At 70.1% G+C, this 55,060-nt stretch carries 55 protein-coding genes and 2 tRNA genes (2 of these 57 running past the window's edge); 31 read left to right on the top strand and 26 right to left on the bottom strand.

Annotated features, from left to right (window positions below):
• The 3 genes from ABTV91_RS10275 to ABTV91_RS10265 form a co-directional block, all read right to left on the bottom strand.
• Positions 1–275, bottom strand: the 5' portion of a protein-coding gene (locus ABTV91_RS10275) for a hypothetical protein (RefSeq protein ID WP_433851348.1). The gene continues 157 nt to the left of window position 1, outside the view; the window shows 275 of its 432 coding nt (coding positions 1–275); its start codon is at positions 273–275; its stop codon lies beyond the left edge, outside the window.
• 106 nt (positions 276–381) lie between these two features.
• Positions 382–1,179, bottom strand: coding sequence for an amidohydrolase (locus tag ABTV91_RS10270; protein ID WP_433851347.1), 798 nt, complete (start codon positions 1,177–1,179; stop codon positions 382–384).
• 111 nt (positions 1,180–1,290) lie between these two features.
• On the bottom strand, positions 1,291–2,439 hold the full coding sequence (locus tag ABTV91_RS10265; RefSeq protein WP_433851346.1) for a pyridoxal phosphate-dependent aminotransferase: 1,149 nt from the start codon (positions 2,437–2,439) through the stop codon (positions 1,291–1,293).
• Positions 2,440–2,625: 186 nt separating this feature from the next.
• Between ABTV91_RS10265 and ccmA the strand changes: the two genes are divergently transcribed.
• The 17 genes from ccmA (at position 2,626) to ABTV91_RS10180 (ending at position 18,267) form a co-directional block, all read left to right on the top strand.
• A complete protein-coding gene (ccmA, locus tag ABTV91_RS10260) occupies positions 2,626–3,270 on the top strand; it encodes a heme ABC exporter ATP-binding protein CcmA (RefSeq protein WP_433851345.1) in 645 nt (214 codons plus the stop codon).
• Positions 3,267–3,962, top strand: a complete 696-nt coding sequence (ccmB, locus tag ABTV91_RS10255; protein WP_433851344.1) for a heme exporter protein CcmB — start codon at positions 3,267–3,269, stop codon at positions 3,960–3,962. The genes ccmA and ccmB overlap by 4 nt, the downstream gene beginning before the upstream one ends.
• A gap of 46 nt (positions 3,963–4,008) precedes the next feature.
• Positions 4,009–4,680, top strand: a complete 672-nt coding sequence (locus ABTV91_RS10250) for a TetR/AcrR family transcriptional regulator (protein WP_433851343.1) — start codon at positions 4,009–4,011, stop codon at positions 4,678–4,680.
• 115 nt (positions 4,681–4,795) lie between these two features.
• Positions 4,796–5,839 (top strand): DmsE family decaheme c-type cytochrome, encoded by a 1,044-nt coding sequence (locus ABTV91_RS10245; RefSeq protein ID WP_433851342.1) that lies wholly within the window; start codon positions 4,796–4,798, stop codon positions 5,837–5,839.
• An 18-nt stretch (positions 5,840–5,857) separates the two neighbouring features.
• A complete protein-coding gene (locus tag ABTV91_RS10240) occupies positions 5,858–8,383 on the top strand; it encodes an MtrB/PioB family outer membrane beta-barrel protein (protein WP_433851341.1) in 2,526 nt (841 codons plus the stop codon).
• Positions 8,380–9,159, top strand: a complete 780-nt coding sequence (locus ABTV91_RS10235) for a c-type cytochrome (protein WP_433851340.1) — start codon at positions 8,380–8,382, stop codon at positions 9,157–9,159. Before ABTV91_RS10240 ends, ABTV91_RS10235 begins: the two co-directional genes overlap by 4 nt.
• Before the next feature lie 127 nt (positions 9,160–9,286).
• Entirely contained in the window at positions 9,287–9,745 is a 459-nt protein-coding gene (gene azu, locus ABTV91_RS10230; protein ID WP_433851339.1) for an azurin, read from the top strand.
• Between the two features lie 139 nt (positions 9,746–9,884).
• Complete coding sequence (gene ccmC / locus ABTV91_RS10225) at positions 9,885–10,637, top strand: heme ABC transporter permease CcmC (protein ID WP_433851338.1); 753 nt, start codon at positions 9,885–9,887, stop codon at positions 10,635–10,637.
• Complete coding sequence (gene ccmD, locus ABTV91_RS10220; protein ID WP_433851337.1) at positions 10,634–10,813, top strand: heme exporter protein CcmD; 180 nt, start codon at positions 10,634–10,636, stop codon at positions 10,811–10,813. Before ccmC ends, ccmD begins: the two co-directional genes overlap by 4 nt.
• The gene (gene ccmE / locus ABTV91_RS10215; RefSeq protein ID WP_433851336.1) at positions 10,810–11,277 is read left to right on the top strand and encodes a cytochrome c maturation protein CcmE; all 468 of its coding nucleotides are present in this window, start codon (positions 10,810–10,812) and stop codon (positions 11,275–11,277) included. The genes ccmD and ccmE overlap by 4 nt, the downstream gene beginning before the upstream one ends.
• Complete coding sequence (locus ABTV91_RS10210) at positions 11,278–13,206, top strand: heme lyase CcmF/NrfE family subunit (RefSeq protein WP_433851335.1); 1,929 nt, start codon at positions 11,278–11,280, stop codon at positions 13,204–13,206.
• Complete coding sequence (locus tag ABTV91_RS10205; protein ID WP_433851334.1) at positions 13,206–13,811, top strand: DsbE family thiol:disulfide interchange protein; 606 nt, start codon at positions 13,206–13,208, stop codon at positions 13,809–13,811. The genes ABTV91_RS10210 and ABTV91_RS10205 overlap by 1 nt, the downstream gene beginning before the upstream one ends.
• Positions 13,808–14,260 (top strand): cytochrome c-type biogenesis protein, encoded by a 453-nt coding sequence (locus ABTV91_RS10200; RefSeq protein ID WP_433851333.1) that lies wholly within the window; start codon positions 13,808–13,810, stop codon positions 14,258–14,260. Before ABTV91_RS10205 ends, ABTV91_RS10200 begins: the two co-directional genes overlap by 4 nt.
• Positions 14,254–15,276: a tetratricopeptide repeat protein gene (locus tag ABTV91_RS10195; protein ID WP_433851332.1), complete on the top strand. Its 1,023-nt coding sequence runs from the start codon at positions 14,254–14,256 to the stop codon at positions 15,274–15,276. The genes ABTV91_RS10200 and ABTV91_RS10195 overlap by 7 nt, the downstream gene beginning before the upstream one ends.
• A 22-nt stretch (positions 15,277–15,298) precedes the next feature.
• Positions 15,299–16,006: a class I SAM-dependent methyltransferase gene (locus ABTV91_RS10190; protein ID WP_433851331.1), complete on the top strand. Its 708-nt coding sequence runs from the start codon at positions 15,299–15,301 to the stop codon at positions 16,004–16,006.
• Between the two features lie 181 nt (positions 16,007–16,187).
• Positions 16,188–17,309, top strand: a complete 1,122-nt coding sequence (metX, locus tag ABTV91_RS10185; protein WP_433851330.1) for a homoserine O-acetyltransferase MetX — start codon at positions 16,188–16,190, stop codon at positions 17,307–17,309.
• A 106-nt stretch (positions 17,310–17,415) separates the two neighbouring features.
• On the top strand, positions 17,416–18,267 hold the full coding sequence (locus ABTV91_RS10180) for a DNA ligase (RefSeq protein ID WP_433851329.1): 852 nt from the start codon (positions 17,416–17,418) through the stop codon (positions 18,265–18,267).
• Between the two features lie 262 nt (positions 18,268–18,529).
• Here the strand turns inward: ABTV91_RS10180 and ABTV91_RS10175 are convergent, their stop codons facing one another.
• The 3 genes from ABTV91_RS10175 to cydD form a co-directional block, all read right to left on the bottom strand.
• Positions 18,530–19,666, bottom strand: coding sequence for an alpha/beta fold hydrolase (locus tag ABTV91_RS10175; RefSeq protein ID WP_433851328.1), 1,137 nt, complete (start codon positions 19,664–19,666; stop codon positions 18,530–18,532).
• Between the two features lie 65 nt (positions 19,667–19,731).
• Positions 19,732–21,423, bottom strand: coding sequence for a thiol reductant ABC exporter subunit CydC (gene cydC / locus ABTV91_RS10170; RefSeq protein ID WP_433851327.1), 1,692 nt, complete (start codon positions 21,421–21,423; stop codon positions 19,732–19,734).
• Entirely contained in the window at positions 21,420–23,123 is a 1,704-nt protein-coding gene (gene cydD / locus ABTV91_RS10165; RefSeq protein ID WP_433851326.1) for a thiol reductant ABC exporter subunit CydD, read from the bottom strand. The genes cydC and cydD overlap by 4 nt, the downstream gene beginning before the upstream one ends.
• Before the next feature lie 192 nt (positions 23,124–23,315).
• Between cydD and ABTV91_RS10160 the strand changes: the two genes are divergently transcribed.
• From ABTV91_RS10160 to ABTV91_RS10135, 6 genes are all read left to right on the top strand, one after another.
• Positions 23,316–24,902, top strand: a complete 1,587-nt coding sequence (locus ABTV91_RS10160; protein WP_433851325.1) for a cytochrome ubiquinol oxidase subunit I — start codon at positions 23,316–23,318, stop codon at positions 24,900–24,902.
• Positions 24,903–24,912: 10 nt separating this feature from the next.
• Positions 24,913–26,064: a cytochrome d ubiquinol oxidase subunit II gene (gene cydB, locus ABTV91_RS10155; RefSeq protein WP_433851324.1), complete on the top strand. Its 1,152-nt coding sequence runs from the start codon at positions 24,913–24,915 to the stop codon at positions 26,062–26,064.
• Positions 26,065–26,103: 39 nt separating this feature from the next.
• Complete coding sequence (gene cydX / locus ABTV91_RS10150; RefSeq protein ID WP_433851323.1) at positions 26,104–26,214, top strand: cytochrome bd-I oxidase subunit CydX; 111 nt, start codon at positions 26,104–26,106, stop codon at positions 26,212–26,214.
• Between the two features lie 59 nt (positions 26,215–26,273).
• Positions 26,274–26,350: transfer RNA gene (locus ABTV91_RS10145), tRNA-Pro, on the top strand.
• 170 nt (positions 26,351–26,520) lie between these two features.
• Positions 26,521–26,597: transfer RNA gene (locus ABTV91_RS10140), tRNA-Pro, on the top strand.
• Between the two features lie 157 nt (positions 26,598–26,754).
• Positions 26,755–27,969, top strand: coding sequence for a CynX/NimT family MFS transporter (locus tag ABTV91_RS10135; protein WP_433851322.1), 1,215 nt, complete (start codon positions 26,755–26,757; stop codon positions 27,967–27,969).
• 70 nt (positions 27,970–28,039) lie between these two features.
• Here ABTV91_RS10135 and ABTV91_RS10130 read toward each other — a convergent pair whose 3' ends face one another.
• The 11 genes from ABTV91_RS10130 to ABTV91_RS10080 all read right to left on the bottom strand — a co-directional run bounded on the left by ABTV91_RS10130 (position 28,040) and on the right by ABTV91_RS10080 (position 39,894).
• Positions 28,040–29,353: a glutamate-5-semialdehyde dehydrogenase gene (locus ABTV91_RS10130; RefSeq protein ID WP_433854167.1), complete on the bottom strand. Its 1,314-nt coding sequence runs from the start codon at positions 29,351–29,353 to the stop codon at positions 28,040–28,042.
• A 61-nt stretch (positions 29,354–29,414) separates the two neighbouring features.
• A complete protein-coding gene (proB, locus tag ABTV91_RS10125; RefSeq protein ID WP_433851321.1) occupies positions 29,415–30,569 on the bottom strand; it encodes a glutamate 5-kinase in 1,155 nt (384 codons plus the stop codon).
• Positions 30,570–30,573: 4 nt separating this feature from the next.
• On the bottom strand, positions 30,574–30,843 hold the full coding sequence (locus ABTV91_RS10120; RefSeq protein WP_433851320.1) for a YciI family protein: 270 nt from the start codon (positions 30,841–30,843) through the stop codon (positions 30,574–30,576).
• Between the two features lie 308 nt (positions 30,844–31,151).
• The gene (argH, locus tag ABTV91_RS10115; protein ID WP_433851319.1) at positions 31,152–32,450 is read right to left on the bottom strand and encodes an argininosuccinate lyase; all 1,299 of its coding nucleotides are present in this window, start codon (positions 32,448–32,450) and stop codon (positions 31,152–31,154) included.
• 58 nt (positions 32,451–32,508) lie between these two features.
• Positions 32,509–33,513, bottom strand: a complete 1,005-nt coding sequence (gene argC / locus ABTV91_RS10110; protein WP_433851318.1) for an N-acetyl-gamma-glutamyl-phosphate reductase — start codon at positions 33,511–33,513, stop codon at positions 32,509–32,511.
• Positions 33,510–34,121 (bottom strand): GNAT family N-acetyltransferase, encoded by a 612-nt coding sequence (locus ABTV91_RS10105; RefSeq protein WP_433851317.1) that lies wholly within the window; start codon positions 34,119–34,121, stop codon positions 33,510–33,512. Before ABTV91_RS10105 ends, argC begins: the two co-directional genes overlap by 4 nt.
• 4 nt (positions 34,122–34,125) lie before the next feature.
• Complete coding sequence (locus tag ABTV91_RS10100) at positions 34,126–35,442, bottom strand: acetylglutamate kinase (RefSeq protein ID WP_433851316.1); 1,317 nt, start codon at positions 35,440–35,442, stop codon at positions 34,126–34,128.
• Positions 35,443–35,482: 40 nt separating this feature from the next.
• Positions 35,483–36,580: an acetylornithine deacetylase gene (locus ABTV91_RS10095; protein WP_433851315.1), complete on the bottom strand. Its 1,098-nt coding sequence runs from the start codon at positions 36,578–36,580 to the stop codon at positions 35,483–35,485.
• A 164-nt stretch (positions 36,581–36,744) separates the two neighbouring features.
• Positions 36,745–37,950: an argininosuccinate synthase gene (locus ABTV91_RS10090; protein WP_433851314.1), complete on the bottom strand. Its 1,206-nt coding sequence runs from the start codon at positions 37,948–37,950 to the stop codon at positions 36,745–36,747.
• 70 nt (positions 37,951–38,020) lie between these two features.
• Positions 38,021–39,028, bottom strand: coding sequence for an N-acetylornithine carbamoyltransferase (locus ABTV91_RS10085; RefSeq protein ID WP_433851313.1), 1,008 nt, complete (start codon positions 39,026–39,028; stop codon positions 38,021–38,023).
• A 305-nt stretch (positions 39,029–39,333) separates the two neighbouring features.
• Entirely contained in the window at positions 39,334–39,894 is a 561-nt protein-coding gene (locus ABTV91_RS10080) for a hypothetical protein (RefSeq protein ID WP_433851312.1), read from the bottom strand.
• 174 nt (positions 39,895–40,068) lie between these two features.
• On the opposite strand from ABTV91_RS10080, the gene cysS reads away from it, so the two are divergent.
• From cysS to ABTV91_RS10065, 3 genes are all read left to right on the top strand, one after another.
• Entirely contained in the window at positions 40,069–41,625 is a 1,557-nt protein-coding gene (gene cysS, locus ABTV91_RS10075; protein WP_433851311.1) for a cysteine--tRNA ligase, read from the top strand.
• A 96-nt stretch (positions 41,626–41,721) separates the two neighbouring features.
• Positions 41,722–42,162 (top strand): SufE family protein, encoded by a 441-nt coding sequence (locus ABTV91_RS10070; protein WP_433851310.1) that lies wholly within the window; start codon positions 41,722–41,724, stop codon positions 42,160–42,162.
• On the top strand, positions 42,159–43,403 hold the full coding sequence (locus tag ABTV91_RS10065; protein ID WP_433851309.1) for an MFS transporter: 1,245 nt from the start codon (positions 42,159–42,161) through the stop codon (positions 43,401–43,403). The genes ABTV91_RS10070 and ABTV91_RS10065 overlap by 4 nt, the downstream gene beginning before the upstream one ends.
• A gap of 1 nt (position 43,404) precedes the next feature.
• On the opposite strand, the gene ABTV91_RS10060 is transcribed toward ABTV91_RS10065, so the two are convergent.
• On the bottom strand, positions 43,405–44,268 hold the full coding sequence (locus ABTV91_RS10060) for a DUF72 domain-containing protein (RefSeq protein WP_433851308.1): 864 nt from the start codon (positions 44,266–44,268) through the stop codon (positions 43,405–43,407).
• 139 nt (positions 44,269–44,407) lie between these two features.
• The gene (locus ABTV91_RS10055) at positions 44,408–45,340 is read right to left on the bottom strand and encodes an NAD-dependent epimerase/dehydratase family protein (protein ID WP_433851307.1); all 933 of its coding nucleotides are present in this window, start codon (positions 45,338–45,340) and stop codon (positions 44,408–44,410) included.
• Positions 45,341–45,436: 96 nt separating this feature from the next.
• Between ABTV91_RS10055 and ABTV91_RS10050 the strand changes: the two genes are divergently transcribed.
• Positions 45,437–45,898, top strand: coding sequence for a MerR family transcriptional regulator (locus ABTV91_RS10050; protein WP_433851306.1), 462 nt, complete (start codon positions 45,437–45,439; stop codon positions 45,896–45,898).
• 6 nt (positions 45,899–45,904) lie between these two features.
• On the opposite strand, the gene ABTV91_RS10045 is transcribed toward ABTV91_RS10050, so the two are convergent.
• Positions 45,905–46,591: a type 1 glutamine amidotransferase domain-containing protein gene (locus ABTV91_RS10045; RefSeq protein ID WP_433851305.1), complete on the bottom strand. Its 687-nt coding sequence runs from the start codon at positions 46,589–46,591 to the stop codon at positions 45,905–45,907.
• Positions 46,592–46,757: 166 nt separating this feature from the next.
• Positions 46,758–47,870 carry an RNA polymerase-binding protein DksA gene (gene dksA, locus ABTV91_RS10040; protein WP_433851304.1) on the bottom strand — a complete coding sequence of 371 codons (1,113 nt, stop codon included), beginning with the start codon at positions 47,868–47,870 and terminating at the stop codon, positions 46,758–46,760.
• Between the two features lie 262 nt (positions 47,871–48,132).
• Here dksA and yidD point away from each other — a divergent pair, with 262 nt between their 5' ends.
• From yidD to ABTV91_RS10025, 3 genes are read left to right on the top strand one after another with little or no spacing between them, the layout of a single operon-like run.
• Complete coding sequence (yidD, locus tag ABTV91_RS10035) at positions 48,133–48,405, top strand: membrane protein insertion efficiency factor YidD (RefSeq protein WP_433854166.1); 273 nt, start codon at positions 48,133–48,135, stop codon at positions 48,403–48,405.
• A gap of 1 nt (position 48,406) precedes the next feature.
• Complete coding sequence (locus tag ABTV91_RS10030; RefSeq protein ID WP_433851303.1) at positions 48,407–49,753, top strand: dihydroorotase; 1,347 nt, start codon at positions 48,407–48,409, stop codon at positions 49,751–49,753.
• Complete coding sequence (locus ABTV91_RS10025; protein ID WP_433851302.1) at positions 49,753–50,604, top strand: peptidoglycan DD-metalloendopeptidase family protein; 852 nt, start codon at positions 49,753–49,755, stop codon at positions 50,602–50,604. Before ABTV91_RS10030 ends, ABTV91_RS10025 begins: the two co-directional genes overlap by 1 nt.
• 94 nt (positions 50,605–50,698) lie before the next feature.
• Here ABTV91_RS10025 and ABTV91_RS10020 read toward each other — a convergent pair whose 3' ends face one another.
• Together ABTV91_RS10020 and ABTV91_RS10015 are read right to left on the bottom strand one after the other, a co-directional pair.
• Positions 50,699–51,388, bottom strand: coding sequence for a phytoene/squalene synthase family protein (locus tag ABTV91_RS10020; protein ID WP_433851301.1), 690 nt, complete (start codon positions 51,386–51,388; stop codon positions 50,699–50,701).
• Positions 51,389–51,460: 72 nt separating this feature from the next.
• On the bottom strand, positions 51,461–52,342 hold the full coding sequence (locus ABTV91_RS10015; RefSeq protein ID WP_433851300.1) for a helix-turn-helix domain-containing protein: 882 nt from the start codon (positions 52,340–52,342) through the stop codon (positions 51,461–51,463).
• A 96-nt stretch (positions 52,343–52,438) separates the two neighbouring features.
• Here ABTV91_RS10015 and ABTV91_RS10010 point away from each other — a divergent pair, with 96 nt between their 5' ends.
• Positions 52,439–52,897, top strand: coding sequence for a DUF6265 family protein (locus tag ABTV91_RS10010; protein WP_433851299.1), 459 nt, complete (start codon positions 52,439–52,441; stop codon positions 52,895–52,897).
• Between the two features lie 130 nt (positions 52,898–53,027).
• On the opposite strand, the gene ABTV91_RS10005 is transcribed toward ABTV91_RS10010, so the two are convergent.
• The 3 genes in view from ABTV91_RS10005 to ABTV91_RS09995 are tightly spaced (at most 27 nt apart) and all read right to left on the bottom strand, a layout consistent with a single transcriptional unit that may run on beyond the window.
• The gene (locus tag ABTV91_RS10005) at positions 53,028–53,708 is read right to left on the bottom strand and encodes a phosphoglycolate phosphatase (protein ID WP_433851298.1); all 681 of its coding nucleotides are present in this window, start codon (positions 53,706–53,708) and stop codon (positions 53,028–53,030) included.
• A complete protein-coding gene (gene ubiG, locus ABTV91_RS10000; protein WP_433851297.1) occupies positions 53,705–54,427 on the bottom strand; it encodes a bifunctional 2-polyprenyl-6-hydroxyphenol methylase/3-demethylubiquinol 3-O-methyltransferase UbiG in 723 nt (240 codons plus the stop codon). The genes ABTV91_RS10005 and ubiG overlap by 4 nt, the downstream gene beginning before the upstream one ends.
• A gap of 27 nt (positions 54,428–54,454) precedes the next feature.
• Positions 54,455–55,060, bottom strand: the final stretch of a protein-coding gene (locus ABTV91_RS09995; RefSeq protein ID WP_433851296.1) for a TRZ/ATZ family hydrolase. It continues 738 nt past the right edge of the window; the window shows 606 of its 1,344 coding nt (coding positions 739–1,344); the start codon falls outside the window, past its right edge — the gene reads right to left on this strand; its stop codon occupies positions 54,455–54,457.

The following is a 55,060-nucleotide window of genomic DNA, read 5'->3' as shown; positions in this document are numbered from 1 at the left end:
ATCAGGTCGTTGAGGCTGTAGGCGCCGGTGAACTTGCCGCGGCCGTCGCTGACGGTGGACTTGCCGACCGTCAGGCCGCCGCCCTTGGCGCTGATCTTCACCGGGATGCTGGCGCCGTTGTCGCAGGTGATGGTGCCGTTGCCGGTGGCGGTCTTGTAGAAGATCGACCAACCGGACAGGTTGAAACGCAGTTCGCAATCGATGTTGCCGGCCGCGTGCGCGGACGGCGCCAAGCCGATGGCAGCCAGCAGCAGGGCGCCTGCCAGGATTTTCATGGTTCGCTCTCCATAACGAGGGGACGGGCCGAGCCTAGCAGCGCGGCCGCATCGCGCATGCGATGGCGGGCGCGCCCATCCGGCCGGCGTTCAGTGTCGCCCGGGCTCACGCCAGGGCGAAGCCATCGGCATCCAGCATCGCCGGGAAACGCGCGCGGTGGTCGGCCAGCGCCTGCGCCGAGACCACCGTGGTCACCACCTGCTCGCGCTCGCGGATTTCCACCTGCGGCTGGCCGAGGAAGTCGATCACCGCGCTGTCGCCGGCGTAATGCAGGCCATTGCCGTCCACGCCGACGCGGTTGACCACGGCCACGTAGCACAGGTTCTCGATCGCCCGCGCGCGCGCCAGCGTGCGCCAGGCGTGGGCGCGCGCCGACGGCCAGTTGGCCACGAAGATCTGCAGGTCGAAATCCATCTGCCCGGCGCGCTCGACGTCGTAGCGGTTGCGGCAGAACACCGGGAAGCGCAGGTCGTAGCAGATCTGGGGATTGATCCGCCAGCCCTTCAGTTCCACGCACAGGCGCTCGCGGCCGGCCGCATAGCGCTCGTGCTCGCCGCCATAACGGAACAGGTGGCGCTTGTCGTAATGCCGCAGTTCGCCGTCGGGCATGACCCACAGCAGGCGGTTGAACACCTCTTCGCCCACGCGCAACTGCACGCTGCCGGTGACGGCCGCCCCCAGCAGGCGCGCCTGTTCGCGCATCCAGGCCACGGTCGGTCCGTCCATGCCCTCGGCCCTGAAAATGGCGTCGTTGGAGAAGCCGCTGGTGAAGGTCTCCGGCAGGATCACCAGATCGGCGGTGCCGGCCAGCGGCGCCAGCAGCGCGGCGTAATGCTCGCGGTTGCCCATCGGGTCGTGCCAGCGGGTGTCGCCCTGTACGAGGGAAATGCGCAGGTCTTGCATGGTGTCTCCCGGATACATGTATGCCCGTAGGAGCGGCTTCAGCCGCGATGGGGCCTTCGCCGGGAAAGTCCGTTCGCGGCTGAAGCCGCTCCTACGGGGTTTCAGTGCGTTTCAGAGCTTCTGCAGGCGCTCGATCGCCGCGTCCAGCGTGGCGTCGTTCTTGGCGAAACACAGCCGCACCAGGCGCTGCCCGGCCGGCGCGGTTTCGTAGAACGGCGACAGCGGGATCGCGGTGACGCCCTTCTCGATCGTCAGCCACTTCACGAACTCATGGTCCGGCAGGTCGCTGACCGCCGAGTAGTCCACCAGCTGGAAGTAGCCGCCCGGCACCGGCAGCGGCTTCAGGCGCGTGCCCAGCAGCTGCTCGCGGAAACGGTCGCGCTTGGCCTGGTAGAACGCGCCCAGTTCCAGGTGGTGCTCCGGCTCGTCGCGGATCATCGCGGCGAAGCCGTACTGCGCCGGGCCGTAGGTGGTGAAGGTGTTGTACTGGTGCACCTTGCGGAACTCGGCGCTCAGCGCCGGCGGCGCGATCGCGTAGCCGATCTTCCAGCCGGTGCAGTGGTAGGTCTTGCCGAAGCTGGAAATGACGAAGGCGCGCTCGCGCAGTTCCGGGTAGCGCAACGCCGATTCGTGGCGGGCGCCGTCGTAGACGATGTGCTCGTACACCTCGTCGGAAATGAGATAGATGCCGGTGCCGCGCAGGACGTCGGCCAGCGCCTGCATGTCCGCCGCCGAGAGCATCGCGCCGGACGGGTTGTGCGGGGTGTTGACCATCAGCATGCGCGTTTTCGGCGTGATCGCCGCGCGCACCCTGTCCCAGTCCACGGCGAAGGTCCGCGGGTCGAGCGCGACGTGCACCGCGCGCGCCCCGGCCAGATCGATGGCCGGCTCGTAGCAGTCGTAGGCCGGGTCGAGCACGATGACCTCGTCGCCGGCGCGCACCACCGCGTGGATGGCGTTGAAGATCGCCTCGGTGCCGCCCGAGGTGACGGTGATTTCCGTATCCGGATCCACCTGCGCGCCGTAGCAGTCCAGCGCCTTCTGCGCGATGGCCTGGCGCAGCGGCGCCACGCCGGTCATCGGCGCGTACTGGTTCAGGCCCTCGCGCATGGCCCTGGCGGTCTCGTCGATCAGGCGCTGCGGCGCGGCGAAATCCGGAAAACCCTGGCCCAGGTTGACCGCGCCGTGTTCGGCGGCCAGCTGCGACATCACGGTGAAGATGGTGGTGCCCACCTTGGGCAGCTTGGTCTGCGGTTGCATCGATGCGTCGGCGTCGGCGTCGGGGGAGGGAAACGCCGAGTTTACGCAATGCCGGCGGCAACGGCCGCCCCCGCCCGCCGCGCGCGTCGCGGCACCGACGGCAACGCCTATAATGTCGCGCCCGATGCGCCAGCCTGCCTGCGCTCCCACCCAAGGACGGAAGCGCCCGATCCGATGACCGCGACCATGAACACTCCGCCGCTGCTCGATGCGCGCGGGCTGCGCTTCACCCGCAACGACGACCCGGTGTTCGGCCCGCTCGACCTGCACGTGGACGCGGGCGAGGCCCTGCTGGTGCAGGGCGGCAACGGCGCCGGCAAGACCACCCTGCTGCGCGTGCTCGCCGGGCTGCTGCGCGCCGACGAAGGCGCGATCCGCATCGACGGGCGCTCCGCCGACGCCGGCGAGCGTTCGCGCTACATCGCCTACCTGGGCCACCTGCCCGCGCTCAAGCAGGACCTGGGCACGCTGGAGAACCTGCACGTGCTGTGCGGCCTGCAGGGCCGGCGCGCGCGGCAGATGCCCGGCAACGCGCTGGCCATCGTCGGCCTGGCCGGCTACGAGGACACCCTGGTGCGGCAGCTCTCGGCCGGGCAGAAGAAGCGCCTGTCGCTGGCCCGGCTGTGGCTGTCGCCGGCGCCGGTGTGGCTGCTGGACGAGCCCTACGCCAACCTCGACCTGGACGGCATCAACCTGGTCAACCGCATGATCTCCGCGCACCTGCGCAGCGGCGGCGGCACCCTGGTCACCACCCACGGTGCCTACGCGGCGCCGCCGGTGCGCAACCGCACGCTCACCCTCGGCCCGACCGCGGTGGAGGCTGCCGCATGAGCCTGCCCGGTCCGCAGCCCACCCTGTTCGATGCCGCCCGGGCGCTGCTCGCGCGCGACCTGAAGCTGCTGTGGCGGCGCCGCGGCGACGCCGCGCAGCCGATCCTGTTCGCGCTGCTGGTGGTGGCGCTGTTCGCCCTGGCCCTGGGCGGCAACCCGGAACTGCTGCAGCGCGTGGCCGCGGCCGTGCTGTGGCTGTCGGTGCTGCTGGCCGGCCTGCTGTCGCTGGACACGCTGTTCCGCGGCGACGCCGAGGACGGCTCGCTGGAGCAGTGGCTGCTCTCGCCGGTGCCGCTGCCGTGGCTGGTCGCGGTGCGGGTGTTCTCGCACTGGCTGACCACCGCCTTCCCGCTGGTGCTGGTCAGCCCGCTGCTGGCCGAACTGATGCAGCTGCCGCGCGGACAATTGCCGGTGCTGGTCGCCTCGCTGGCGCTGGGCACGCCGCTGCTGAGCCTGCTCGGCGCGGTGGTCGCGGCGCTGACCGTGGGCATGCGCCGTTCCGGCATCCTGCTGGCGCTGCTGGTGCTGCCGCTGTACGTGCCGGTGCTGGTGTTCGGCGCCGGCGCGGTGGCCGCCTCGGCGCAGGGCTTCGACGCCAGCGGCGCGCTGCTGCTGCTCGGCGCCGGCCTGGTGGTCAGCCTGCTGCTGGCGCCGCTGACCGCCGCCGCCGCGATCCGCATCGCCAACGCCTGAGGGACGCCGGCGCTATCCTTGGCGCCCGCCTTCCCCGCGACCGCGCATGCGCCAGCCGCCGCACCCGTCTCCGGAAAAACCCACGCTGCCGCCGCGCCCGGCGGTGGAACTGCAGCGTCGCGGCGAGCTGCGCGTGGAGCGGTTTCTCGACGTCGCCATCGAGGTGTTCAACGAGAAGGGCTACCAGGGCGCGCGGCTGTCGGACATCGTCAAGCGCGCCGGCGGCTCGCTGGCCACGCTGTACCGCGCCTTCGGCGACAAGGAAGGGCTGGTGCACGCGCTGATGGAGCGCAGCATCCGCGACTTCGGCAAGGACGTGGAAGAACTGCTGGATTCGCCGCTGCCGCCGGCGCAGGCGCTGGAAGAGGCGGCCTGCCACATGGTCGAGGAGATCCTCAGCCCGGCGCGCATCGCCTGCCATCGCATCATCACCACCGAGGGCATCAGCCAGCCGGCCCTGCGCGACTGGTTCCGGGTCCATGGCATCCAGCCGGCGGAGCGGCTGCTGAGCGAGTACTTCGCACGCGAGACCCGCGCCGGGCGCCTGCACATCGAAGACCCGGACATGGCTGCCGACCACTTCTACATGCTGGTGTTCGGCGGGTTGATCATCCGTTCCATCAACGGCTGGGTCGACGGCACCCAACTGCCGCAGATCCAGGACCGCGCCCGCTCGGCGGTGCGCATGTTCCTGCAAGGCGCGCTTCCCCGTTCCTGAACCCGGCCTGCTGCGCTGCAGCTTGACCTGAACCGGAGCTTTCCCAGAATCACACCGTAATTCTCATTACGCTGTTGTCACCCACCCGCCGGCAGGGACGACAAAGGAGAGGAACGTGCGGTTCTATCTCGCATTCGTGATGCTGCTCGCCACCGCGGTGCTGGTTTCCGCGGCCTGGCTCGCTCCGGTCAAGGCCGATCCCCTGGCGCAGGCGGTCAAGCTCCCCGAGACCCGCTTCGCCTCCGCTGTTTCCGGGCATGGCTTCGACGCCCCGCCCGGCTTCGCCGACGCGGTGCCGGCGCGCAACCAGGCGCATCCGGAGGCCAAGGCGGTCGGCGAGCAGGTCTGCACCGCCTGCCACGCCAAGGAGAACGACAACTTCGCCCATACCGCGCACGCGCTGGGCATGCAGGTGGCGCTGGCCGCCAATCCCGCCACCGCCACCTGCGAGGCCTGCCATGGCCCCGGCTCGGTGCACGCGGCCACCCCGACCGCGAAGGGTTCGATCATCGCCTTCACCCACGACGGCGGCACGCCGGTGGCCAACCAGACCGAAAGCTGCCTGGGCTGCCACTCCGGCGGTCCGCGCGATGTGTGGCTGGGGTCGATCCACCAGCGCAACGACCTGTCGTGCAGCGACTGCCACAACCCGATGCAGAAGTTCTCCGCCGAGGGCCTGACCGCCAAGCAGTCGGTGAGCGAGACCTGCGCCACCTGCCACAAGGACATCCGCCAGCAGTTCAACCGCCGCTCGCACATGCCGCTGCCGGAAGGGGCGATCAGCTGCGTGGACTGCCACAACCCGCACGGCACGCTCAACGCCACCCTGCTCAAGACCGACACGGTCAACGAAACCTGCTACCAGTGCCACGCCGAGAAGCGCGGGCCGTTCCTGTTCGAACACGCGCCGGTGCGCGAGAGCTGCCTCAACTGCCACCAGGTGCACGGCTCCAACCAGCACGCCCTGCTGGTCGCGCCGATCCCGATGCTGTGCCAGCAGTGCCACTCGCACACCCGCCACCCCAACGACCTGCAGACGGAGCTGTCGCTCGGCAACGGCATGACGCCTGACGAACGCCTGATGGGCCGCGGCTGCATCACCTGCCATGCGCAGGTCCACGGCTCCAACCATCCCTCCGGCCCACGCCTGCACAAGTAACGGGAGGACGCCATGCACATGTGGAAACGCCCCCATGCCTGCCGCTGGTCGCTGCTGTCCCTCGCGCTGCTGGCCGGGCTGGCCCAGGCGCAGGACAGCGGTGCCGGCGTCGACCTGCAGTTCGGCAACTGGCTGGATCCGTCCGGCCGCATCGGCTGGCGCGGCTGCGATCCGGACGGCACCAGCTGGCTGACCGCCGGCGCCAAACGCACGCCCACCGGCTTCCTGTATGGCTGCAACCCCTTGATGCCGGCATTGAAGCCGGCCGGCGACGGCGGCTGGCAGTGGTCGGGCGACGTCGCGCTGGGCTACCTGCACGCCAGCGGCGACACCGCCAACAGCAACTGGCGCCGCTTCCGCGACCCGGACAACGGCGTCGTGCTGCAGGCCGATTTCAGCCTTCGACGCGCCGCCGACGGCCGCTACGCCGACGTGCGCCTGAGCCGCCTGGACCGCGACAACCAGTATTACCGCGCGATATTCGGGCAGGCCGGGCGCTACAGGGTGCAGGCCTTCGCGCGCAGTACGCCCAACGTGCTCAGCGGCAACGCGCGCTCGATCTGGGACGGCGTGGGCAGCGACCGCCTCACCCTCAAGCCGGGGCTGTCCGCAGCCGGCAGCACTCCCGCACAGGTCGCGGCCGTGTCCGCCGCGCAGCCGCTGACCACGCTGGCGGTGGTGCGCGACAAGCAGGGCGTGAGCATCAACTACCTGCTCAACCCGCGCTGGACCACCTACGCCAGCCTCACCCACGAGGAACGCAAGGGCGCGCGTCCGTTCGGCGGCCCGTTCTTCTTCAACTATCCCTTCGCCAACAACGGCGGCATCTACGAGATTCCGCGACCGATCGACGACAGCACGCTCAACTTCACCGGCGGCCTGCGCTTCGTCGGCAACCTGTGGCGCAGCGACGTCAGCTACACCGGCTCGTTCTTCCGCCATGCCAGCCGCGGCTACAGCTACGAGGTGCCGTTCGCGGTGAGCTCGGTGGCCGGCGCCAACTCACCGCCGCTGTACCAGGGCTCGTTCGCCTACGAGCCGGACAACGACTACCACCGCGTCGGCGCCAGTTTCAGCCGCAGGCTGCCGGCGTGGAAGGGCGATTTCACCCTTGCCGCGGCGCTGACCACGATGCGCCAGAACGACCATCTGCTGCCGCCGATGGACTGCCAGGGCCGGTTCGGCCAGAACTTGGCGCCGCCGTTCATCGCCGACTGCGCCAACTGGAACACCACCGCCGCGCTGTCGCGCGACCGCGCCGACCTGGCGATCAACAACCAGAAATTCGACGCCCGGCTGGTGCTGCAGCCGATGGACGGGCTGACCTGGCGCAGCACCGCGCGCTACCTGCGCGAGGACTACGCCGGCACCTACTGGTCCTACAACCCGCTCACCGACCAGTGGGGCTACATCGCCGAGAACGGCGCGCAGGGTTCGGTGGTGCCGGGCGAAATGGGCCTGTGGGATGGCGGCGCCAATAGTTCCGTGCTCACCCGCATCCGCAACCTGCCGCTGGACAAGGAAACCCGCGAAATCTCCACCGGCATGGACTGGCGCCCGTCCACCCGCAATACGCTCGGCGCCACCTACACGTTCACCTGGATCGAGCGTGCCCACCGCGAGGTCGCCACCACCCGCGACAACACGGTGAAGCTGAGCTGGAACAACCGCACCGCCGACTGGCTGAGCCTGCGCGCCAACTACACCTGGCTGGACCGCGGCGGCAGCGCGTACTACTACGACCCCTACGAATTCACCTTTTCCAGCGCGTTGCCCGGCTTCGTCGAACCGGCCGCCGGCCTGGGGCCGCATACGGTCGCGGCACTGCGCAAGTACGACATCGCCTCGCGAACCCAGCACAAGCTCGACCTGATGGCGACCTTCGTCCTGCCCCGCGACATGACCCTGTACGTCTCCGCACGCGGCGACCGCAACCACTACGACGCGCGGATCGGGCGGCAGAAGCTGGACAGCTACGCCACCAGCGTGCAGTGGGAATGGCAGCCCAGCCCGGCCACCACCGCCAGCGCCTGGTATGGCCACGACCGCTCGGAACTGGTGTTCGCCAACGTCAACGACGCCGTCGGCAGCGACCCGCAACTCGGCGGCCCCACCTATCCCGAGGCCAGCCGCTGGTGGATGGATGATACCCAGCGCAACCACTACGCCGGCCTCAACCTCAGCCGCCGGCTCGGCCGCGCCACTCTGGACCTGGCGTGGAACTGGACCTCCTCGCGCGGCCGCACCGGCTACCGCATGAACTCGCCCGACGCGCTCACCACGCCGGCCAACGCGCCGCTGGCCGGCGGCAGCTACCCGGCGATGGTCTACCGGGTCAATACGCTCACCGCCGGCCTGTCGATGCCGCTGGGCCAGCGCATGCGGCTGCGCGTGTTCGACACGTGGGAACGCGGCGATCTGTCGGACTGGCATTACTTCGGCTTCGGCGACACGCTGGTCTACGACCACCGCGTCTATACCGACGGCGGCCCGTCCGGCTACCGCGTCAACCTGCTGGGGATGATGCTCGAGGTGGCGCTATGAAACGTCCCGCCCTGCTCCTGTCCGTGCTCTGCGGCGGCGCCCTGCTCGGCCTGTCCGCGCCCGGGCTGTCCGGCCTGGCCCATGCCGCCGGCGCCGACGACGATACCCCCGCCCCCGCGCTGCATCCGCGCTACCTCGACCTGCGCACGGCTCCGCGCATCGCCGGCGATGCCGCTGCCGGCAAGGAGAAATCCCAGGTCTGCAGCGCCTGCCACGGCGAGGACGGCGGCGGCACCGCGCCGCCCTTTCCCAACATCGGCGGCCAGCGCGCCGACTTCTTCTATTGGCAGCTGGTCGAGCTCAAGCGCGGGCGACATCCCTCGCCCATGACGCCGCTGGTCGCCACGCTCGATGATCAGGACATGCGCGACCTGGCGGCGTACTACGCCAGCCTGCCGCTGCATCCGGCGACGGCCGGCGCCAGCGACGACGCGGCCGCGACGGTGGACGCCGCGCTGCTCGAACGCGGCCGCGGCCTCTACCTGCACGGCGATCCGGCCAAGGGCATTCCGCCGTGCCAGGGCTGCCACGGCGCCGACGCCCGCGGCATGCCCGGCGCCGATGTCGCCGACCGCAGCGGGCGCACGCCGTACGCGGCGTTCCCGGTACTGCGCGGCCAGCAGGCCGCCTACCTGCAGGCCAAGCTGGGCGAATACCGCGCCGGCGACCTGCACGACTCCACTGGCGATTTCATCATGGCCGGCGTCGGCAGGCGCCTGGACGAAGACAGCATCCAGGCGGTGTCGGCCTGGCTTTCCAGCCTCCGTGAAGACTGAGCATGCAGCCGCCGGCGCATGCTTGCCCTGCGACATTGCGTCGCTTGTCATCCCATTGCGCCGGCGACAGCATGGCCGGCCATCCGCCCGTCGTGGCGGCCCTTCCCCCGCAGACAGGAGCTTGACGATGTTCCGCAGACTGATCCTCGCATCCACCTTGGCCCTCGGCGCCGCCGGTGCCGCCCATGCCGCCGCCGGCACCTGTTCGGTGAACCTGGAGGGCAACGACGCCATGCGCTACAACATGGCCAACATCGACGTGCCCAAGAGTTGCGCCACCTTCACCATCAACCTCAAGCACACCGGCAAGATGGCCAAGAACGTGATGGGCCACAACGTAGTGGTCGCCAAGACCGCCGACATGGCCGGCATCGACGCCGACGGCATCAAGGCCGGGCTGGCCGCCGATTACATCAAGGCCGGCGACGCGCGTGTCATCGCCCACAGCAAGGTGGTCGGCGGCGGCGAAAGCACCACCCTCAGCGTCCCGGTCGCCAGGCTCACCGCCGCCGGCGCGCCGCTGTCGTTCTTCTGCAGCTTCCCCGGCCACTCGGCGCTGATGAAGGGAACGCTCACCCTGAAGTGACCCAAGCGGCGCGGGCTGGCCGTGCCAACCGCGCCGTCTTCGGCTAATCTTCACGCACCCGCAGGCGCCCGCCGCGCGGTGCCCGGCGACGGGATGGCTGGGGTCCAGCCCATCATCGTTCTTCCTAGCGAGCAAGCGGATGTCCAAAGGTTTGGCAGGTTGGTTCCACCGGCTGGGTTCCCCCGCCTACTTCGATGCCTTTGCCGCCCGCTGGTCGCCCTGGTGCTACGTCGCCTCCCTTCCCCTGTTCGCCTTCGGGCTGTGGCAGGCATTGGCCGTGGTCCCGGCCGACTACCAGCAGGGCGACAGCTTCCGCATCCTCTACATCCACGTGCCCTCGGCCTGGATGAGCCTGTTCGTGTTCGGCCTGATGGCCTTCTACAGCGCCATCGCGCTGATCTGGCGGATCAAGCTGTGCGAGATCCTGGCCATGGCCTGCGCGCCGATCGGCGCCGCCTTCACCCTGATCACCCTGCTCACCGGCAGCATCTGGGGCAAGCCGATGTGGGGCACGTGGTGGGACTGGGACCCGCGCCTGACCACCGAGCTGATCCTGCTGTTCCTGTACCTGGGCGTGATGGGCCTGTACGGCGCCATCGACGACCGCCGCGCCGCCGCGCGCGCCGCCGGGCTGCTGTCCATCGTCGGCGTGGTGCTGCTGCCGGTCATCCGCTATTCGGTGGTGTGGTGGAACTCGCTGCACCAGGGCCAGACCATCCGCCTGTTCGGCGAATCGAGCATGGACGGCAGCATGATCCTGCCGCTGTGGCTGATGGTGCTGGCCACCAAGTTCTGGTTCGCCGGCTCGCTGCTGGCCCGCGCCCGCGCCGACAACCTGCGCCGCGAAGCCGGCAAGGCCTGGGTGCGCGAGCGCGTGGAGAAACTGCCATGACCTATTTCCAGTACGTCGCCCTGGCCTACGCGGTGTTCTTCGTGGTGCTGGCCTGGGATTTCGCCGTGCCGCGCCTGCAGGTGCGACGGCAGCTGCGCGAGGTGCGCAACCGCCTGGCGCGCGCCAGCCGCGGCGCGGCGGCCAATGTCCCCAACGATGAGGAACTGAGCCGATGAGCCCGACCCAGCGCCGCCGCCTGCTGCTGGTACTGCTGGTGGTCGCCGTGGCCGGCATCGCCGCGGTGCTCGTGGCCACCGCCCTGCAGCGCAACGTCGCCTACCTGTACACCCCGGCCGAGGTGAAGGCCGGCGAGGTCGCGCCTGATGCGCGCTTCCGCCTGGGCGGCATGGTCGCCAAGGGGTCGTTCCAGCGCGCGCCAGGCGCGCTGCAGGCACGCTTCGAAGTGACCGACGGCGACGCCCGGCTGCCGGTGACCTACGACAAGATCCTGCCGGACCTGTTCCGCGAGGGACAGGCCGTGGTCGCTACCGGGCGCATGGCCGGCGGCGTGTTCGTGGCCGAGGAAGTGCTGGCCAAGCACGACGAGACCTACATGCCCAAGGAGCTGGCCGACAAGATGGGCGTGGCCCACGGCAAGCACCAGGTACCGGCCACGGCCGCGCCGGCGGAGTCGCGCTGAGTGCTCGCCGAGATCGGACAGGTCCTGCTGATCCTCGCCCTGCTGGCGGCGCTGCTGCAGAGCGTGCTGCCGCTGGTCGGCGCGCAGCGCGGCATCGCCCCGTTCGTCGCCATCGCCCGCCCGGCCGCGCTGCTGCAGCTGACCATGGTGCTGGGCGCGTTCGTGGTGCTGACCGTGGCCTTCGTGCGTCAGGACTTCTCGCTGCGTTACGTGGCCGAGAATTCCAATTCGCTGCTGCCGATGATCTACCGCTATTCGGCGGTATGGGGCGCGCACGAGGGCTCGCTGCTGCTGTGGACGCTGGTGCTGGCGCTGTGGACCGCGGCGGTGGCTGAGTTCTCGCGGCGCCTGCCGCCGCTGGTGGTGGCGCGCGTGCTGGCGGTGATGGGCCTGATCAGCGTGGGCTTCCTCGCGTTCCTGCTGTTCACTTCCAACCCGTTCGAACGCCTGCTGCCGGCGCCGGTGGAAGGCCGCGACCTCAACCCGCTGCTGCAGGACCCGGGGCTGATCATCCATCCGCCGATGCTGTACCTGGGCTATGTCGGTTTCTCGGTGCCGTTCGCCTTCGCCATCGCCGCCCTGCTCGACGGCCGCATCGACGTGCGCTGGCTGCGCTGGACCCGCCCGTGGACCAACGTGGCCTGGGCCTTCCTCACCCTGGGCATCGCGCTGGGCAGCTGGTGGGCCTATTACGAGCTGGGCTGGGGCGGCTGGTGGTTCTGGGACCCGGTGGAGAACGCCAGCTTCATGCCGTGGCTGGCCGGCGCCGCGCTGCTGCATTCACAGGCCGCAACGGAAAAGCGCGGCGTGTTCATCGGCTGGACCCTGCTGCTGGCCATCACCGCCTTCGCGCTGTCGCTGCTGGGCACCTTCCTGGTGCGTTCGGGCGTGCTGACCAGCGTGCACTCCTTCGCCGCCGATCCGGCGCGCGGGTTGTTCATCCTGATCTTCCTGGCGATGGTGATCGGCGGCTCGCTGCTGCTCTACGCGCTGCGCGCGCCGGCCGTCGGCGGCAATGCCGACCCGCGCCGCGCCTACGCGCTCAATTCGCGCGAGAGCCTGTTGCTGGCCAACAACCTGCTGCTCAGCTGCGCCTGCGCGATGGTGCTGCTGGGCACGCTGTACCCGCTGCTGGCCGACGCGCTGGACCTGGGCAAGGTTTCGGTCGGGTCGCCTTACTTCGGCACGCTGTTCCTGCTGCTGATGGCGCCGCTGGTGCTGCTGCTGCCGTTCGGCCCGCTGACCCGCTGGCAGCGCGAACAGGGGCTGCGCCCGCTCGCCCTGCTGGCGCCGTGGGCGGCGCTGGCGGTGGTGCTGGGCGTCGTCGGCTGGTTCATGGCCCCGCAGGGCCGGCTCAAGACCGCCGTCGGCATCGCCGCCGCGGTCTGGGTGGGCGCCGGCACGCTGTACGTGCTGTGGCAGCGCCTGCGCGGCGGCGGGCGCCCCAACGCCGAGACCTGGGGCATGCTGCTCGCCCATGCCGGCATCGCCGTGTTCCTGGTCGGCGCGCTGCTGGTGGAAGCGCTCAGCATCCAGCATGAAGTGGCGCTGGCACCGGGCAGATCGGTCGAAGCCGGCGGCTACCGCATGGAGTTCGAGGGCGTGGACGCCACCGACGGCCCCAACTACCACTCCGACCGCGGCCACGTGCGCGTGTTCCGCGGCGACCGCGAGGTCGCCCTGCTGCACCCGGAAAAACGCATGTACGCCAGCGGCGGCATGCCGATGACCGAGGCCGGCATCCATCCGGCGCTGGGCGGCGATGTGTATGTTGCGCTGGGCGAGTCGCTGGGCGATGGTGCCTGGGCGGTCCGCGTGCAGGTCAAACCCTTCGTCCGCTGGATCTGGCTGGGCGCGCTGCTGATGGCCCTGGGCGGTTTCGTCACCGCCGTCGACCGCCGCTTCCGCCGGCTGCCCGAGAAATCCTGATGTCCGACACGCCTTCCGCCCCCCCTCCGTCCCATCGCCTGCCGCCGGTCGCGCTCATCATCGGCGCGCTGTTCTTCCTCGGCCTGGTCGGCCTGATGCTCTACGGCGTCAGCCGTTCGGGCCGCCCCGACCGCGACAGCCTGCCGTCGGCGCTGATCGGCAAGCCCGCGCCGGACTTCTCGCTGCCGGTGCTGCACGACCCGCAGGTCAAGGTCAACGGCCACGACCTGCGCGGCGCGCCCTACCTGCTCAACGTCTGGGGCAGCTGGTGCCCGACGTGCCGCGACGAACACCCCATCCTCACCCGTTTCGCCGAGACCAAGCGCGTGCGCGTGATCGGCTACAACTGGAAGGACGAGCGCGCCGACGCGCTGCGCTGGCTGGAACAGCTGGGCAATCCGTACATGGTGGTGATCGCCGACGAGGAAGGCCGCACCGCGCTGGACTGGGGCATCGCCGCCGCGCCGGAAACCTTCCTGGTGGACGGCAGCGGCATCGTGCGCTGGAAGTACAGCGGCGCCATCACCCAGGACGTGCTCGACCGGCAGCTGATCCCGGCGCTGGAAAAGATCGAGGCCGGCGCCGGCGGGAAGAGCGCCCGATGAAACGGCTCGCGGCGCTCCTGCTGGGGCTGTGCCTGCCATGGCTGGCGGCGGCGCAGCCGATGGGCGACCCCGCGCCGCTGCAGTACCGCGACCGCGCCGAGGAAGCGCGCTTCCACGCGCTGGCCGCCGAACTGCGCTGCGTGCAGTGCCAGAACCAGTCGCTGGCCGATTCCAACGCGCAGATCGCCCACGACCTGCGCCGCGAAGTCCTCAACCTCATGCGCGAAGGCCGCAGCGATGCGCAGATCAAGCAGTTCCTGGTCGAACGCTATGGCGAGTTCGTGCTTTACCGCCCGCGCATGGAAGGCAGCACCCTGCTGCTGTGGCTGGGCCCGGGCGTCCTGCTGCTTGCAGGCGCGGCGCTCCTGTTCGTGCACGTGAAGCGGCGCGGGCGCGCCCTGCCCGCGCCCGCCGCCGAAGATGCCAACCAGGACGAACGCGAATGGTGAAGGCGGTATTCCTGTCGCTGGCCGCGCTGCTGGCCGCCGTCGCCGGCGGCGCCATGCTGTGGCCGCTGCTGCGCGCGGGCAAGCGCGCGATCTGGGGCACGCTGGTCGCGTCGATGGCCGTGGCCACCGTGGGCCTGTACCTGTGGCTCGGCACGCCCGCCGCGCTGCAGTCGCGCGACGTCGAGGCGCCGCAGAGCCTGGAGCAGGCGGTCGAACAGCTGCGCGCCGTGCTCGACGAACACCCCGGGCGCACCGAGGGCTGGGTCCTGCTGGCCCGCTCGCAGCTCGAGCTCGGGCGCGTGGCCGATGCGGCCGCCTCGTTCGAACGTGCGCTGCAGCTGGAGCCGGACCAGCCCGAACTGCTGATCGAAGCCGCGCAGGCGCGTGCCCGCGCACATCCGAAGATGCTGTTCGACGACACCGGCCTGCAGTGGCTGCAGCACGCTCGCAAGGTGGCACCGGACAGCGAACGCGCGCTGTGGCTGATCGGCATCGTGCAGCGCCAGCGCGGCCAGGACGAAGCCGCCGTGCGTACCTGGGAAAGCCTGCTGCCGCGGCTGGAACCCAATGCCGCCGCCGCGCTGCGCGAGCAGATCGACGCCGCGCGCGCCGACGCCGGCCTGCCGCCATCGACGCCCGCCGCGGCCGCGCCTGCTGCCGCCACCGCGGGCGACCACGCCATTACCGTGCGCGTCGCCCTGGCGCCTGCACTGCAGGCCCGCGTCGCCGCCGGCAAGGACACCCTGTTCGTCATCGCCCGCGTTCCCGGCGGCCCGCCGATGCCGGTCGCGGTCGAACGGCACCCGGCGCAGTCCGGGCCGCTCACGGTCACGCTCGACGACGCCGACAGCCCGATGCCGACGCAGAAACTCTCCGCGCTGGACGAGGTGGAAGTGTTCGCGCGCCTGTCCGCCAGCGGCACCGCCATGCGCCAGGACGGCGATGTCGAATCGGCGCCGGTGAAGCTGTCCCTGCCGACGGACAGGACGTTGGACATCACGCTCGGCCAGCCATGACCCCGCCGCCGGAGCGGACCCCATGAACCAGGACGAACTCAAGGCGCTGTTCGACCAGCAGGCGGCCGACTACGACGCGCGCTGGGCCAGGACCCGCCCCATCCGCGATTGCCTGCACCTGCTGCTGGATTCGGCCTTCGCCCCGCTGCCGCAGGACGCCCGCATCCTCTGCGTCGGGCTCGGAACCGGCGCGGAACTGCTGCATCTTGCGCGCAACCACCCGGGCTGGCAGTTCACCGCGGTGGAGCCCTCCGGCGCGATGCTCGCCCTCTGCCGCCAGGCCGCCGAGAGGGAGGGCGTTTCGGCGCGCTGCCATTTCCATGAAGGCTACCTGGAATCGCTCCCCGCCACCGACGGCTTCGACGCCGCCACCTGCTTCCTGGTTTCCCAGTTCATTCTCGACCCGGCGGCGCGTTCCGGATTCTTCAACCAGATTGCGCGCAGGCTCGCGCCGGGGGGAATTCTCGCAAGCTCCGACCTGGCCGCGGACGTGGCCTCGCCCGCCTACGACGTGCTGCTGCGCGCATGGACGAGCCTCATGGCCGCGGCGGAGGTGCCGGCCGATGCCATCGAACGCATGCGCGATGCGTACACCCGGGATGTCGGGATGCTTCCACCGGAGCGGATTGCCGCGATCATCGCCGCAGGAGGTTTCCAGCCGCCGGTGCCGTTCTTCCAGGCCGGCCTGATCCATGCCTGGCTGTCCCGGCGTGGCGATCATGTGCCCTGAGCCGGCACCGCGGGCCGCCGGCACGCAGCAGTGCCCGCCGCCGTTCCCTTCCAGCCGAAGTCCCCACGGCGACGGCACCGCCGTCGTCCCCTTCAGCCGTGGTAACCACGCCTCATACCTTGATGACGCCGGAGCATCAGGCGACGTCCGCGTATCGGCGCATGCCCGTTAGAATCGGCCGATGACCGAGTTCATCCCCGAAGGCAGCCGCTTCCACGCGCTCGCCTCGCCCTTCCCGATGAAGCGCGGCGGCCAGCTGCACGGCGCGCGCATCGCCTACGAGACCTGGGGCACGCTGGCCGCCGATGCCGGCAACGCCATCCTGATCGTCACCGGGCTGTCGCCCGACGCCCATGCCGCCAGCCACCCGGACAACCCCGCGCCGGGCTGGTGGGAGCCGATGCTTGGCCCCGGCCGGCCGATCGACACCGACCGCTGGTTCGTGGTCTGCGTCAATTCGCTGGGCAGCTGCAAGGGTTCGACCGGCCCGGCGTCCCTCGACCCGGCCACCGGCAGGCCCTACCGGCTGGCGTTCCCCGAGCTGTCGGTGGAGGACATCGCCAACGCCGCGGCCGAGGTGGTGCGCGCGCTCGGCATCCGGCAGCTGGCCTGCCTGGTCGGCAACTCGATGGGCGGCATGACCGCGCTGGCGCTGCTGCTGCAGCACCCCGGCATCGCCCGCACCCACATCAACATTTCCGGCAGCGCCCAGGCCCTGCCCTTCTCCATCGCCATCCGCTCGCTGCAGCGCGAGGCCATCCGCCTCGACCCGGCGTGGAACGGCGGCGACTACGACGAGGCGCATTACCCGGAATCGGGCATGCGCATGGCGCGCAAGCTGGGCGTCATCACCTATCGCTCGGCGCTGGAATGGGACGGCCGTTTCGGCCGCGTGCGGCTGGATTCGGAACAGGGCGACGACGACCCGTTCGGCCTCGAATTCCAGGTCGAAAGCTACCTGGAAGGCCACGCGCGGCGCTTCGTGCGCCGCTTCGATCCCAACTGCTACCTGTACCTGGGCCGGGCGATGGACTGGTTCGACCTTGCCGAATACGGCGACGGCGACGTGATGGCCGGCCTGGCCAAGATCCGCGTGCAGCGGGCGCTGGCCATCGGCGCCAACACCGACATCCTGTTCCCGGTCGAACAGCAGCAGCAGATCGCCGACGGCCTGCGCGCCGGCGGTGCCGACACGCAGTTCATCGGCATGGATTCGCCGCAGGGCCACGATGCCTTCCTGGTCGATTACGACCGGTACGGCCCGGCGGTACGCGGCTTCCTCGACACGCTGCCCGGCGCTTGACCTACAGCGCGGCGGCGCGGGCGCCTACGCGCCTTTCCAGCCGCGGCTGATCCAGCGGCTTCTGCCGTATGCGCATGCTGTCCCTGCCCCATCACCTGAAGGGACCATGCGCCGCCTGCCGACCTTGCTGCTGTACCTGTTGCTGCTGCCGCTGGCCGCCCTGGCGGCCGCGCCGCCCCTGATGCTGGCCGGCCAGTGGCACGACGGGCCGGACGTATCGCGCTACTGGGTGAGCGAAAAACTCGACGGCGTGCGCGCACGCTGGGACGGCCAGGCGCTGTGGACGCGTGCCGGCCACCGCATCGACGCCCCGGACGGATTCACCCGTGGCTGGCCGCGGCAACCGCTGGACGGCGAACTGTGGGCGGGCCGCGGCCGTTTCGACCAGGCCAGCGCTACCGTGCGCCAGCACCCGCCCGACGCCGGCGGCTGGCGGAACCTGCGTTTCATGGTCTTCGACCTGCCCACGCATGCCGGCACCTTCGACCAGCGCCTGGCGGCCCTGCGCGTCCTGGTGGCGCGGGCCGCCTCCCCCACGCTGGAGCTCATTCCCCAGCGGCGCATCGCCGATACCGCGGCACTGCATCGCCACCTGGCGGCCACCGCGCAGGACGGCGGCGAGGGGCTGATGCTGCACCACCAGGACAACCGCTACCTGGCCGGCCGCAGCGACGGCCTGCTCAAGCTCAAGCCGTGGGACGACGCCGAAGCGCGGGTGGTCGCGCACCTGCCGGGCAAGGGCAAGTATGCGGGCCTGCTCGGCGCGCTGCTGGTGGAACGCGCGGACGGCGCGCGCTTCCGCATCGGCAGCGGTTTCAAGGACGCCCAGCGCATGGCGCCGCCGCCGATCGGCAGCATGGTCACCTACCGCTACAACGGATTGACCAGCAACGGCCTGCCACGGTTCGCACGGTTCCTGCGCGTGCGTGATGAAACACCATCGGCTGACGGACGATGATCCGGGTGGCGCCGCCGGTGGAACCGGTCGGATCCCCGGTTCGGTACCGTCGGCGATAGCGCCGTGGCGCCTGCCTGACGCCTCCGACATGATGAAACGCATGCATCGCATTGCTGCCGCCATGGGCCCGATCCTGGCAAGCGCCGGCACGGCGGCGCCTGCGGATTCGCCGCAGGCGCTTGGACAGCAGCTGCTGGAGTCCACTACGCGGAACGGGACGGCAACACCATCGCCCCGCCATCCGCGCCGCGTGGGCGCACGCTCAATCCGGCCGCACGTCTCTCTCGCGCGCGGCGAAGGGCAGCGCATACCGCACCAGCGATACCAGCGTCTTGCCCGGCTCCTCGTTCATGACCTCGTGCGCGGAATCCTCGAACCACACCAGCTGCTTCGAGGGAGCCTGCACGCGCTCGAACCACTCGGCCGCCAGGCTCGAGGACACGTTGTAGTCGTGGCGTCCCAGGAACAGCAGCAGCGGGCAATCCAGCTTCCGTACCTGCCCCATGTCCAGCGTCAGCACGTCGGCGAGCAGGTGCCCGGTCGAGAAATCGTTGGCGGTCCATATGCCGGCCACGTCGGCATCGCTGTATTCCGGCGACAGGCGGATCGCCGCCGCCTCGGCATCGCCGCCGCGGCGGTTGTGGACCATGCCGCCGTAGTGGTTGAGCCAGCGGCGCTGCTTCATCAGGTCGGCCAGCGGCACCTGCGTGCCATCGGCCGCGTAGGGCGCAAGCGATTCGAGTTCGACGACGGCGGCCGCGTTGCCGTCGCGGCGCGCCTGTTCCAGCGTCCACGCCCACCCGCGGCGTTCGCTTTCCGGCGCATTGCTGACCTGCCCGACGCCGATGTAGGCGTGCAGCCACTGCGGCCTGCGCTGTGCGAGCTCCAGGCCGAGGTAGCTGCCCCAGGAATGGCCGAGGACGAAGACCTTGTCCTGGCCGAACTCGCGGCGCAGCCAGGCGACCATCTCCACGGCATCCTCGACCATGCGCTCGCGCGTCATTGTCGGCGCGAGTTTCGCCGGGCCGTTCTCCACGTAGGTCTTGCCGGCGCCGCGCTGGTCCCATTGCACGACGGTGAAATACTCCTCCCAGCCGCGCTGGAAGTACCAGCTGCTCGGCATGGCCACCCAGCCTGGGCCGCCATGCAGCATCAGCAGCACCGGATTGCGGCGGTCGTTGCCGCGGATCGACACCCATTGCTCGATGCCGCCGATGCGCACCTTCTCCAGCCGCTCGACGCCGTTGCCGGTGACCACGCGGCGCATGTCGGCGACGATCTTCGTGGCCTCCGCGCGGCTGGACGGCGCCACCGCCGGGGCCGGTGCGGCGACGCAGGTCCCTGCCAGGAGCAGCATGGCGAGCAGCGGCAGGAATCGCGGGAAAAACGTGGTGCGCATGATCGGTCCCTTGCGGAAGCGGACAGGCATGGTAACAACCGTGCGGACGCGAGGCCGCGGCCGTTTCACTCCAGCACGCCGTCGCCCGTCGCGGGCCGCAGCCGCCCTTGCTGCAGGCGGTATTCGCGGTGCACCACGCGTGGCGGAAGATGGCCATGGGTGATCACCAGCAGGCTGCGCGATCCCAGCGCGGCGGCCAGATCCACGAGCAGCGCGTCGGCGGTATCCACGTCCAGGCCTTCGGTGGGCTCGTCGAGCACCATCAGCGGCGCCTCGCGCAGCAGGGCGCGCGCCGTCGCCAGGCGACGCGCCTGCCCGGCGGACAGGGTGGCGCCATTCTCGCCCACCCACGCCGTCAATCCGCCCTGCCGTCGCGCCCAGTCGCCCAGCCGCACCTGCTCCAGCGCCGCCCACAGCCGCGCTTCGCCGGCCTGCGGATCGCCCAGCCGCAGGTTGTCGGCGATGCTGCCGGCGAACACCGGCGCCCCCTGCGGCAGCCACGCGACGCGACGATGCCAGTCGTCCTGCGCCACCTCGCGCAGGTCCACGCCGCCGTAGCGCACAGATCCCTGCTGCGGATCCCACAGGCGCAGCAGCAGCGCCGACAGCGTGGTCTTGCCGCAACCGCTGTCGCCGCGGATCGCGATGCGCTCGCCGGGCCGCAGCTGTAGGTCGATGCCGTCCAGCAGGGGACGGTGTTCGCCCGGCCAGGCAAACACCACCTGCTCGAACGAAAGCGTGGCCGGCGCGTCCGGCAACGCTTTCGGCTGCATGGGATCGCAGACCGACGGCGGCTGCCCGACGATGGCCTGCAGCCGCGCGGCGGATACGCGTGCCGACTGCAGCGCCTGCCAGGCCAGGCCGCCGCCGCCGGCGACTTCCAGCACCGCCACGGTCAGGAACACCAGCGTGGCGGCCAGCGGCGCATCCACCCGCCCCGCCTGGAAGGCGGAAAGCGCGAGCCACAGCATTGCCAGCAGGCCCAGACCGGCGCAGGTCGAATGCAGCACGTTGCCGGCGATCAGGCGGCCGCGGCGGCGATGGTCGTCCGCCGCCAGCTGGCGCGCCGCGGTATCGACGCGGCCACGCCAGTCGTCGCGCGCGTCCAGCGCCGTGAGATCGGCGGCGCCTTCCAACCCTTCGTAGGCCAACGTACGCAGCAGGGCGCGGTGGCGCGCGCGTTCCACCTCGCCGGCCTCGCCGTGGCGCACGGCCAGCAGCGGCACGCCGATGCCCACCAGCAACGACAGCAGGAGCAGCAGCACCGCCGCCGGCCAGTGGATGCACGCGGCGACCGCGATCGCCGCCAGCGCGCTGCCAGCCAGCGCCAGCAGCGGCCCCACCGCCCGCACCAGCAGGCCATCGACCTCGCCGATGTCGGACATCAGCCGCGCCAGCAGCTCGCCGGTGCGCGTGCCGCCCAGCCGCGCCGGCGCCAGCGGCAGTGCGCGCCGGAAGAACCACACGCGCAGGTCGCGGGCGATGCGCAGGGTCGCGTCGTGGCCGACCAGCTTCTCGAAATAGCGCGACGCGATGCGCACCAGGGTCAGCGCACGGATTCCCGCCGATGGCGAGAAGAAGTTGAACGTGGCGCCCGCGCCCAGCGCGCCGGCCAGTGCGGCGGCGGTCAGGAAGCCGCCGGACAGGCCGAGCAGGCCGACGCCGGCCAGCATCGTCACCAGCAGCAGCGCCACTGCGGCCAGCAGGCGCCAGCGATGCCGCGCGAACACCGCGCGCAGGGAATCGCCGCCGCTCATGCGCGCCCCCCGTCATGCAGCCGCACCACGCCATCGGCCCAGCGCATCGCCGCCGCGCTGTGCGTGGCCATCAGCACCGCGCGGCCGCGGGTGAAACAGGCCAGCGACCGCAGCAGGTCGGCTTCGGTCTGCGGATCGAGGAAGGCGGTGGGTTCGTCCAGCAACAGCAGGTCCGGATCGCGCAGCAGCAGCCGCGCCAGCCCGATGCGCCGCGCCTCGCCGCCGGACAGGCCGAAACCGCGCTCGCCGATCACCGTATCCAGCCCCTGCGGCAACTGCGTGGCGAAACGCATCACCTGCGCGGCCTCGGCCACCGCGCGCAGCCGCGCATCGCTGGCGCCGGGGTCGGCCAGGCGCAGGTTGTCGGCGATGGAACCATGGAACAGGTACGGGCGCTGCCCGGCATGACCCACGCGCACGCCCTCGCGCATCACGATGCGTCCGCCGCGCGGCGGCAGCCAGCCGGCCAGCGCTTCCAGCAGGGTGCTCTTGCCGCTGCCGCTGGGCCCGACCAGGGCCAGGCGCTGTCCCGCTTCGATGTCCAGCGAGAAATCCGTCAGCACGTCGTGGCCGGCGCCGACAGGGCGCAGCACCAGCGAGGCGGCCACCAGCAGCGGCGCATGCGCCTGCGCCGGTTCCGGCGCGCACACCGGCAGCGCCGGCAGCAGCGCATCCGACGGCTCGTCGCCGTCTTCCAGCAGGCGCTCGACCTCGCTGGCGGCGGCCAGCGCGTTGGCGCGGTCGTGGTAGTGCGCGGCCAGACGCCGCAGCGGCGCATAGAACTCCGGCGCCAGCAGCAGGCAGAACACGCCGGTGCCCAGCGTCGGCACCGTGGCATGCAGCGACAGCATGCCCAGGTAGCTCAGGCCCAGGTACAACGCCACCATCGCCACGCTCACCGAGGCGAAGAACTCGAGCACGGTGGAGGACAGGAAGGCGATGCGCAGCACCTTCATCGTGCGCACGCGCACCCCTTCGGCGGCGGCGGCGATGCCGGCCAGTTCGTCCGCGCCGCGTCCATACAGGCGCAGCAGGCCCAGGCCCTTGATGCGGTCGGCGAAATGCCCGCCCATGCGCGCCAGTTCCTGCAGCTGCTCGCGGCCGGCCGCCTCCGCGCCCCAGCCCACCAGCATCATGAACAGCGGCACCAGCGGGCCGGTGAGCAGCAGGATCAGGGCTACGGTCCAGTCGACCCAGGCCACCGCCGCGACGATCAGCAGCGGCACCACCATCACCTCGACGCGCACCGGCTGGAAGCCGGCGTAATAGCCCTCGATGGCGTCGCCATGGGCGAGCAGCAGCTCGCCCAGTTCGCCGCTGCGCTGCCGGCGCAGCCACAGCGGCCCCTTGCCGAGCAGGCGCCGGTAGACCTGCCCGCGCAGCGCCAGCCGCGCGGCGTCGGCCACCTCGCCGGCGGCCTTCTGCGACAGGCCGCCGAGCGCGCTGCGCAGCAGCAGGACCAGCGCCAGCGCGGCGAATGCCGGGGCCAACTGCGCGACCTGGCGGTGCTCGACGAGCACGCCCTGGATCAGCCAGGCGACCGCGCCGGCCTGCACGACCAGCAGCGCGCCGGACAGGCAGACCGCCAGCGCCGCGACCCGCTGCCGCCCACGCGCCGCGCCGGCGAGCGCGGACAGCCAGTGCTGGTGCCGGCGGCGCTGCTGGCGCGCGGCGTCGGCCGGATGGGGAAGCTCACTCAAGACGGGCAACCTGCTGGGGAATATCCATGTCGTCGGCACGCATGATCGCACCCGCGCGCGTCGCACGTTCGCCGCTGCGACGCGATGTCGCATTGATCCAGGTCAAGGGCGGGATCACCATGGGTCACCGCATTCACACGACACCCCACACACCGCCGCCATGATGCACCAAACCCGAAAGGTAGCCAGGCCATGATCGACACGACCGTCGTAGATCTGTCGCGCCTGCAGTTCGCGCTGACAGTGATGTACCACTTCCTGTTCGTTCCGTTGACCCTGGGACTGTCCTTCATGATCGCGATCATGGAGAGCGTCTACGTGATGACCGGCAAGGATGTCTGGCGGCGCATGACGCTGTTCTGGGGTGCGCTGTTCGGCATCAACTTCGCCATGGGCGTGGGCACCGGCATCGTCATGGAATTCCAGTTCGGCATGAACTGGTCGTACTACAGCCACTACGTCGGCGACATCTTCGGCGCGCCGCTGGCCATCGAGGGGCTGATGGCGTTCTTCCTGGAAGCCACCTTCATCGGCCTGTTCTTCTTCGGCTGGGGCCGCCTGAGCAGGGTGCAGCACCTGACCGTCACCTGGCTGATGGCGCTGGGCACCAACCTGTCCGCGCTGTGGATCCTGATCGCCAACGGCTGGATGCAGCACCCGGTCGGGGCGGTGTTCAACCCCGAGACCATGCGCATGGAAGTCGTGGACTTCATGGCCGTGCTGTTCAATCCGGTGGCGCAGGCCAAGTTCGTGCACACGGTGTCGGCCGGCTACGTGACCGGCGCGGTGTTCGTGATGTCGATCAGCGCCTTCTACCTGCTGCGCAACCGGCATCACGACGTGGCGCGGCGTTCGTTCGCGGTGGCCGCCGCCTTCGGCCTGCTGTCCTCGCTGTCGGTGGTGGTGCTGGGCGACGAAAGCGGCTACGCCGCCAGCGAACACCAGAAAATGAAACTGGCCGCGATCGAGGCGATGTGGGAAACCGAACCGGCGCCGGCCGACTTCACCGCCTTCGGCATCCCCAACCAGCAGACCCACCAGAACGACTACGCCATCAAGATCCCCTACCTGATGGGGCTGATCGCGACCCGTTCGCTCAACCAGCCCATTCCCGGCATCCTGGAACTGGTCGAGCGCGCCGAGCACCGCATCCGTGGCGGCCAGCTGGCCTACGCCGCGCTGGAGCGCATCCGCGCCGACCGCACCGACTGGGCCGCGCGGGAGATGTTCGACCGGCACTGGCAGGACCTGGGCCATGGCCTGCTGCTCAAGCGCTACCGCGACGACATCCTCAACGCCACGCCGGAGGAAATCTCGCGCGCGGCGATGGACACCGTGCCGAACGTGCTGCCGCTGTTCTGGACCTTCCGCATCATGGCCGGGCTGGGCTTCTACCTGATCGCCTTCTTCGCGGTGGCCTTCTACTACTCGTGCCGCAACAACTTCGAGAACAAGCGCACCTTCCTGAAGATCGCGCTGTGGACGCTGCCGGCGCCGTGGATCGCGATCGAGTGCGGCTGGTTCGTCGCCGAGTACGGGCGCCAGCCCTGGGCGGTGGACGGCGTGCTGCCCACCTTCTACGCGGCCTCGGGCCTGGCCCTGTACCAGATCGTGCTGACCCTGACCGGCTTCGTCGCCCTGTACACGGTGCTGATGATCATCGAGATAAAGCTGATGCTGAAGGCTGTCCGCAAGGGCCCGGACGAGATCCTGCCCTCGCTGCAGCCGCAAGCGTCCACCCATGCCGCCACGCCGGCCGCCGGCCAGGCGCAGGGCTGAGGAGACTGCCATGGACTTCATTTTTCTGGACTACACCACGCTGCGCGTGATCTGGTGGCTGCTGCTGGGCGTGCTGCTGCTCGGCTTCGCGGTGATGGACGGGTTCGACCTGGGCGTGGGCACGCTGCTGCCGTTCGTGGCGCGGACCGACGAGGAACGCCGGCTGGTGATCAACACCATCGGCCCGGTCTGGGAAGGCAACCAGGTGTGGCTGATCCTCGGCGGCGGCGCGATCTTCGCCGCGTGGCCGCCGCTGTACGCGGTGAGCTTCTCCGGCTTCTACCTGGCGATGTTCCTGATCCTGTTCGCGCTGATCCTGCGCCCGGTCGGCTTCAAGTACCGCGGCAAGCTGCAGAGCAGGCGCTGGCGCGACAACTGGGACCGCGCGTTGTTCGTCGGCGGCTTCGTGCCGGCGCTGATCATGGGCGTGGCGGTGGGCAACGTGCTGCTCGGCGTGCCGTTCCATTTCGACGACAGCCAGCGCGTGTTCTACACCGGCAGTTTCTTCGGCCTGCTGACGCCGTTCGCGCTGCTCGCCGGCCTGCTCAGCGTGGCGATGCTGGTCGCCCACGGCGCGGCCATGCTGGTGCTCAAGACCGACGGCCCGGTGGCCGCGCGCGCCGCGCGCCTAGGCAGCATCGCGGCGCTGTCGAGCTTCGCGCTGTTCGCCATCGGCGGCGCCTGGGTGGCGCTGGGCCTGCCCGGTTACGCCATCACTTCGCAGGTGGTGACCGACGGCGCCAGCAATCCACTACTGAAGACGGTCCAGGTCACCGGCGCGGGCGGCTGGATGCACAACTACACGGCCATGCCGGCGACGATCCTGGCGCCGGCGGCGGGCCTGCTCGGCGCGCTGGCGTCGGCGCTGCTGCTGCGCATGCGCCGCGGCGGCCTGGCCTTCGTCGCATCGGGCGCCTCGATCGCCGGCATCATCCTCACCGTCGGCTTCGCGCTGTTCCCGTTCCTGCTGCCCTCCTCCAGCCATCCCGGTTCCAGCCTGACCGCCTGGGACGCCTCCTCCAGCCACCTGACGCTGTGGGTGATGCTGCTGGCCACCGCGCTGCTGCTGCCCATCGTCATCGCCTACACCGCCTGGGTGTACCGCGTGCTCAAGGGCAAGACCACGCTGGACGAAATGGGCGGCAACCCCAACGCCTACTGACCACCCCGCGCGCCGCGCGCTTTCTGAAGGAGTCTTCCCATGTGGTACTTCGCCTGGATACTCGGTGTCGGCCTGGCCTCCACCGCCGCCATCCTCAACGGCATGTGGTTCGAGGCCCGCGAACAGCGCAGGCTCGACGCCGGACGCTAGAAACCGCCTTTCCGGTATTGCAAGAATGCGTGCCGGAGAGTATCTTTCCGCCTCCTTCGCGGGGTGTAGCTCAGTCTGGTAGAGCGCTACGTTCGGGACGTAGAGGTCGCAGGTTCGAATCCTGTCTCCCCGACCAAGGTCGAAACATCGAAGCCCGGCAGACGGCAACGTCCGCCGGGTTTTTCGTTTGCGGCGCCCGCATGCCCGCCCGCCGGGGACATCGCCGCCGCAGGCGCGGGGCAACCGCCGCGACCGCGAAAAACAGTTGCGTGCCCCTGCCCTCGCCGCTATCATAGGCGGCTCCTTCGGGGTGTAGCTCAGTCTGGTAGAGCGCTACGTTCGGGACGTAGAGGTCGCAGGTTCGAATCCTGTCTCCCCGACCAGTTTCGACAAAAGCCGGCCCTGCGCCGGCTTTTGTTTTTTCGCCATCCGCGCGGGCAGTATCGCCCGCCGGAAGGCGATACCAGGAACCGCTCCCGGCGGTTCCTCTCGTTTCCGCGGACGCATCCCTCCCCGCCCTGTCCGCGCCGGAGTCATGCAATGTCCCATCCCGCCGCAACGGCCGCACGCGCTTCCCTGTTCAAGGGCCGCCTGCTGGCCTTCGCCGCCATCATCCTGGTTTCGGCCAACCTGCGCAGCGCGGTCACCTCGCTGACGCCGCTGCTGGACCGCCTCGGCCATCTGTTCGATTTCGGCAGCACCATGACCGGCGTGCTCGGCATGATGCCCACCGCCGCGTTCGCCCTGCTCGGCCTGAGCACGCCGCGCCTGATCCGCTGGCTCGGGCTGGAACGCACCGCCGCGCTGACCATGCTGCTGGCCACCGCCGGCCTGCTGCTGCGCGCCAGCGCCGACAGCGTCGGCATGCTGCTGGTCGGTTCGGCGGTCGCGCTGGCCGGCATGGGCATCGGCAACGTGGTGGTGCCGCCATTGGTCAAGCGCTATTTCGCCGACCGCGTCGGCACGCTGAGCACGCTCTACATCACCGTGCTCCAGGCCGGCACGATGGTCCCGGCGCTGCTCGCGGTGCCCATGGCCGACCGTTTCGACTGGCGCATCTCGCTGGGCATGTGGTCGCTGCTGTCGCTGGCCGCGCTGCTGCCGTGGATCCTGCTGGCCCGGCGCGCGCCGCGGCCGCAGGCGGCCACTGCTGACGCCGTCGCCCATGCGCCGGGGCGGGTGTGGAAGACCTCGCTGGGCTGGGGCATGGCGCTGATGTTCGGCATGACCTCGCTGGGCACCTATTCGTTGTTCACCTGGCTGCCGAAGGTGATGGTCGAGGCCGGCGCCAGCGAAGCGTTCGGCGGCGTCATGGTCGCGGTGTACTCGGCGATCGGCCTGCTGCCCTCGCTGCTGGTACCGGCGCTGGCGGTGCGCATGCGCAATCCGTTCCCGATCGCGATGCTGGTGTTCGGCCTCAACGCCGTCGCCTTCGCCGGCCTGCTGTGGGCGCCGATGCAGGCGCCATGGCTGTGGGCGGTGGTGGCCGGGCTGGGGCCATCGACCTTTCCGCTGGGCCTGACCCTGATCAACCTGCGCACGCGCACACCGGCCGGTTCGGCCGCGCTGTCCGGCTTCATGCAGGGCGTGGGCTACAGCCTGGCCAGCCTCGGCCCGCTGCTGTTCGGCTGGCTGCACGGTTTCAGCGGCGGCTGGGCGTGGTCGTTCGCCTTCCTGATGCTGTGTTCGCTGGTCCTGCTGGTCGCCGCCTGGTTCGCCTGCAAGCCGCAGCAGTTGGAAGACCATTGGAGTTAGACGTAGGAGCGCACCTTGGTGCGCGATGAGGCATTACCGGGAAAGCTCCATCGCGCACCGAGGTGCGCTCCTACGACCTGACCTGCCCTTCGCCGCGCACCACGAAGCGTTCCACGGTCAGCGCTTCCAGCCCCATCGGGCCGTAGGAATGCAGGCGCGTGGTGGAGATGCCGATCTCCGCGCCCAGCCCCAGTTCGCCGCCGTCGGAGAAACGCGACGAGGCGTTGACCATCACCACCGCTGAGCGCAGCGCATGCACGAAGGCCTCCGCACGGGCGGCATTGCCGGTGGCGATGACTTCGGTGTGGTCGGAGGTATGGCGCTGGATGTGCGCCAGCGCCGTCTCCAGCGAATCGACCACCCGCACCGCCAGGATCAGGTCCAGGTATTCGGCGGCGTAGTCCGCCTCGTCCGCCGCAACCACGCCGGCCACCAGCGCCTGCGTGGACGCGTCGCCGCGCAGTTCGACGCCCCGCGCGCGCAGCGCGTCGGCGGCCATCGGCAGGAAACGCGGCGCGATGTCGGCATGCACCAGCAGGGTTTCCAGCGAATTGCAGGCCGCCGGGCGCGAGGTCTTGCCGTCGACCAGCAGGCCCAGCGCCAGCTCCAGGTCGGCGCTGTCGTCCACGTACAGGTGGCACACGCCCTTGTAGTGCTTGATCACCGGTACGCGCGCGTGCTCGGCGACGAAACGGATCAGGCCTTCGCCGCCGCGCGGGATCGCCAGGTCGACGATGTCGTTGAGCTGCAGCAGTTCCAGCATGGTCTCCCGGCGCAGGTCCTCGACCAGGGTCAGCGCGGCCTCGGGGATGCCGGCTTCGCGCAGGGCACGTCTGAGCGCGCTGGCGATCGCGGTGTTGGAGTGGATCGCCTCCGAGCCGCCACGCAGGATCACGCCGTTGCCGGCCTTGATGCACAGCGCCGCCGCATCGGCGGTGACGTTGGGGCGCGCCTCGTAGATCATCGCGATCACCCCCAGCGGCACGCGCACCTTCTGCACGCGGATGCCGTTGGGGCGCGTGTAATCGCGGGTCACCTCGCCGACCGGATCGGGCAGCGCGGCGACCTCGCGCAGGGCGTTGGCGACGCCGGCCAGGCGCTGCGGGTCCAACGCCAGGCGGTCCAGCATCGCCGTGCCCGTGCCCTTGTCGCGCGCGGCCTGCAGGTCGCCTTCGTTGGCGGCGAGGATGGCGCCGGCATCGGCGTCCAGCGCATCCGCCATCGATGCCAGCAGGTCGCGCCGCGCCGCGCTGGAAAGGCGCGCCAGTACCTGCGAGGCATCGCGGCACTGCAGGGCGAGGGTCTTGATGTCGGTCATGCGTGCAGCTCCGGTTGATGCGCGATTGGTCGCGCCTGTCCACGCTTTCCGTAGGAGCGGCTTCAGCCGCGATGGGGCTTTTCCAGCAAAGCCCATCGCGGCTGAAGCCGCTCCTACGGGCATGTGGTCATGGCAGCAGGACCAGGTCGTCGCGGTGGATCACGTTGTCGCCATAGGTGTAGCCGAGGACGGCCTCGATCTCGCGGGTGTGGCGGCGGCCGATGCGGCGCACGTCCACGGCCGAGTACTGGCTGATGCCGCGCGCCACGCGCTGCGGGCCGCCCTCGCCGTCCACCCGCACCTCGATCATGTCGCCGCGGCGGAACTCGCCCACCGCGCCGGTCACGCCGCCGGGCAACAGCGAGGCGCCCTTCTCGCGCAGTGCGCGCGCGGCCCCTGCATCGATCACGATCGACGCGCCGGGCTCGACCGGCGCGTGCCGCAGCCAGTACTTGCGCGCGGCGATGCGCGAGCGCCCGGCGTGCAGCCGCGTGCCGCGCAGCCGGCCCTGCGCCAGGCCGCGCACCACCTCGCCGCTGCGGCCGTTGAACAGGAAGGTGTCGATGCCCGCGGCGCCGGCCTTGGCCGCGGCCTGCAGCTTGGTGTGCATGCCGCCGGTGCCGACCGCGCTGCCGCTGCCGCCGGCCATCGCCATCACCTCGGCGGTCAGCTCGGCCACGTCGTTGATCGGCCGCGCCTGCGGATCGCGGCGCGGGTCGGCGGTATACAGCCCGTCGATGTCGGTGGCGATGAACAGCGCGTCGGCATCGACCAGCGCGGCGACGATGGCCGCCAGGTTGTCGTTGTCGCCCAGCTTGAGTTCGTCGACCGAGACGGTGTCGTTCTCGTTGACCACCGGCAATGCGCCCAGCGCCAGCAGTTCGCCCAGCGTGGCGCGCGCATTGAGGTAGCGGCGGCGGTTGCGCAGGTCGTCGTGGGTGAGCAGCACCTGCGCCACCGGCCGCTCGAAGAAGCGCTGCCACAGCGCGATCAGCTGCGCCTGCCCGAGCGCGGCCAGCGCCTGCCGCGCGGCGATGGCCGCGCCGGCCTCGGCCGCCCTGGGCACGATGGCGCGGCCGGCGGCGACCGCGCCGGACGAGACGATCACCACTTCCCGGCCGGCCAGCAGGTTGGCCGAGACGAACTGCGCCAGCCCCAGCGCGAAGCGCGGGGTCAGGCCGCCGCCATCGGCCGCCAGCAGGCTGCTGCCGACCTTGAGCACCGCGCGCCGCCACGGCGGCAGGGACTGCTCGGCGAAGGGCGAAGGCGCGGCGTCGTTCATGGGCTCAGCGGGTATTCCATTCGTGCACGCTCAGTTCCGAGCAGTCCTGCAGGGCCAGCGGATCGGTGGCGACGATGGCGCACGCCTGTTCCAGGTCATCGACGTTGCACAGCACGTAGGCGCCGCCGCTGCCGTCGCTGAAGCCGCCGGTCAGGTGCAGCCGCCCCTGCGCGCGCAGCGCATCGAGGAAGGCCTTGTGCGGTTCGATCACGCTGGCGTCGAACGCCGGCTTGCGCATGGCCATCACCAGGTACAGCTTCACGTTGTTCTCCATGACACGAAGTCCCGTCGCGGATGTTGCACTGCCGCGCGGCAAATGTGGGGGATGCTTTCGTTTCCAACCAACCGGCAATCGCACGTGGATGCGGGGCCTGCCCCGCATGCGGCCTTCCCGGCCAAAACCTGTGCCGGGCAAGCCCGGCACCTACGCGGCACCTGTAGATGCGGGGCTTGCCCCGCATGCGGCTCTCCCGGCCAAACCCCGTGCCGGGCACGCCCGGCACCTGCGCGGCACCTGTAGATGCGGGGCTTGCCCCGCATGCGGCCTTCCCGGCCAAGCCCCGTGCCGGGCGAGCCCGGCACCTACGGTTGCAGGGCCGCCCAGCGCGCCTGCAGTTCGTCCAGCCGCAGATCCGCGGCCGCGCCCGGCGACACGCGCGCGGCCAGGCTGCCTTCCGGCGTGCGTCCCTGCCCGGCCGTGTCCGCCGCCGCGGCGGCGGCCTTGTAGGCTTCGCGGAACGGCACGCCGGCCACGGCCGCGTCCACCGCCACGTCGGTGGCGTACATGCCCGAATCGATGGCGGCGCGGATGTTGCCGTCGCGCCAGTCCAGGTTGGACAGCAGCGCCGGCAGCAGTTCCAGCGCCGCCAGGCCGCGGCCGAAGCCGTGGAAGATGGCGCCCTTGGAGGCTTGCAGGTCGCGGTGGTAGCCGGACGGCAGCGACAGCAGCTGCTCGATCTCGGTGCGCGCGGCGGCGACGCTGGCATGGGTGGCGCGCATCAGTTCGATCACGTCCGGGTTGCGCTTGTTCGGCATGATCGAGCTGCCGGTGGTGTACTGCGCCGGCAATGCGACGAAAGCGAACTCGCCGGTGGTGAACAGCGACAGGTCCCAGGCGATGCGGCGCAGGTCCAGGGTGGCGCCGCCAAGCGCTTCCAGCGCCGCCAGCTCGAACTTGCCGCGCGAGAGCTGCGCGTAGATCGGGCTGACCTGCATGCGCGCGAAGTCCAACGCGCGCGTGGTGTGTTCGCGGTCCAGCGGCAGGTTGACGCCGTAGCCGGCGGCCGTACCCAGCGGGTTGCAGTCGATCAGCCGGCGCGTATCGGCCGCGCGCACCGCATTGTCGATGAAGGCCTCGGCCCAGCCCGCCCACCACATGCCCGCCGAGGACACCACGGCGCGCTGGATGTGGGTGTAACCGGGCAGCGGCTGCTGCTGTTCGGCGGTGGCGCGGTCCAGCGCCACCTTCGCCACCTCGCGGCTGATCTGCGCCACGCGCGCCAGCTTTTCCTTCAGCCACAGGCGCGTGGCGACCAGGATCTGGTCGTTGCGGCTGCGGCCGGTGTGGATCTTGCGGCCGGCATCGCCCAGGCGCTCGGTCAGGCGCGCCTCGATGGCCGAATGGCAATCCTCGTACCGCTCGTCCAGCACGAAGGCGCCGCTGCGGAAATCGTCGGCCAGCAGCGCCAGTTCGCGCTTGAGCGCGGCCAGCTCGTCGGCCGACAGGATGCCGATGTGCTGCAGGCCTTCGGCATGCGCGGTGCTGGCCTGGATGTCGTGCAGGAAGAACTCGCGGTCCAGGATCACGTCGTCGCCGGCGAGGAAGGCCTGGATCTTCGCGTCCACCGCGACGCCGGGTTTCTGCCACAACAGGTTGGTCATAGTGCTTCCTTCTTCGGGACCGGGGACCCGGGACTGGGGACCCGGGAAAGCAAAAGCATCATGCGGACTCAGCGCCTTTCCCGGGTCCCCGGTCCCCAGTCCCGGGTCCCGCCATTTCAATAGCGGTCAGTTCGGGCAGCCCCAGCGCGAGGTTGAGGTTCTGCAGCGCCTGCGTGGCCGCGCCCTTGAGCAGGTTGTCGATGGTCGCCACCACCACCACGCGCTTGTTGCCCGGGGCCAGGGTGAAGCCGCCGATCTGCACGCCGTGGCGGCCGGCGATGCGGCTGACCCACGGCGCCTCGTCCACCACCTCCACCAGCGGCTCGCCGGCGTAGCGCCGCTGGTACAGCGCCATCACCTCCTCGCGCTGGAGCGGCTGCTGCAGCCACAGGTTCACGGTCATGCTGATGCCGCGGAAGTGCGGCGCGACATGCGGCATGAACTCCACCGGCACGCCGAGCCGCGTGGACACCTCGCGCTCGTGCACGTGGTTGGTCAGCGCGTACGGCATCAGGTTGTCGCGCAGCAGCTCGGTGTTGTTCTTGTCCGACGGCGTGGTGCCCGCGCCGGAATAGCCCGACACGCCGAAACAGGCCGGCGGCCCGGCCAGCTGCGGTAGCAGCGGCGTGATCGCCAGTTGCATGGCGGTGGCGTAGCAGCCCGGGTTGCTGATGCGCTTCTGCCCGGCGTAGGCATCGCGGGTCAGTTCCGGCAGGCCGTAATACCAGGTGTTGTCGAAACGATAGTCGGCCGAGAGATCCACGATCACCGTCCCGGGCCTGGCCGCGTCCAGCGCGGCGACGAAGGCTTCCGCCTTGCCGTTGGGCAGGGCCAGGATCACCGCGTCGGCGCCCTTGGCGGCCACGGCCTGCGGGTCGAGGCTTTCGTAGCGCAGCTCGCCGTTGTAGGCGCTGTTGTGGTCGGCCACGCGCTGGCCGTCCAGCTCGCGCGAGGAGACGAAGGCCAGCTCGATGCGCGGGTGCGCGGCGATCAGCCGGACCAGCTCGGCGCCGGTGTGGCCGCGGGCACCGACGATGCCCAGCGAGAATTTCCTGTCGGTCATGAATGCGAATCCAGTAGGGACTGCAGATGGCTGCGTACCGCCGGCCATTCGCTGTCGAGGATGGAGAACACCACGGTATCGCGCGGCGTGCCGTCGGCGTGGCGCTTGTGGTTGCGCAGCACGCCGTCCTGCTTCGCGCCGAGCCGTGCGATGGCCGCGCGCGAGGCGTGGTTGAACCAGCTGGTCTCGAAGCCGATGGCGATACAGCCCATCGCCTCGAAGGCGTGGCGCAGCAACAGCAGCTTGGCTTCGGTGTTAACGCCGGTGCGCTGCACCCGGCGGTGGTACCAGGTGTAGCCGATGTTCAGCCGCGGCACGCCCGCATCCAGCGCGTAATAGCGCGTGCAGCCCACCACCTCGCCGGCGGCGTCCCTGACCGCGAACGGCAGCGCCTCGCCGCGCACCTGCGCGTCCAGCGCCGCCGCGACGTAACGCTCCACCGCGTCCGGCGCCGGCACGTTGGCGTACCACAGGCGCGACAGCTCGCCCTCGCCCAGCGCCTGCCGCAGCGCGGGCACGTGTTCGATGCGCAGCGGTTCCAGCGCGACATGCGCGCCGCGCAGTTCCGGCACGGTGTTCCAGCGGGCGTTGGCCGAGGGTTCGTTCATGGCCTCATCCCTGCAGGCTGGCCTGGCGCCTGCCGCAGTGCTCGACGAAGCCGCGGATGCGCTCGAAGTCGCTGGCGCCGAACCAGAACACCTTCCAGTGATCCAGCTTGTAGCAGCCGTCGGACTCGGCGTAATAGAAATGGTTGACCGGGTTGCCGTTGCGCGAGCGCCAGAACAGCTGCGGAGTTTCTTCCAGCATCACGTTCCACACCGCGCGCCCCAGGCCTTCGCCCTGCGCGTCGTCGAGCACGGCGAACTTGTCCAGGTACACGCCCTCGGCCTCGTCGGTGAGGATCACCGCGGTGCGGTAGTTCTCGCTGACGTAGGCGCGCAGCAGCTTGGTCTTCTCGAAATAGTCCGGCACCAGCTGGCGGCCGAAGCTGGATTCGATCAGCGCCTTCAGCCGCGCGGTGTCCAGCTGCTCCCACGACGTCGCCCTGAGCACCTTCTCGCCGCGGCGGACCAGGGTGCCCGAACCCTTGTGGGTGAACAGTTCCTTGGCCAGGTCGGCCGGGCGCGTGATCGATACCGAGGATTCCTCCGGCAGCCGGTCCAGCAGGTCCTTGATCTGCTCGATCTTGACCTTCATGCCGCCGTGCAGCCACGGCTGCTGGATCAGGTGCTCGTATTCGGTGGACAGGTTGATCGAATCGATCAGTTTGCCCTCGGCATCGAGCAGGCCGCCGGTGCCGGTGAGGAAGATGATCTTGTAAGGCTGCAGCTCCTGCACCAGCTCGTTGGCGGCGAAATCGGCGTTGACGTTGAGGATCTGCCCGCTCGGGGTTTCGCCCAGCGAGGTGATGACCGGGATCGAGCCGGCGCGCAGGCTGGCCTCGATCGGCGCCAGGTTGACCCGCTTCACCTCGCCGACCAGCCCGTAGACGCTCTGGTCGAGGTATTCGGCCTCGAACACGCCGCCGGTGATCGAGGTGGCGCGCGCGCCGTTCTGCTGCAGTGCCTCGACCAGCTGCAGGTTGGACTGCTGGAACACCTTGCGCACGATCGCCAGCGCCTCCGGCGTGGTCACGCGCAGGCCGTTGACGGTGCGCTTCTCGATGCCGGCCGCCGACAGCTCGGCATCCAGCTGCGGGCCGGCGCCGTGCAGCACGATCGGGGTCAGGCCGACCTCCTGCAGGAACGACAGCGAGGAGGTCAGCGCGTCCAGGTCGTCGCGCAGCACCGCGCCGCCGACCTTGACCACGGCGAAGCGCTTGGCGTCCAGCTGCGAGAAGCGCTTGAGGTACTGGCTGATCTCCTTCGCGCTGGCCATGCTCGAAAGCAGGCGCACGATGGTCTGGCGGGTCTGGCGGTGGGGTTGCATGGCGTGGGGGTTCGTCTGTCGTAAAGGAGGAACGCGGCGCTCAGGCGCCGCGCTGCAGGATCTTGAGCACCGAGTCGGCGTAGCGCTGCAGCTGCTCCAGCGTCACGAACTCGTCGGCGGTATGGGCCTGGGCGATGTCGCCGGGGCCGTAGACCATCGTGGTGTAACCGGCGGCGGAGAACAGCGAGGCCTCGGTCCAGAAATCGACCGCGTTGCCGATCGGCAGGCCCAGCTCGTCGGCGATGTCGCGCGCGGCCAGGCGGCGTTCCTCCGCGCGCGCGATGTCGCCTGACGGCAAGCTCGGGCCACGGAAGGTTTCCTCGAAGTGCGCGGCGGCCGGTTCGGCGAAACCGGCGAAGGTCGCCAGCAGCTGGTCGATGTCCATCGACGGCAGCGGGCGGAAGCCGAAACGCAGCTCGGCCTCGGGCGCGATCATGTTGGCCTTGATCCCGCCCTCGACGCGGCCGATGTTGAAGCGCAGCCCGGTCAGGCCGCCGAAACGCGCATGCGCCAGCGACTCGACATGATCCAGCGCGCGGCCACCCCAGCGCATGGCCTGGTGCAGCGCGCTGGCCGCCGCGTCCTGCCTGCCGGACGCATGGCCGGCGCGGCCGCTGAACTTCATCAGCACCGAACTGATGCCGCGGTGCGCCAGCACCGCCTCGCTCATCGTCGGCTCGGCCACCAGCACCGCTTCATAGGGAATGCCGCGGGCCAGGAAGGCGGCGATGCAGCGCGGGTCGTTGGCTTCCTCGTCCGAGGAGAAGAGGAAGGCCGCGTCGCCATCGGTGAGGTTGGCCGCAGCCACCAACGCCGCGGCGGCGCCTTTGATGTCGCACACGCCCAGCCCGACCACGCGGTCGTCCAGGCGCCGCATCGCGTGCGGATCGGCGCTCCAGTGCGGCGAATCCGGCACCGTGTCCAGGTGCACGTTGAACAGGTACTTCGGCGTGCCGCGCACCGCGTACAGGCTGACCGCGCCCGCGCCGTGGTCGATCACCTCGACCTCGAACCCGGGCAGGTTGGCACGCAGGTAGTCGAAGATGCCGCCGGTGGTGATCGCGCGCGGCGGGTTGCGGGTGTCGAAGGACACCAGCTTTTCCAGGTGCGCGAGAGTGTTGTCGAGGAGTTCGGTCATTGATAGTGGGTCAGGCGGCAGGAAAGCCCTTCTCCCTCCGGGAGAAGGTGCCCCGTAGGGGCGGATGAGGGTTCGGGCAAAGCCCCGTGCAGTGAACATCGCGAGGACTTCGCCCGTACCCTCTCCCCAACCCCTCTCCCGCAGGGAGAGGGGCTTTGAAAGCCTCAGCGATTCACCTGCGCGTACAGCGTGGAGCTCATGCCGAACAGCTTGATGAAGCCCTCGGCCTCCTCCACGCCCCAGTCGGCCGACTGCGCGTAGGTCGCGCCCTTGGCGTTGAGGATGTGCGGGGACTTCACCGCCACCGCGTCGACGCGGGCGCCGCGGGTCTCCAGCACCACCTCGCCGTTGACCTTGCCCTGCGAGGACTGCAGGAAGGCTTCCAGGTCGGTTTTCAGCGGGTCGTGGTAGAAGCCTTCGTAGACCAGCTCCACCCACTTGCGCGCCACGTCAGGCTTGAAGCGGTTCTGCTGCTTGGTCAGCACCGCGTCCTCCAGCGCGCGGTGCGCGGCCAGCAGCGCGGTCAGGCCCGGCGCCTCGAACACGATGCGGCCCTTCAGGCCGATCACGGTGTCGCCGGTGTACACGCCGCGGCCGACGCCGTACGGGGCGAACAGCTTGTTGAGCTTGCCCAGGATCTGCTCGCCCGGCAGCGCCTTGCCGTCCAGTTCCACCGCCTCGCCCTCGACGAATTTCAGGGTAACGGTCAGCGGCTCGATCGGCCACGCGCTGCGCGGCGCGCACCAGCCGCGCGCGCCCTCGCCCGGGGCTTCCCACTTGTCGATCTCGCCACCGGACATGGTCACACCCAGCAGGTTCTCGTTGATGGTGTACGCCTTCTGCTTGGCGCGCACGCCGAAGCCGCGCTCCTCCAGGTAGGCCTGCTCGTAGGCGCGGGTCTGGGTGTGCTCCTTCTGGATCTCGCGGATCGGCGCCAGGATGCGGTAATCGCCCTGCGCCTTCACCGCCAGGTCGAAGCGCACCTGGTCGTTGCCCATGCCGGTGCAGCCGTGGGCGATGGCGTTGGTGCCCAGTTCGGCGGCGCGCCTGAGGGCGGCGTCGACGATCAGGTAGCGGTCGGACACCAGCAGCGGGTACTGGCCTTGGTAGCCCTCGCCGGCCCACACGAACGGCTTGACGAAGCCCGCCCAGATCGCCGGGCCGCCATCGATGGTGACATGGCTGCTCACGCCCAGCTCGGCGGCGCGCTTCTCGATGGTCTCGCGCTCCTCGGCGTCCACGCCGCCGGTGTCGGCGAACACGGTGTGCACGTTCCAGCCGCGCTCCTGCAGGTAGGGCACGCAGAAGCTGGTGTCCAGGCCGCCGGAGAAGGCCAGGACGATGTCGCGGGAGTCGTTGGGGGTGGTCATGTGCGGGGTCTCGTTGGACGGCACGGCGGCCGCCGTTGGGGGATCGGGGAAGGGAAAGCGGCGGGAGGGATCAGCGGACCAGCGCGGCCATGATCGCCTTCTGCACGTGCAGGCGGTTCTCGGCCTCGTCGATGGCGATGCACTGCGGCGAATCCATCACGCCGTCGGTGGCCTTGACGTTGCGGCGCAGCGGCAGGCAGTGCGAGAACACGCCGTTGTTGGTCAGCGCCATCTTGGCCTCGTCGACGATGAAGTGCTTGTACTGGTCGCGGATCGGCTTTTCCGGCGCCCAGTTGCCGAAGTACGGCAGCGCGCCCCAGCTCTTGGCGTAGACCACGTCGGCGCCGCGGTAGGCGCTCTGGATATCGTGGCTGACCGTCAGCGAACCACCGCTCTCGGCCACGTTCTGCTCGGCCCAGCCCATGTAGCGCTCATCGAGGATGTACTGCTCGTTCGGGCACAGCAGGGTCACGTCCATGCCCAGGCGGGTGGCGATGGTCAGCGCCGAGTTGGCCACGGCGGTGTTCAGCGGCCTGGGATGGTAGGTCCAGGTCAGCACGTACTTCTTGCCGCGCAGGTCGCTGGTGCCGAAATGCTCCTGCAGCGCCAGCGCGTGGGCCAGCTCCTGGCAGGGATGGGTGATGGTCTCCATGTTGATCACCGGCACCGGCGAATATTTCGCGAACGCCTTGAGCACGATGTCCTGGCGGTCGTACTGCCAGTCCACGAACTTCGGGAAGGCGCGCACGCCGATCAGGTCCACGTAGCGGCCCAGCACCTTCGCCACTTCGGCGATGTGCTCCTCGGTGTCGCCGTCCATCACCGTGCCCAGGTCGAACTCGATCGGCCATGCATCCTTGCCCGGCTGCAGCACGATGGCGTGGCCGCCGAGCTGGAACGCGCCCAGCTCGAAGCTGGTGCGGGTGCGCATGGAGGGATTGAAGAATACCAGCGCGATGGACCTGCCCTTGAGGTCGTCGCCCAGCTTGTTGCGCTTGAACAGCGCGGCCTGGGTCAGCAGCGCGTCGAGCTCGTCGCGGCTCCAGTCCTGGGTGTTCAAGAAGTGCTTCACAGACATCGATCGATCCATCCTCTGCTGCGGGGGCCACCGTTGCCGGCGGCAGGATGCGCGGATGCGCGATTCATTGCGGTTGAAACTTTCGCGGAACAGAAACGAAAAAACCCAGCCTGGGCTGGGTTTTCCGAACAGACAGCACGAAGCTCCGGTTTACCCAGCGAATATGTGGGATTCCGGTCGGCGGGCACGCGAGGTCATGCCGGAGGCCATCCGGGCGGTACTGGTTTCGTGCTGGAAGCTGTTCGCCTTCATCGCCGCGCATGGTCGCACGCGTCCCGGCACCACGCAAGTGCCGCGATGCAGCATCACGGATCGGCCGGTCCCGGCTCCAGGCCGGTGCCGAGTTCCGGGGTGATCGACACCCGCAGCTTCAGCCGGTTGCCCGGGTCTTCGGGCAGGCGCGAACGGAACTTGACGCCCTTGTAGACATAGTCCACGTCGTAGGCGATGGGCCGGCGGAACTCGCGGCCGACCTCGACGATGCGGCATTCGGGCGTGAGCATCGCGCCGTTGCCGCCGCTGCCCGGGCGCCGCTCCACGTCCGTGTCCTCCTCCTCGCCGCCCTGGTGGCTGAAGATGCCCTTCACCGAATCCCAGAATCGGCGGAAGCCGCCCTTCTCCTCCTCGCCCTTGACCTCCACCGGCGCCAGGGTGAGCGTGGACACCGGCTCGCAGTGTTCCTCGGTACGGGTCGCGCGCAGGGTCTGGAACACCGGCTCCACGTTGAGCACCTGCGCATAGTCGTAGCGCACGTTCTCCACGACGGCCACGCGATTGCGCAGATCGGGATTCTGCTGCGCGCCGGCCGGCACGGCGGAGGCGGCCAGCAGACAGGCCACGGACAGCGACACGGGAGCGCGCTTCATCGACACTTCAACGGGAATGGGCGACGGATAATCACCGATATAGTGTAGGCAGCACGAAGGACGGAGGCTGAACATTACCCGTCCGCCGTCCCGCTGCCCAGCCCGGGCGTGCCCGCCCTGCTCCGGCCCGCTAGAATTGGACGTTCTGTTTCCGCCCCCCACTCCACGGCACCCATGGCCCTGCACCTGTACAACACCCTGACGCGGCAGCTGGAGCCGTTCGCCCCGCTGGACCCCGCCGCCCCGACCATGTACGTGTGCGGTCCCACCGTCTACAACTACGTGCACATCGGCAACGCCCGCGGCCCGGTGGTGTTCGGCGTGCTCGCCGGCCTGCTGCGGCGGCGCTTCGGCGCGCTGCGCTACGCGCGCAACATCACCGACGTGGACGACAAGATCAACGCCGCCGCCCGCGAGCAGGGGGTGCCGATCTCGGCCATCACCGACCGCTTCGCCGCCGCCTACCGGGAAGACATGGCCGCGCTGGGCGTGGCGCCGCCGGACATCGAGCCGGAAGCCACCGCCCATATCCCGCACATCATCGCCATGATCGAGGGCCTCGTCGCCAGCGGCCACGCCTACGCGGCCGAAGGCCACGTGCTGTTCTCGGTCGGCAGCTACAAGGATTATGGCAAGCTCTCGCGCCGCGACCCGGACGAAATGCTGGCCGGCGCCCGCGTCGAGGTCGCCCCGTACAAGCGCGACGCAGGCGATTTCGTGCTGTGGAAGCCGTCCAGCGACGACCTGCCCGGCTGGGAATCGCCGTGGGGCCGCGGCCGTCCGGGCTGGCACATCGAATGCTCGGCGATGGCCGCCGCCCACCTGGGCGACACCATCGACATCCATGCCGGCGGCGTGGACCTGCAGTTCCCGCACCACGAGAACGAAATCGCGCAGAGCGAATGCGCCCACGGCGGGCGCACCTTCGCCCGCTTCTGGCTGCACAACGGCATGCTCAACTTCGGCGGCGCCAAGATGAGCAAGTCGCTGGGCAACATCGAGCGCGTGCACGACCTGGTGCGCCAGCATCCGCCCGAAGCCCTGCGCTACGCGCTGATGTCGGCCCACTACCGGCAGCCGCTGGACTGGTCCGACGCGTTGATCGAGCAGTCGGTGCGCACCCTGGATCGGCTCTACGGCACCCTGCGCGACCTGGGCGACATCCCGGCCGAAGCGGCCATTCCGGCCGCGGTGGAAACGGCGCTGGAGGACGACCTCAATACGCCGCTGGCGCTGGCCGAAGTGGCGCGCATCGCCGGCGAGGCGCGCAAGCAACTACAGGCGGTTTCCAAGGCCAAGGAAGTAAGAGCTGCCCTTGGTTCTGAGCTCTCCGAGGCCGACTTGCAGATCCAGATTAGTTTTTTGAATAAATTCAGCGTCAACATCCCCACAGGTGGGGGTGCCTCTGCAGTTGAAAATGCGGCTTGGCTGAAGTCTGCAATTGATGAGTGGCTGGAAGGGGATTCAGGCATAGATGCCCTATGCGCAATGAAGGGCGAACTGCTGGGCGCGGGCTTGGCGCTGGGGCTGCTGCAGCAGGCGCCGGCGGCGTGGTTCGGCCGCGGCGCGGACGCCGGCGACGATGCCCGCATCCAGGCGCTGATCGACGAGCGCATCGCCGCCAAGCAGGCACGCGATTTCGCCCGCGCCGATGCCATCCGCGACCAGCTGGCCGCCGAGAACATCGTGCTGGAAGATACGCCCCAGGGCGTGCGCTGGAAGCGCGGCTGACGCCCGCCGAGACGTGCGGGCTCCGGCCTGTACCCTCCTCACCCCAACCCCTCTCCCGGAGGGAGAGGGGCATGCGACAACAACACAAGACACAAAATGACCGACTCCCCCTTCCCCCTCGAAGCCACCGCCGCCGAAGCGCAGGCCGCGATCGCCGACGAATTCTCCTTCTTCGGCGACTGGTCCGAACGCTACCAGTACCTGATCGACCTGGGCCGCAAGCTGCCGGCCTTCCCGGATGAGTGGAAGACCGAAGAGCACCGCCTGCACGGCTGCCAGTCGATGGTGTGGATCGTGCCGGAGGGCAATGCCGGGCGGCTGGTGTTCCATGCCATCAGCGATTCGGCCATCGTCTCGGGGCTGATCTACCTGGCGCTGCGCGTCTATTCGGGCCGTTCCGCCGCCGAGATCCTGGCCACCGAGCCGGACTACGTGGCCGCCATCGGCCTGGCCCGGCACCTTTCGCCCACCCGCAGCAACGGGCTGGCGGCGATGCTGTCCTTCATCCGCGACACCGCGCGGTCGCAGCCGCAGTGAGCGCCGGCGCCGCCGATGCGGGCCTGGGCGCGCTGCTTCGCCAGGCCGGCTTCGTGCAACTGCTGGCCTACCGCATCACCGCGATGCTGTCCTACCAGATCGTCGCGGTCACGGTCGGCTGGCACATCTACGAGATCACCCGCAATCCGTTCTCGCTGGGCCTGATCGGCCTGGCCGAGGTGCTGCCCTACTTCTGCGTGGCACCGTTCGCCGGCTACCTGGTGGACCACCTGCCGCGGCGCCGGCTGGGCATGGTCGCCAGCCTCGGGCTGGTCGCCACCGCCGCCATCCTCTGCGCGGTCGCGCTGGGCGGGCTGCCGTTCCAGGGCGTGTGGCCGATCTACCTGGCCATCGCGCTGACCGGCATGGTCCGCGCCTTCCTGTCGCCGATCTACAACGCGCTGTTCGCGCGCGTGCTGGCGCGCGGGCAGTACGCGCGCGGCGCCGGCTTCGGCAGCGTGGTGTTCCAGGCCGGCATGGTGCTGGGCCCGGCGCTGGGCGGCGTGCTGGTCGGCTGGGGCGGCAAGGGCCTGGCCTATGGCGTGGCCGCGTCGATGGCGCTGCTGGCCGTGCTCGCGCTGGCCATGCTGCGGGTGCAGGAAGCGCCGCCACCGCAGACCCGCGCGCCGATCTTCGCCAGCATCGCAGAGGGCGCGCGCTTCGTGCTGTCCACGCCGGTGATGCTCGGCGCGATGGCGCTGGACATGTTCTCGGTACTGCTCGGCGGCGTGGTGGCGATGTTGCCGGCCTTCATCCAGGAAATCCTGCATTACGGCCCGGAAGGCCTGGGCATCCTGCGCGCGGCGCCGGCGCTGGGCTCGGTATGCGTGGGCCTGTGGCTGGCCCGCCACCCGCTGCACCGCAACGCCGGCCGCGTGCTGCTGTACGTGGTGGCCGGCTTCGGCCTGTGCGTGATCGGCTTCGGCCTGTCGCGCAGCTTCTGGCTGTCGGCGGCGATCCTGCTGTTCTACGGCGCCTTCGACGGCGTGTCGGTGGTGGTGCGCTCGACCATCCTGCAGCTGGCCACGCCCGACGAGATGCGCGGCCGGGTGTCGTCCATCAACGGCATCTTCATCAGTTCGTCCAACGAACTGGGCGCGTTCTACGCCGGCACCATGGCGCGACTGCTCGGCCTGGTGTCCGCGGTGGTGGTCGGCGGCTGCGCGGTGCTGGGCGTGGCCGCCGTCACCGCATGGAAGAACCCGACGCTGCGGCGGTTGAACCTGCGCGACCTGCAATAGATCAGAACAGTCCGGGCTGCGGCGCATCGGCCACCGGCGCGCGCAGTTCCGGCAACCCCGGCAGGCGCGCGCGCAGCAGCGCGTGGAAACGCAGCGCCTGTTCGGCGGCGAGGCGGTTGTCGGGGGTATGCAGGAACACGTACGGCGTGTGTCCCCGTTCGATCCAGCCGGCAACGCGCTCGACCCACGGCAGCAGCCATGCCTGGTTCGCCTCCAGGTCCGGCCCGCCGATGAAACGGACCTGCGGGCTGTCGCTGAAGGCTGCTGCCCGCACCGGCAGGCGCGGCTTCTTCGACTGCGCGTGCTGCACGGCCGGGTCATCGGCGGTGCAGGCGAACAGCGCGCGCGAATCCAGGCAGATGCGCTCCACGCCGCGCGCGTGCAGCAGGCGGTTGAGCGCGCGCTCCTCCGCGCCGCGGGCGAAGAACGCCGGATGGCGCACCTTCACGGCCACGTCGCGGCCGGCGAGGTGCTCCAGCCACGCCTCCAGTTCGTCCAGCCGTTCGGGGCCGAAGGCCGCCGGCAGCTGCAGCCACACCGGCGCGACACGGGCCCCGAGCGGCGCCAGCAACGCAAGGAAATCCGTGGTGGCCGGCAGGCGCTCGCGCAGGTCACCTTCGTGGCTGATGTCGCGCGGCAGCTTGGCGCAGAAGCGGAAGTCTTCCGGCATCGCCGCAGCCCAGCGCTGCACCGTCGCGGCCGACGGCCGCGCATGGAAGGTGGTGTTGCCCTCCACCGCGTTGAAGGTGCGCACGTAGTGGCTCAGGCTCTCGCCCTGCCGAAGATCGGCCGGGTAGAAGCCGCCGCGCCAGGCCGGCTCGTTCCAGGCCGGGCAACCGAGGCGATAGGGCAGGCGTTGAGGCATGTTCACGGCGGGCGGGCACGAGGGATGCCAAGTCTAGGCCGCCCGCCTCGCAGCGGCTGCGACGTTCCCTGCGTCTCACGCCCGTGCCCGGCCAGGCGAACGCCGGCCTGCTCCGCAAGCCGCGGCCATGGACGCCACGCTACCGGCCCATGGATTCGCGCCGGATCAGTTCCAGCCCCTCGCGGTAGGAGGTCACCGCGAATTCCGGGAAGCGGCGCTTGAACTTCGTGGAGTCGAAGAGGTTGTCGTGCTCGTAGCGCGGCAGCAGTTCCCGCAGCTCGCGCACCCGTGGTGAAACAAGGCCGGCAGCGATCAGAGCCCACTTGCCGATGACGCCATGGGACGGCTTCCGGCCGAAGATCTCGCAGGCCATGTCGGCGAACTGCCCGTAGGTCGGCCGGTCGTCGCAGCAGGGCAGATGCCAGGTCTGCCCGTAGGCGTCCGGCGCATTGCCCAGAGCCGCCAGCGCCCGGCTCGCATCGGGCGTCCAGATCAGGGTACGCAGCCTGTCGTCGCGTACCGGCACGCGCGGCGCCCTGCCGGCCTTGAGCCTGTCGATGACCAGCGCGTTGGTGAAGCTCTGCGTCCTGCCGGGACCGTAGAACTCCGGCGCGCGGGCAATGAGCACGGGCATGTCGGCGCGCGCCATCTCCTCGAGCAGCATCGACGCCATCGCCGCGCGCACCCTGCCCTTGCGTCCGACCGGCGCGAACGGCGTCGCCTCGGTCTGCAGACCATCGTCCTGCGGGTACATGTAGGTGTTGTCGAAGTAGGCGAAGCGGGCGCCCGCGGCCCGGCTCGCATCCAGGGCATTCCTCAGCATCGCCGGGAACTGCCGTTCCCAAAGCGCCGTGTCCGGCGGCAGGCCCGCCGTGAAGTAGACGACGCTGCTGCCCTTGACCGCGGCGGCGGTTTGCGCCGCGTCGAGGAGATCGGCAGCCACGGTCGTGTCGTCGTCGTTCACCCTGCGCGGATGGCGGCTCACCAGCCGCAGTTCGTCGGTGAAGCCGCGCCGCAGCTCCCGTGCCAGTTCCACGGCGATCTGGCCATTGGCACCCAATATCGTCTGCATTGATCCTCCTCGATGAGCCGCGTTGCAATAGCGGCATGAGGCTAACCTTGAAGTAGAGTTCAAGGTCAAATCCCCCTGCCCTGGAGCATCGCCCGCATGAAGATCGGGGAACTCGCCGAGCGCACCGGCCTGGCTCCGTCGCGCATCCGCTTCTATGAACGCATCGGCCTGCTGAAGGCGGTCGAACGCCAGGCCAACGGCTACCGCCGCTATCCCGAGGAGGCGGTGTTGGCGCTGCAGCTGATCGCGACCGCGCAGCGAGCGGGCTTCAGCCTGGACGAACTGCGCACGCTGTTGCCAAGCGACCCGGCGCGATGGGAACACGGCACCGTGCTCGACGCGCTGCGCCGCAGGGTGGCCGACATCGAGGCGCTGCAGGCGCAACTGGCGCAGAGCAGAGCGCAACTGGTCGAGCTGATCGGCCAGATCGAGACGAAGCCGCAGGACATGAGCTGTGAGGCCAATGCGCGGCGAGTGTTGTCGGGCATGCGCCTGGCGGAAACAGGCACCACGACCGCCCGTCGATCCGGAGCCGCTCGTGGGCCAGCCCCCCGCTAGCCTCCCTCAGCCAAGCAACGCCACTACCCGTTCGGCGGTCGCCCTGGCCGACTGCGGGTTCTGGCCGGTCACCAGACGGCCATCGACCACCACCTTGGGGACGAACGGCAGCCATGCCTTTTCGTAATGCGCGCCGCGCTTCCTCATTTCCTCCTCGGCGTTGTACGGCACCTTGCGGGCGACGCCGGCCAGCACCTCCTCCCGCCAGGAAAAGCCGGTGAGCCGACGGCCCGCGACCAGCAGGGAACCGTCGGACAGATGCGTGTTCAGCAGGCCGCAGTACCCGTGGCACACCGACGAAACGACGCCACCACGCTCGAAGACGTCCCGCGTGATGCGCTGCAGTTCCTGCGCGTCCGGGAAATCCCACATGACCGCGTGCCCACCGGTGAAATAGAGCGCATCGAAATCCGCCGCGTCGATGGCTTCTGGCCGCGCGGTCGTGGACAGCAGCGCCATGCTCGCCGGATCGGCCAGCCACGCCTTCGCGGTGGCGTCGAAGTGCGGCCACCTCAGCGACCGCGGCTCCAGCGGCGAAGCGCCGCCGGCCGGGCTCACCAGCCGCTGCTCATACCCCTGCTCGGCGAACACCTGCCAGGCATGGGTCAGTTCCGACAGCCACAGGCCGGTCGGCTCGTTGCCGTCGCCATAGCGGGCGACGTTGCTGACTACGTGCAGGATGCGTCGGGACATGGGCGGAACCTCATTGAAAGCGAACCCTAACCTTGAAGCGGCGTTGAAGGTCAAGCGGCCGCCGATTGAAGGCGCGACGAGACCTCCACGCAAAACCGGCTGAATCGGCCGCACAAAAAACCCCGCGCAGGGCGCGGGGCTGATGTGGTCAGCGATGCGTCTGGAATCAGTCGCCCTGCTGCTTCTGCAGGTGCTCCCAGCGCTCCTGCGCATCGATGGTGCGCTCGGCGGTAAGGCGCGCTTCCAGGCGCTCCAGGCCGATCTCCTCGCCGGTGTCCACGCAGTAGCCGTAGTCGCCGGACTCCAGGCGCTTGAGCGTGCTGTCGATCTTGCCGATGAGCTTGCGGTAGCGGTCGCGGGTGCGCAGTTCCAGCGAATTTTCGGTCTCGCGGGTCGCGCGTTCGGCTTCGTCGCCGATGTCGCGCACTTCCTCGCGCAGGTTCTCGATGGTCTGCTTGGATTCCTCGACCAGGTCGGCGCGCCAGTCCTGCAGGCGCTGGCGGAAGTACTCCTGCTGCAGCGGGCTCATGTACTCCTCGTCCGACGTGGGCTTGTAGCCGGCGGGCAGGATCGGGCGGCCGGTCGCCTCGTCGGTCTTGTACTCGACCACCTTGTGCTTGCTGCGCGGCGCCGGGGCGGCCGAGCGTGCGGTTACGGCAACGGCGACCTTGCCGACCGGGCGGACGGCGGCGGGTGCTGCGGACTTGACGGCGGTCTTTGCGGGGGATTTCGAAACAGGCACGGGATTCTTGGATTGCGGGGCCTTGGTCGACGGAGCCGGTGCCTTGGCCGCCGGCGCGGGGGCCGGGGCTGGAACCGTCTTGGCGACTGAGGCCGGGACAGGCTTGGCCGGAACCGGCTTGGCGGCCGGTTTCGGTACGGACTTGACGACGGGTTTGCTGACCGGGGACTTGGAAGCCTTGGCGGCAGTATTCCCGGCTGCCTTTTTGACCACCGGCTTGGCAGGCTTGGCGGCCTTCGCCACCTTGGCCACCGGAGCGGCCACCTTCTTTGCCGGCGCCTTGCTGGCGGCAACCTTCTTGACGGGCGCCTTCTTGACCGCGGCCTTCTTGGCCACCGTCTTCTTGGCGGGGGGCGCCTGCCTGGCCGGGGCCTTCTTGGCCACCACCTTCTTCGCAGGCGCCTTCTTCGCAGCCGGCTTGGCGGCCTTGGCTACCGGTTTCTTGACCACCGGCTTCGGCGCCGCCTTCTTGACTGCAGGTTTGGCGGTTTTCTTGGCGACCTTGACGGCCTTTTTTGCAGGTTTTTTAGCAGCCACGAAACGCTCTTCCTTGTTTCCCCCGGGGCCCGGGAAAGCGGGCCTTTATAGCCTACCCGACCAGCAGCGGCAACCGCGCCGACCGCCCCGACATGAACGGATGCCCGAGCGGCGCCGGGACCGGGCCGACGGCATCGCCGGACCGTCCCGCGCAGTTCGGAACGTGACCAGGCACGACCGGCGTACCCGGCGGGCGGAAAGGCGTCTGGTGTCTGCCTCCCGCCTGTCCGGCATCGTGCGACAAATCCTTGACCAATGCCAGCTGGCTTATCATCCGGGGGTGATCGGCCGACTTCTCATCGCCCTGCTGCGCTTCTACAAGCGCTTCATCAGCCCCCTGCTGGGGCCGCGCTGCCGCTTCGTCCCCAGCTGCTCCGAATATTCGATGGACGCGATCCGCGTACACGGCCCGTTGCGGGGCTGCTGGCTTACGCTGCGCCGGCTGGGCCGCTGCCACCCGTTCCATCCCGGCGGCTTCGACCCGGTTCCGGGAAAGGCCGACGCCCCCTCTTGCCGCTGCACAGGAAAACACTGACATGTCCTCCACGCTCATCACCAACGCCCGCATGGTCAACGAAGGCCGCACCTTCGACGGCGACCTGCGCATCGAGAACGGCCGCATCGCGCAGATCGGCAGCGGGCTGGCGCCGCGCGACGGCGAGCAGGTGGTGGACGCGGTCGGGCGCTGGCTGCTGCCGGGCATGATCGACGACCAGGTGCACTTCCGCGAACCGGGCCTGACCCACAAGGGCGATATCGCCACCGAGTCGGCCGCGGCCGTGGCCGGCGGCCTGACCAGCTTCATGGACATGCCCAACACCAACCCGCCGACGCTGGATTCGACCATCCTCGAGGCCAAGTACGAACTGGCCCGCGGTCGCGCGTGGGCCAACTACGGCTTCTACCACGGCGCCAGCAACGACAACCTGGAAGCGATCCGCGTGCTCGACCCGAAGAAGGCGCCGGGCGTGAAGGTGTTCATGGGCGCCTCCACCGGCAACATGCTGGTGGACGACCCGGACACGCTGGACGCGATCTTCCGCGAGTGTCCCACCCCGATCATCACGCACTGCGAAGACACGCCGATGATCGACGCCACCATGAAGGCGTTCCAGGAGAAGTACGGCGACGCGCTGACCGCCGACATGCATCCGGACATCCGTTCGCGCGAAGCCTGCATCAAGTCCACCCGCCTGGCGATGTCGCTGGCGCGAAAGCACGGTACCCGCCTGCACGTGCTGCACATTTCCACTGCCGACGAGCTGGCGCTGTTCGAGAAGGGGCCGCTGATCCGCGCCGACGGCAGCCGCAAGCAGATCACCGCCGAGACCTGCGTGCACTTCCTGCATTTCGCCCGCCCGGACTATGCGACCAAGGGCAACCTGATCAAGTGCAATCCGGCCATCAAGGAAGTGTCCGACCGCGAGGCGATCACCGCCGCGCTGGCCGAGGACGTGCTGGACGTGTTGGCCACCGACCATGCGCCGCACACCTGGGAAGAGAAGCAGAAGCCCTACGCGCAGGCGCCGTCCGGCCTGCCGCTGGTGCAGTACGCGCTGGTCGCCGCGCTGGAGCGCGTGCACGAAGGCAAGCTGACCCGCGAGCAGGTGGTGCAGAAGTTCGCGCACGCGCCGGCGCAGCTGTTCGACGTGGAGGAGCGCGGCTTCCTGCGCGAGGGCTATTTCGCCGACCTGGTGCTGGTGGAGGACGTGCCGTTCACGGTCAGGCGCGAGGACGTGCTGTCCAAGTGCGGCTGGTCGCCGTTCGAGGGCACCACTTTCCGCTCGCGCATCGCCTCCACCTGGGTCAATGGCCAGCGGGTGTGGGACGGCAGCAGGCTGGTGGGCCAGCCCGCCGGCCAGCGCATGACCTACGACCGTTGATGCGTTCGGCTCTCGTGTTCGGGGCGCTGCTGCTGGCCGCGCCCCTGTTTTACACCCCGTCCGCGCAGGCGCAGGACGGCATCGGCGACCTGGTCGACAACCGCGTGGTGTTCCCGTCCAGCGCCTCGCAGGGCGCGATGGTGATCGGCAAAGTGCCGGCCGGCAGCAGCGTGCGCCTGGCGGGCCGCGAACTGCGGGTGAGCGGTTACGGCAGCGTGGTGTTCGGCATCGGCCGCGACGAGAAGGGGCCGCTGCAGGTGGAGGTGCAGCGGCCTGACGGCAGCAGCGAGACCGCCAGCGTAAGCGTGACCCCGCGCGACTGGCCGGTGGAGCGCGTCAACGGCGTACCGCCGAAAACGGTGAACCCGCCGCCGGCCATCGCCGAGCGCATCGCCCGCGAGCAGGCGCAGGTCACCGAGGCGCGCCGGCGCGACGACAACCGCACCGATTTCACCCAGACCTTCCTGTGGCCGGTACAGGGCCGCATCAGCGGCCGCTTCGGCAACGCGCGCGTCTACAACGGCCAGCCCGGCGCCGGCCATTCGGGAATGGACATCGCAGTCCCGACCGGCACGCCGGTGAAGGCGCCGGCCGCCGGCATCGTCACCTTCGCCGGCCCGGACCTGTACCTGACCGGCGGCACCCTGGTGCTCGACCATGGCTTCGGCATCAGTTCCAACTTCCTGCACCTGTCGCGCATCGACGTGAAGGTGGGCGACCGCATCGCGCAGGGCCAGGTGATCGCCGCGGTCGGCGCCACCGGCCGCGCGACCGGGCCGCATCTGCACTGGGGCATGAACTGGTTCGACACCCGCATCGATCCGCTGCTGGTGCTGGAGCGCGGCAAGTAGCGACAAAGTCGCTGTAGATGCGGGGCTTGCCCCGCATGGGATTCCGTCGGCAGGGCTTCGCGGGGCAGGCCCCGCATCTGCATGCCCGGAACGATCAGCCGCGCGCGGCCCACCAGCTCCGCCACAGCAACCCGGCCGGGCTCGGCTGGTAATCGCCGCCGCGGATGCGTGCCTGCAGTCGGCCGCGGGCCAGCACGGCATAGAGCCGGCGCGGCCGCGGTCCGTCCACCCGCGCGGGCCAGCGCGCCAGCAGGCTCTGCTGCCATTGCCGTTCGCCGCCGGCGGCCGCGGGCACGGCGGCGGCACCCAGTTCCTGCACCCGCTGCGCCAGCATCTGGGTCAGCACCGCGTCGCCAGCCCTGGGCTGCAGCGGCGCATCGAACAGCGCCGCTTCCACCGCCGCCACCGCATCGGCGAAACGCTGCAGCGAACGACGCGCCTGCGCCGGATCGGCGGCGGTGTCGCGGGCCTCGACCAGGTCCGGCAGCGCTTCGGCCAGCTGCGCCCACGGCGCCCTCACCGGCTCCAGCACCCGCCCCAGCGGATGCCGCGAACGCTGCCCTGCCCAGCTGCGCAGTTCCTCGCCCCACCAGCCGAGCTTGGCGTTGGCCGGCAGCGGGTCGCCGGCGGTGTTGAGCATGTCGTCGAATTCCTGCAGCAGGGCGAACCACGCCAGCGTGCGGCGATGCAGCTCCGGTGCGACGAAACGGTCGACCAGCGGCCACTCGGGCCAGCGCTCGCGCCATTTGTCCAGGAAGCCGTCCAGCGAATCAGATCCAGTCATGCGCCCATTGTAAGAACCTGCCCCGGCGCCGTCTCCCGTCCCGCCCGCCGCGGCAGGCGCATGCCGCGCGCGTCAGCGGCCGGCGCCGCCGCGCGCCGCGTGCAGGCCAGGTGCCGCCGGGACGGGTCCGGCGCTGGTCCCGCGCACGAAAGCCGCGGCCAGGCGCAGCGCATCGTCGCCGCTCCTGTCGCCGCGCAGCGCGCGCACCAGCCGGGCCGGCGTGACGCCGGTCCAGCTGACCACGTCGTGCGTGGCGTGCGCCTGGTCGCTGTAGCCATGGCGCGCGGCCGCGTCGGCGATGTCCGCGTCTTCGGCGTCCAGCGTGCGCAGCAGCGCCTGCAGGCGGCGCACGCGCGCGTATTCCTTCGGGGTCATGCCCACCGCGGCGAGGAAGCGCGGCTGCAGGGTGCGCAGCGCCACGCCCAGCCGCCGCGCCAGCCCGGCGATGCGCAGGTCGCCGTCGGCCGCGTCCAGCATCGCGACGGCCTGCTCGACCAGGGCATCGGGCGCGAAGCCGGCGCAGCGCGCGCGCAGCAGCCGCCACAGCGGTTCCGGCGACTGCGTGGCGGCATACGCGCGCGCCGCGTCGCCGAAGCCGACGGCGAACGGCGCATCCAGGGTGTACAGGTCCGGCGCGTGGTCGCGCAGCCCGGGCAGCCGCTGGCCGGCGACCAGGGCGCTGCAGGCCGGTTGCAGGCGCACGCCGATGCAGAACACCGCGCCGGCGGCCTGCAGGCGGACCGGGCCGAGCTGCTGGGCAGCAAAGCAGAACGGCTGGTCGGCGCGGACCTGCCCGTCCGCGCCATGGAAACGCAGTGGCACGCCCAGCTCGGCCAGCAGTTCGCAGCAGCCGTCCGGATAGATGACCTGCATCTCGTCGCCGGGCGTGTCGTCGCGCAGCACCCAGAGGCAGCGCACATGGCGCTGCAGGTCGGGCGGCGGCGGAAGTTCCATGTAGTCCATGCGCCATCGAACCGCGCGCTGCGCGTTTTTACAAGCGTCGCTACGGGCGCGAAGCTAGCCTGCGGCCATCCAACAGGGAGATGGGGCATGTCGAAAGCGGCAATCGGGCTGGGCGTCGGCCTGGCATTGGCAAGCGGCGCGGCCACGGCCGCCGGGGCGGAGTTCGACTGGCTGGCCGGGCACTGGTGCGGCGGCAGCGAGGAACGCCGGATCGACGAGGTCTGGCTGCCGCAGGCCGGCGGCGCGCTGCTGGGCATGTCGCGCACGGTCGGCGGCGAACGCACCGAATCGTTCGAGTTCATGCGACTGGTACCCGCAGGCAAGGATGCCGGTCTGCACGTCCAGCCCAACGGCGCACCGCCCACCGTGTTCGCCATCACCGGGCGCGGCGAGGGCTGGATGGTGCTGGAGAACACGGCCCACGATTTCCCCAACCGCATCGAGTACCGGCGCGACGGCGCGGGGCTGCGCGCCTCCATCTCCGGGCCGGGCGAAGACGGAAAGACGCTGGAGATCCCGTTCGATTACCGCCGCTGCGGCGAGTGAACGGACGCGCCTGGTCCACGGGTGCCGGCCTTCGCCGGCACGCCGCGGCCAGTGCAGGACATCGGTTGGGGGCGAAGGTACGCAGTCCGCCGGACCGCCAAGGCAAGCCACCGCGCGGCGCGGCGGCGGGCTAGCTTGCGGTGGCCGGCCAGGCGGCCGGCTCCAGCAGCGCGGCGGGCGTGGCCGCCATCACGTCGGCCTGCCACAGCACCGGATCGTCGCTCTCCGGGCGATAGCCCCACAGCGCCGCGATCGACGGCATGGCGGCCGCGCGCGCGGCCTGGATGTCGCGCTCGTCGTCGCCGACATAGACGCAGCGATGCGCGGCCGCGCCGATCCGCTGCGCTGCCACCTGCAGCGGCAGCGGGTGCGGCTTGCGCTCGGCCAGGGTGTCGCCGCCGATCAGCACCGCGCAGCGCTGTTCCCAACCCAGCTGCGGCAGGATCAGCCGCGCCAGGTATTCGGGCTTGTTGGTGACGATGCCCCAGCGGCTGCCCGCCCGTTCCAGCGCCTGCAGCATGTCGGCGACGCCGTCGAACAGCCGCGCGTGGCGGCCGATCAGCGACTGGTAGACGTCGAGGAACTCCGGCACCAGCGCATGGCGTTCGCTCTCGGCCATGTGCGGGAACGTCGCCGCCAGCATCGCCCGCGCGCCCTTGGATACCACCGGCCGCAGCCGCTCCTCCGTCAACGCCTCCATGCCGCGCGCCTGGCGCATGGCGTTGGCGGTGACGACGAAATCCGGCGCGGTATCGAGCAGGGTGCCGTCCAGGTCGAACAGCGCCACCGGCGGGAACGACGATGCGCTCACGCCTGGTCCGGCTTGACCGCGAAGGCCAGGTAGTTGATGTCGGTGCGGCGGCTCAGGCGCGCGCGGTTGCGCCAGGGCTCGTAGGCCATGCCGCTGACGTCCTGCAGCTGCAGCCCGGACTGGCGCAGCCAGGCGCCCAGTTCGGCCGGCTTGATGAACTCCTGGTAGTGGTGCGTGCCCCGCGGCAGCAGCCGGGCGATGTACTCCGCGCCCACCACCGCCACCGCGAACGCGGCCGGGGTGCGGTTGATCGTGGACAGGAACAGTTTGCCGCCAGGGCGCAGCAAGCGCTGGCAGGCGGCGATGATCGCCCCCGGGTCCGGCACGTGTTCCAGCATCTCCATGCAGGTCACCACGTCGAACGCGCCGGGCTGCCCGGCGGCCAGGTCCTCGGCGGCCTGCACCCGGTAGTCGACCTGCACGCCCGATTCCAGCCCGTGCAGGCGCGCGACCTTGACCAGTTCCGGCGCCAGGTCGATGGCGGTGACCTGCGCGCCCTCCTTGGCCAGCGCCTCGCTCAGCAGGCCGCCGCCGCAGCCGATGTCGAGCACCTTCGCGCCGCGCAGCGTGGCGCGGTCGGCCACGTACTGCAGCCGCACCGGGTTGAGCGCGTGCAGCGGTTTCTGCGGGCCGTCGGCGTCCCACCAGCGGTTGGCCAGCGCGGCGAACTTGTCCAGTTCGGCCTGATCGAAATTGTTGGACGTCGGGGCTGCGGTCATGTCAGGGTCCTCGTGAAGCCGCCGCGCTCAGGCGCGGATGGAACGGATGCGGTCGCGCCACTGGCGGGCGTTGGCGGTGATCGCCGCCACGTCCATGCCGACCAGTTCGCGCTGCACCAGCTTGGGCTGGCCGGCGATCCACACGTCGCTGACCTGGTGGCGGCCGGCGGCGTAGACCAGCTGCGACAGCACGTGGTGCAGCGGCTGGGTCTCCAGCGCCGACAGGTCCACGCAGGCCAGGTCGGCCTGCTTGCCGGCCTCGATCGAGCCGATCCTGTCGCCGAAACCCAGCGCGCGCGCGCCGCCCAACGTGGCCGCACGCAGCGTGGTGGCCGCGTCCAGCGCGGTGGCGTCGTTGGCCACGGCCTTGGCCAGGATCGCCGCGGTGCGGTTCTCGCTGAACATGTCCAGGTCGTTGTTGCTGGCGCAGCCGTCGGTGCCGATGGCCAGGTTCACGCCGGCGCGCACCAGCGCGCAGGCCGGGCAGAAACCCGAGGCCAGCTTCAGGTTCGATTCGGGGCAATGGACCACGTGCACGCCGCGCTCGGCGCACAGGTGGATCTCGGCGTCGGTGAGCTGGGTCATGTGCACCGCGATCAGGCGGTCGTTGACCAGCCCCAGGCGGTCCAGCCG

Origin of the sequence: Stenotrophomonas nitritireducens (assembly GCF_050984405.1) — a bacterium.
Taxonomy (GTDB): domain Bacteria; phylum Pseudomonadota; class Gammaproteobacteria; order Xanthomonadales; family Xanthomonadaceae; genus Stenotrophomonas; species Stenotrophomonas nitritireducens_B.
Note: the sequence above shows the minus strand (reverse complement) of the source record. Positions and strands in the feature narration are given on the sequence as shown.

Coding starts and splice junctions, on each gene's coding strand:
- ABTV91_RS10270 (WP_433851347.1), bottom strand. CDS start 1,179: ATGCAAGACCTGCGCATTTCCCTCGTACAGGGCGACACCCGCTGGCAC.
- ABTV91_RS10265 (WP_433851346.1), bottom strand. CDS start 2,439: ATGCAACCGCAGACCAAGCTGCCCAAGGTGGGCACCACCATCTTCACC.
- ccmA (WP_433851345.1), top strand. CDS start 2,626: ATGAACACTCCGCCGCTGCTCGATGCGCGCGGGCTGCGCTTCACCCGC.
- ccmB (WP_433851344.1), top strand. CDS start 3,267: ATGAGCCTGCCCGGTCCGCAGCCCACCCTGTTCGATGCCGCCCGGGCG.
- ABTV91_RS10250 (WP_433851343.1), top strand. CDS start 4,009: ATGCGCCAGCCGCCGCACCCGTCTCCGGAAAAACCCACGCTGCCGCCG.
- ABTV91_RS10240 (WP_433851341.1), top strand. CDS start 5,858: ATGTGGAAACGCCCCCATGCCTGCCGCTGGTCGCTGCTGTCCCTCGCG.
- ABTV91_RS10235 (WP_433851340.1), top strand. CDS start 8,380: ATGAAACGTCCCGCCCTGCTCCTGTCCGTGCTCTGCGGCGGCGCCCTG.
- azu (WP_433851339.1), top strand. CDS start 9,287: ATGTTCCGCAGACTGATCCTCGCATCCACCTTGGCCCTCGGCGCCGCC.
- ccmC (WP_433851338.1), top strand. CDS start 9,885: ATGTCCAAAGGTTTGGCAGGTTGGTTCCACCGGCTGGGTTCCCCCGCC.
- ccmD (WP_433851337.1), top strand. CDS start 10,634: ATGACCTATTTCCAGTACGTCGCCCTGGCCTACGCGGTGTTCTTCGTG.
- ccmE (WP_433851336.1), top strand. CDS start 10,810: ATGAGCCCGACCCAGCGCCGCCGCCTGCTGCTGGTACTGCTGGTGGTC.
- ABTV91_RS10205 (WP_433851334.1), top strand. CDS start 13,206: ATGTCCGACACGCCTTCCGCCCCCCCTCCGTCCCATCGCCTGCCGCCG.
- ABTV91_RS10200 (WP_433851333.1), top strand. CDS start 13,808: ATGAAACGGCTCGCGGCGCTCCTGCTGGGGCTGTGCCTGCCATGGCTG.
- ABTV91_RS10195 (WP_433851332.1), top strand. CDS start 14,254: ATGGTGAAGGCGGTATTCCTGTCGCTGGCCGCGCTGCTGGCCGCCGTC.
- ABTV91_RS10190 (WP_433851331.1), top strand. CDS start 15,299: ATGAACCAGGACGAACTCAAGGCGCTGTTCGACCAGCAGGCGGCCGAC.
- metX (WP_433851330.1), top strand. CDS start 16,188: ATGACCGAGTTCATCCCCGAAGGCAGCCGCTTCCACGCGCTCGCCTCG.
- ABTV91_RS10180 (WP_433851329.1), top strand. CDS start 17,416: ATGCGCCGCCTGCCGACCTTGCTGCTGTACCTGTTGCTGCTGCCGCTG.
- ABTV91_RS10175 (WP_433851328.1), bottom strand. CDS start 19,666: ATGCGCACCACGTTTTTCCCGCGATTCCTGCCGCTGCTCGCCATGCTG.
- cydC (WP_433851327.1), bottom strand. CDS start 21,423: ATGAGCGGCGGCGATTCCCTGCGCGCGGTGTTCGCGCGGCATCGCTGG.
- ABTV91_RS10160 (WP_433851325.1), top strand. CDS start 23,316: ATGATCGACACGACCGTCGTAGATCTGTCGCGCCTGCAGTTCGCGCTG.
- cydB (WP_433851324.1), top strand. CDS start 24,913: ATGGACTTCATTTTTCTGGACTACACCACGCTGCGCGTGATCTGGTGG.
- cydX (WP_433851323.1), top strand. CDS start 26,104: ATGTGGTACTTCGCCTGGATACTCGGTGTCGGCCTGGCCTCCACCGCC.
- ABTV91_RS10135 (WP_433851322.1), top strand. CDS start 26,755: ATGTCCCATCCCGCCGCAACGGCCGCACGCGCTTCCCTGTTCAAGGGC.
- proB (WP_433851321.1), bottom strand. CDS start 30,569: ATGAACGACGCCGCGCCTTCGCCCTTCGCCGAGCAGTCCCTGCCGCCG.
- ABTV91_RS10120 (WP_433851320.1), bottom strand. CDS start 30,843: ATGGAGAACAACGTGAAGCTGTACCTGGTGATGGCCATGCGCAAGCCG.
- argH (WP_433851319.1), bottom strand. CDS start 32,450: ATGACCAACCTGTTGTGGCAGAAACCCGGCGTCGCGGTGGACGCGAAG.
- argC (WP_433851318.1), bottom strand. CDS start 33,513: ATGACCGACAGGAAATTCTCGCTGGGCATCGTCGGTGCCCGCGGCCAC.
- ABTV91_RS10105 (WP_433851317.1), bottom strand. CDS start 34,121: ATGAACGAACCCTCGGCCAACGCCCGCTGGAACACCGTGCCGGAACTG.
- ABTV91_RS10100 (WP_433851316.1), bottom strand. CDS start 35,442: ATGCAACCCCACCGCCAGACCCGCCAGACCATCGTGCGCCTGCTTTCG.
- ABTV91_RS10095 (WP_433851315.1), bottom strand. CDS start 36,580: ATGACCGAACTCCTCGACAACACTCTCGCGCACCTGGAAAAGCTGGTG.
- ABTV91_RS10090 (WP_433851314.1), bottom strand. CDS start 37,950: ATGACCACCCCCAACGACTCCCGCGACATCGTCCTGGCCTTCTCCGGC.
- ABTV91_RS10085 (WP_433851313.1), bottom strand. CDS start 39,028: ATGTCTGTGAAGCACTTCTTGAACACCCAGGACTGGAGCCGCGACGAG.
- ABTV91_RS10080 (WP_433851312.1), bottom strand. CDS start 39,894: ATGAAGCGCGCTCCCGTGTCGCTGTCCGTGGCCTGTCTGCTGGCCGCC.
- cysS (WP_433851311.1), top strand. CDS start 40,069: ATGGCCCTGCACCTGTACAACACCCTGACGCGGCAGCTGGAGCCGTTC.
- ABTV91_RS10070 (WP_433851310.1), top strand. CDS start 41,722: ATGACCGACTCCCCCTTCCCCCTCGAAGCCACCGCCGCCGAAGCGCAG.
- ABTV91_RS10060 (WP_433851308.1), bottom strand. CDS start 44,268: ATGCCTCAACGCCTGCCCTATCGCCTCGGTTGCCCGGCCTGGAACGAG.
- ABTV91_RS10055 (WP_433851307.1), bottom strand. CDS start 45,340: ATGCAGACGATATTGGGTGCCAATGGCCAGATCGCCGTGGAACTGGCA.
- ABTV91_RS10050 (WP_433851306.1), top strand. CDS start 45,437: ATGAAGATCGGGGAACTCGCCGAGCGCACCGGCCTGGCTCCGTCGCGC.
- ABTV91_RS10045 (WP_433851305.1), bottom strand. CDS start 46,591: ATGTCCCGACGCATCCTGCACGTAGTCAGCAACGTCGCCCGCTATGGC.
- ABTV91_RS10030 (WP_433851303.1), top strand. CDS start 48,407: ATGTCCTCCACGCTCATCACCAACGCCCGCATGGTCAACGAAGGCCGC.
- ABTV91_RS10025 (WP_433851302.1), top strand. CDS start 49,753: ATGCGTTCGGCTCTCGTGTTCGGGGCGCTGCTGCTGGCCGCGCCCCTG.
- ABTV91_RS10020 (WP_433851301.1), bottom strand. CDS start 51,388: ATGACTGGATCTGATTCGCTGGACGGCTTCCTGGACAAATGGCGCGAG.
- ABTV91_RS10015 (WP_433851300.1), bottom strand. CDS start 52,342: ATGGAACTTCCGCCGCCGCCCGACCTGCAGCGCCATGTGCGCTGCCTC.
- ABTV91_RS10010 (WP_433851299.1), top strand. CDS start 52,439: ATGTCGAAAGCGGCAATCGGGCTGGGCGTCGGCCTGGCATTGGCAAGC.
- ubiG (WP_433851297.1), bottom strand. CDS start 54,427: ATGACCGCAGCCCCGACGTCCAACAATTTCGATCAGGCCGAACTGGAC.